Below are 56,985 nucleotides of genomic sequence, written 5' to 3'. Positions count from 1 at the left end.
GGATCGAGCACTATCATACTCCGACCTGGATCGAATATGTGCGCCACAATGGACGCATCACCCATGCCGACGCCGTCGTCGGCGAGCGCTTGCGGGCGCTGCACAGTGGCGACGAGCCGCCGCGCGTGCGGCGCATGATCGAGCGCCCGACGACCGCCGGTACGGCCCTCGTGATGGCCAAGGGTCCGATCGAGCATTAGAGCAATTCCACGAAAAGTGTGAAACGGTTTTCCGTCCGGAACTGCGTCAGAACAAAAAGAGGGAGCCTTCGTGGCCGGATGAGTCGCTCTCCCCAGCATCGCCACCAATTTTAGAGGAACCTGATATAAAGATTCTTGGCGTATTCGTGACCTTGACGGGAAGCCGCCCTGCAAGAGCCAACGAGAAAGCCTTATGTCAGCATTGCGTAAATCGGATGCACCGACGGATCGCGAATCGAACGAACCAGCAAAGATCGGCTCGCCAGAGCAGTCTCTGCGGGAGAGGGTTCGGCTCCTGGAGGCGGTCGTCGACAACTTCCCCGGTGGCATATCCCTGTTTGACGACGACCTGCGGATGGTCCTCTGCAACGACCAGCAAAAATCCATGCTGGATTATCCTCCGGAACTTTTCCGCAATGGCTATCCGAACATGGAGGATTTGTTCCGGTTCAATGCCGAACGGGGCGAGTATGGCCCTGGGTCGGCCGACGAACATGTGAGAAGGCGCCTTGAGCTGGTCAGACAGCGAACACCTCACAGTTACCACCGTACCCGGCCCAACGGCACGGTACTTGAAATACGAGGCGTTCCCCTCAGCGGAGGAGGATTTGTGACAACGTACCTGGATGTGACGGAACAACGCCGCAACCAGGAACTCGTTGCCCATATGGCGCACCACGATCACTTGACCGATCTTCCCAACCGCGCGTTGTTCAATGACCGTTTGCAGCAGGCAATCGCAAAGACCAAGCGCAACGGAACCATAGCCGTCCTGTGCCTGGATCTTGATCGGTTCAAGCCGGTCAACGACCAGCTTGGCCATCAGGCAGGTGATGAGCTTTTGAAGCAGGTTGCCGGACGATTAAGTGCCTCGGTTCGCGATCACGATACGGTCGCACGTCTTGGAGGCGACGAGTTCGCGATCGTGCAGACCGATATCCACCAGCGCTCCGACGCCAGCGTCCTTGCACGTCGTCTGGTTGCCGCGATGCATCAACCGTTCGCTGTTTGTGGGCATTCAATCTCAATCGGCACCAGCATCGGAATCTCCGTGGCCCCCGACGACGGATTGTCATTGGACGACCTGTTGCGGAAAGCCGACCTTGCGCTCTACCGGAGCAAGCGCAGCGGTCGGGGCACATTCAGTTTCTATGAGGGAAGTGACGAACAACGACAGGTCACCTCCGAACCGCGCTCGGCCTGAAGCGGCCGACTGCTCGCACTCTCCACGTTTTGGCGCAATTCCGGACGGAAAACCGTTTCACACTTTTCCCGGAATTGCTCTAACCTTCGCCCGACAGGTCCCTGCGCGCCTTGTCCAGTTCCTCGGCATAGCGCCGCATCAAATGGCCTTCGGTCAAAAGCCCCAGCACGATGCGGTCGGTGAAATCCTCCACCACGGCGAGCTCTTCAGCGCCGGCGCGCTGGAAGGTTTCGGCGGCGGCCTGCACGTTCATGCTGGGCACCAGCACCGCGTCCTCGTACTTGGCAAAATCGCGCACCGCCACCTCGCCGTCGGAAGGATCGCTATGCAGTTCGGCCACGATCAGCACGCCAACATAATGATCCCCAGGGTCGACGGCGATGACGCGCTGGGCTGAGCCGAGCGGCACCTCGTTGCGGAAGGCCGCCAGCGTCGTCGAGGCATCGATGGTCTTGATGTCCTTGCGCATCATCGAGCCGACGGTGAGGCTGCGCATCCAGCCGACATCGTGGGCGCTGCGGATGGTCTCGCCGCGCAGATGGAAGCGCCATGTCGAGAACGAGTAGCCGAAGGTCTCCCGCACCAGGATGGCAGACATGATCGAGGCCGCCAGCACGACACCGGTCAGCGTCAGGTCGCGGGTCGATTCCAGCGCCAGGAACGTCATCGTCAGCGGGCCGCCGACGACGCCGACGGCGAGCGACGTCATGCCGACGACGGCGGCAACGGCGGGGTCGATGCCGGTTGCCGGCGAGACGATCGCCATCACACCGGCAAACGCCTTGCCGAGCAGCGCACCGAGGAACAGCGAGGCGAAGAACAATCCGCCGCGAAAGCCCGACCCCAGCGATATCGCCGATGCCGCCAGCTTGAGCACGAAGACGCTGGCCACCACGGCCAACCCGTAGTTCATCGCGAATTCGCGGTGCAGCGCGCCATGGCCGCTGGACAGGACTTGCGGCGTGACCAGTCCGAGCAAACCGACGATGACCCCACCGATGACAGGACGCAGCGACGCATCGATCGACAGCCTGGCAAAACCGCGTTCGATCAGCGTCACCAGATGCATGATGGCGATCGAGGCCGCCCCGCCGACCAGGCCGAGCAGCAGGAACGGCACGTACTGGCCGGCGGTCAGCGCCGGCAGGCCCGAAAGCTCGAGCGGAAACGGCACGCCGCCAAACATTTCGGCAGTCAGCGAGGCGGAGATCGCGGCGGTCATGACAGGCGCTACATTGGCGACGGAGTAGATGCCGATGACCAGTTCGAAACCGTAGAAGGCGCCAGTCAGCGGCGCGTCGAAGGCGGCAGCGATGGCGCCGGCGGCACCGCAGCCGACCAGGATTCGAACATCGTTGCGGCGCAGCCGGAAGATACGCGCCAGCCGCGACGCCAGGCCGGATCCGACTTGCGTGTAGCCCGCTTCCAGCCCGACGGAAGCGCCAAAACCGCTGGAGATCATCGTCTGGCCGGCAATGATGAAGGTGTCGGTCAGCGACATGCGCCCGCCATAGAGCGCGTTGGCTTCGATCGGGTCTATCGGCGTGCGGAATTTACGCAGTCTGAGCCAAATCACCGTAAGCCCAAGCAGGATGCCGCCAATCGCCGGTATCAGCGCCTGCATCGGATTGGCGAGCGAGAACATGCCGGAAAGCCGGCCGCCGGGCTGAACGCCGAACAACAGCCCGTGCAGGTCCTGCACGATCTGGCTCATCGCCGTGACCAATATGCCCGCCATCACCCCGACCACGCCGGCCAGAATGACCACCGCGATGCCGCGAGCCTCAAGCAGCGGCACAGACCTGATCAGCACCGCGCGCAGCCGGCGGGCGTAGACTTCGCTGTGGTTTCTGGAAAGCACCGGGGCGGCTCGCCGACATCAGAAAAGGCAGTGGAAAGCCCGCCTGATACGCCCGGCGACACGGCATGGCAACCACAATGGCGATAGACAAGGCGCCATTGTGGCATGGGCGGCTGGTTGCGACCGTTGCTGCCTCTGCTGGAACGCAAACGGCGCCGCCGGCGGCTGGCACCAGATCCTTAGCGCTCGTCGCCGGCGGTCGAGCAGTCGGGCTGGCAGGCCGATCAGGTCGGCTTGGGGCCGCCTGCCTCATAGAGCACGAGATTGCGCTCGCCGATGCCAAGCGCCGGCCAGCTCGCACGCCAGTCCGCAAGGTGCGGCGACCGGAAATGCGCGTCCAGTGCTGTCCTGTCGCTCCACACTTCCGTGACCCGGATGAGCCCGGCGTCGAACACGTCCTGCGCGTAGGAGTATTCGACGCAGCCGGGCTCGGCGCGGCTGGCGGAAACCATGCGCTCCATGGCGGGCTTTGCCTCCCCAAGCTTTTCCGGCGGCAAGCGGATGGTGCCGATGATCAGAAGCATGGAATTTCCTTTTTGGAAGCGGCGATCCGAGCCCAGTAGCCAGTCTCCCACCCTCGCGCAAGCTTGGCCGGTTACGGTTTGACACCTGTCGCGCGCTCGGCAGGCTTGGCATTGGGGACGACATGGCGATCAGCGAAAGCATCCAGCCCGGCGCAGTGGCCAAGAACGGCCGCGACGTCTTCTTCGCCATCGGCATCGTCATCATCCTGGCCGTGCTGTTCCTGCCGATCCCGGCCTTTCTGATCGACATCGGCCTCGCCTTCTCGATCGCGCTTTCGGTGCTGATCCTGATGGTGGCGCTGTGGATCCAGCGGCCGCTCGATTTCTCGTCATTCCCGACCGTGCTGCTCATCGCCACCATGCTGCGGTTGTCGCTCAATATCGCCACCACGCGCATGATCCTGTCGCATGGCAATGAAGGCACGCACGCCGCCGGCTATGTCATCGCCGGCTTCTCCAAGCTGGTGATGGCCAGCGATTTCGTCATCGGCCTCATCGTCTTCATGATCCTGATCGTGGTCAACTTCATCGTCATCACCAAGGGCGCCACCCGTATCGCCGAGGTCGGCGCCCGCTTCACCCTCGACGCCATCCCCGGCAAGCAGATGTCGATCGACGCCGACCTCTCCGCCGGCATGATCGACGACAAGACGGCGCAGCTGCGCCGCCGCGAGCTCGAAGAGGAATCCTCCTTCTTCGGCTCAATGGACGGCGCCTCGAAATTCGTCCGCGGCGACGCCATCGCCGGCCTCATCATCACCGCCATCAACATCGTCGGCGGCATCGCCATCGGCTATATCAGGCACGGCATGGGCATGGGCGAAGCCGCCGACGTGTTCATCAAGCTCTCGGTCGGCGACGGCCTCGTCACCCAGATCCCGGCGCTGATCGTTTCATTGGCCGCCGGCCTATTGGTGTCCAAGGGCGGCACGCGCGGTTCGACAAACCAGGCGGTGTTCGGCCAGCTCGGCGCCCATCCGCGCGCCCTCTACGTCGCGGCATCGCTGCTGGTGCTGCTCGGCCTGATGCCCGGCCTGCCGCTGTTTCCGTTCTTTGCGCTGGCCGGTGGCATGGCCGGCCTCGGCTACGTCATTCCGATGCGCCACAACCGCGCCGTCGCCGCCGCCGCCGCGATCAAGGACCAGGAGAAGGCGACCAAGGTCGAAGAGGAAAAGAACTCGGTCAAGGCGTCGCTCGCCACCGCCGAGATCGAGCTCCTCATCGGCAAGCAGCTTTCGACGCGGCTGCTGGTGTCGCATCAGGAACTGGTTTTCCGCATGTCCAAGATGCGCAAGAAATTCGCCACCCAGTACGGCTTCGTCGTGCCGGAGGTACGGGTCGCCGACGATTTCGCCATTCCGCCGAAGAGCTACCAGATCAAGGTGCACGGCACCGTGGTGGCCGAATACCAGATGCGCGTCGGCGAGATCATGGTGCTGCTCGGCAACCGCGACATACCCGAAATACCGGGCGAGGAAATCCGCGAGCCAGCCTTCGGCATGCGCGCCTATTCCGTCGTCGAAACCTTCGCCGAAGATTTGAAGCGCGAGAACTACACCTTCGCCGACAACATGTCGGTGCTGCTCACCCATCTCTCCGAGGTCATCCGCAACAACCTGCCGCAGCTTCTGTCCTACAAGGACATGAAGGCGCTGCTCGAGCGGCAGGACCAGGAATACCGCAAACTCGCCGACGAGATCTGCACCACGCACATCTCCTATCCCGGCCTGCAGGCGGTGCTGAAGCTGCTGCTCGCCGAGCGGGTCTCGATCCGCAATCTGCATCTGATCATCGAGGCGATCGCCGAGATCGCACCGCATGTGCGCCGCACCGAGCAGATCGTCGAACATGTCCGTATCCGCATGGCCCAGCAGATCTGCGGCGACCTCTCCGAGGGCGGCGTGCTGAAGGTGCTGCGGCTCGGCAATCGCTGGGACCTGGCCTTTCACCAGAGCCTCAAGCGCGACGCCAAGGGCGAGGTGCGCGAGTTCGACATCGATCCGCGCCAGCTGGAAGAATTCGGCCAGGACGCGACCAAGGCGATCAAGAAGTATCTGGAAGCCGGCGAGCGTTTCGTGCTGGTTACCGCACCCGATGCCCGCCCCTATGTGCGCATGATCATCGAGCGGCTGTTCACCACGCTGCCGGTGCTCAGCCATGTCGAAATCGCCAAGGGCGTCGAGATCAGGGTGCTCGGGACCATATCGTGAGCGTTCTCTCGCAAGGCGTCGTCATCGCGGCGTTCCTCGCCTTTTGCCGCATCGGCGCCTGCTTCATGCTGATGCCCGGCCTTTCCAGCGCCCGCGTCCCGGTCCAGGTCAGGCTGTTCGTGGCGGTCGCCGCCACCGGCGGCCTGCTCGCCTTCCTGTGGGACCGCATCTTTCCCTTCGTCGACCCGCGCCCGCAAATCCTGGTGCCGATGATCATCTCGGAACTTCTGGTCGGCGGCCTGATCGGCGCCATGACCAGGCTTTACATGGAAGCCTTGCGCTTCATGGGCTCGGCCATCGCCATGCTGATCGGCTATGGCGGCACCGGCGGACCGGCGATCGAGGAGCCGGAGCCGCAGGCAGCCCTTGCCGCCATCATCTCGTTCTCGGCGCTGCTGATGCTGTTCGTCTTCGATTTCGACCATGAGATCATACGCGCGCTGGTGGCTTCCTACACGGTCGCGCCGGTCAACATCTTCTTCAACCCGCAGGCCGCACTCGTCGATGTCACCGACACGGTGTCGGACACGTTCTTCCTGGTCATCCGCCTCGGCAGCCCGTTTGTCGCCTATGCCATTCTGGTCAATCTGACGATCGGCTTCGTCAACAAGCTGACCCCGCAGATCCCGATCTATTTCATCTCCCAGCCCTTCATCATCGCCGGCGGCATGATCATCTTCTATTTCGCCGTCGGCACCATGCTGTCGCTGTTCGTCGCCGGCTTTGTCGACCTGACATTGGCTAGATAGCCATGAGCACCCGCAGGGACCGCCTGAAGAAACTGGTCAAGGTGCAGGAACAGCTGAAGGCGCTGCACGAAACCCGTCATGCCACGTTCCTCGCCGCGGCCAGCGCCGCCGAGGCCGAAGCTCGGGATCTGGTCGGGCATTTCGACCAGGCCGATTCCCTCTCCGGCCTGTTTCCCGATCTCTACCATCGCCGCATCGCCAGCGCGGTCGGGCGCCAGGAAGCGAGCCTCGAAAGCGCCAGGCAGGAGGCCAGCCTCATCGCCGCGGCAACCGCGCGCACCAACATGGTCGAGCGCGCCTACAAGGATGTACGCAACCGCGACGAACGCGAACGCTCCGACCGCGAACGCCTCGACCTGATCGCGCAGAAGCGGAAGGAAGAGTAGCCAAGGAAATTCTGCTATTGAGCCGATCCCGCCATGGAGGATAGCCGGCGAGATCGTCGCGAGAGGGTGGCAGAGCGGCCAGAGGGGTTACTGACCCAACATCAGTCAGTAGGCTTCGATTGTCAGAATTGCGTTCTGGAATCGCTTGGCCGCAAGGTCCTCGGGCGTAATCCAATATTGAAGCGGCCCCATCTCCCCGACGGTCCAATTGAGCGCCATATCCGGCCCAAGTTGGAGCAGCAGCAGATAGCGGTCCTTCATCTCGTCGGCTGCGACCTGGACGACTTCACCCTTGCCAAGCATCTGATGGCTACGCGACAAGTGACGGTGAGACAGGGCGGCTACGACGTCGGGGCCTATGAGCGCAGCGCCGCCCGGATCTGTCAGTCCCCCCTCGGCGCCTTGGATCGCCGCGATTGAAAGCCAATCATTCATCACCAGCGGAAGTTGACGGTGATGCGGCCGCCGCGCCGAAGGTGACGGCATGCCGTTGACGCGCAAGTCTTCCAGAAAGGCAAGGATTTGCTGCTTCACCTCGGGAGGCGGTGCGTCATAGTCCTTCAGTCCGGCATTGACCGTCGGAAAGAATGCGTTGAACATCTTCGAGCCGAATGCCGACAGTTCGCGCTGCACCACCCGTAGCCGCTTGGCCTCCGGATCATCTTCGGTAACATCGCCAAGCGCCTTCAGTTTTGCCGTGACATCGGCCGTCTCCTCGCGGTGAAATGCCTCCACAAGCTTCCGAACGATCCGCGCGGAATGCCAATTGGCCGGAAATCCCGGATACGGCGTCCAAAGCGTGTCTTTCGGCGCATGATGAGCGGAAAGCCGCGGATCGGGGGCGATTGGCGGACCGTAGAAAGCCTCGACCCTTTCGGTCCGAATTTTGTCCGCAACCTTGAAAGCATGACCTTCGTCCGCACGCGCCGCGACTTCGGCGTCGGTCGGCTCCTCGATCCAGGCAAACGCGACCTCGACCCGATCATAGTGAGTTCGCTTGCCTCGCAAGATTTCGTCCATCGGTTCCGATCCCAGAATCTTGGCGGTGAACGGCATGTCGAGTGGCGCCCACTTCTGCGTCACCTGACGCGGTTCATACCGCGTCACGAAGTGCATGGCGTCCGCGCCAAACGTGTCGGACATCGGCGCGAAGAAATAGAGATAGCCCTTTTCGGGCAGCAGATCTCGCCCAGGTCCCGGTGGCAGGTCCGAACAGTCGATTTGCGCCATGAAATTGAGGCGCTCGAGCAATCCCTTCCGATTGTGAACGGTCGGCCAGTCGAATTCGTCGGGCACAATCGGCAGCCCGCCAAAATAGCTCATGCTGCGTTGGGGGAGCCGCGGCGGAAAGATGTGTTTGATCGCAATGCGCGCGGCTTGCCCACGTTCGATCGCTTCGCGGCCATCGACGGAAATCGGCGGGATCTTGCGCTCGACATGCGCTTTGAAAGTCGCCTTGCGCTGGTCGTCGCTGTTCTTCGCCTGCTGCTGCATTTCGGCGATCAGCTTTTCGGCTGCAGAGGTAGGCTTGGGTGAGGGAGCCTGGGCAGCATCAGACGATGCCAGCGTGCGCTGACGAGCCTTGCCGACCGGCAAGGCGGAACTGTCCCGAGCGTCGTTTGACTTGCCTTTTGAAGACGAACCGGAAAACAGCCCGGCAATGCCTTTTGCTCCGCGATAAATCAGGCTGCCAACGATCAAGACCATCGCCCCGACCACAAGCAGCGGCATCAGCATTTCCATGACGCTTACCCCCCAACCCGATCGTCAGCCACGTCGCCCCCACCCGCAACCAAATTATTGCCGTCATATGAGGCGTTGCGCAAGCAAGGGGCCGTACCGATCCTCGATCCGCGGTGATACCGGCGCAGTTAACGGCGCCAACCCCACTCGACTGGCGGAGGTACTCCCTGCTAGCCTCTCGACCACCAGTGCAGGACGCCACATTACGCGCGAAAACCGGTTCGGAGGTTTGGATATGCCCGCGTCCGGATCAACTGATCTCGCCCTCTTTGTGCCATCCTGGTCAATCTGGTGATTTGCGCGCGGCTGCCTCACGAATAGGCATAAGTCAAGACGATTCCGGCTTGCGGGTCGGGTATTTTGCTGACATGTTTGCCTGTTTATGAATTCTGCACTGTGGCAGGCGTTCAAATAGAGGGGCATAAGGATGGCTAAGGAATCTTCGAATACCGCGTCTTCAGCAGGTAAGGCGGAGGGAAATCCGATAGGTAATGCAGAGGGAAACGGGCTGAACTTCATGGCGGCGGCCCAGGCTCGCGAGGCCGGGATCCCGGGTGACGCTGTAGGTGTCGACAAGATACGTGACCTGCTGTTCGGCAACCAGATGCAGGACTATGACCGCCGTTTTTCCAAGCTTGAAGAACGGTTCTTGCAGCGCTTCAAGGATGTTGAATCCGAGGCCAAGCGCAATCTTGAAATGTACGAGTCAAATGCAAAGAAGCAGGTCGAATCGCTCGCGGCGCAATTGCGGAGCGAAAAAGATGCACGAGCCGAGGCCGACAAGGAGATTGACCGGAATCTTCGCGAGCAAAATCAGGCACTTGAAAAGCAGGTGCGCGCGCTGTCGGATCAATTGAGCGAGCTTGAGCGCGACGTTGCGGATCGGATAAATCGAAGCGATCATTTGCTGCGTGAGGAAATCAAGCAAAAGAATGAAAGCATTCAGATGCTAATGGAGAAAATGTTCTCCGATCTCAGCAACGTCAAGACCGACAGAAATCTTTTGGCCGGCCTGTTTATCGAGGTTGCAAAATGTATAAATCAGGATTCCGGCGGCAACAAGAGTAACTCGGAACGTAGCTGGAAAGTGAGTTGATCGGAACTTGACGTCGACCGTCGACCCAATCAACCTTCCTAAAAGAGCCCCGTCGAGCGATACCGAGATTGATCGCGAGGCTCTGGCTATTCTTTTGGTCGAAATTGCCCGGAACGTTGATCCGGACCATCATGCGCGTTTCGACGGACTTCCAACCGCCGATCCTCGCATGGAAACGCTGCGCCAGTTGCTGGTCGGCCGCGAAATTTCCGAGCTTTCAAGAGTTACGCATCTGCTGGGCGAACCGGAGCAGCTTGCGGCAGCAGTGGGCGACGTTCTTCCCGGTGCGGCCGCACGGGCGCCTCATGCGCAACTCGGCGAGGCCCTTGCGCCAGCTGTCGAGAGGGCTGTGCAACGGTCGATCCAGAAGAGCCCGCGCACGCTGACGGATATCTTATACCCGGTGTTTCTGCCGGCAATTCGCAAGTCGATCGGGGAAAAGATCGACCAGACCTTTCAGTCGCTGAATGAAACTTTACGACATATATTTACCTGGCATGGGCTCAAGTGGAGATTTGAATCCTGGAGAACTGGCGCCAGCTTCTCGGAAGTTGTTCTGAAGCATTCTCTTGTCTATCGTGTAGAACATGCCTTTCTCATTAGCCGCAATTCGGGGCTTTTGATAGCGCATGTGACCGCCGACAATGTAACGAGCGAGGATCCTCAACTAATTTCTTCGATGCTTAGTGCAATCCAAGATTTTGTGAAAGACTCATTTAACGAGAAAGAACAGAGTAGCCTTGATACTATCCGTTTTGGCGACCTTCGTCTCTGGTCGGAAGTTGGACAGTTTGCGACCCTGGTTTCGGTGATCCGAGGAAATCCGCCAGAGGAATTACATGAAATAGTTCGCGATGTATTGCTTCGTATCCATGAGGAATACTCCCAGGTTTTAGAGGAGTTTGACGGCGACAGTTCGCAGTTGGCCGGCGTAGAGGCGCAGTTACAGACGTGCGTTGAGCTGAAGCAGGAGGAATCAAACCAGGGATTTCCGTGGCTGGTAGTGGCTGCAGTCCTGCTGCTTTTGATTCCGGCAGGCGGTTGGTTCTTTCTTTCCTGGCAATCCGGGCAGCGCTGGCAGGCCTATGTGTCGCGACTGGAGACCCAGCCGGGCATCATCGTTGCCGAACAAAAGACACGCTCCGGTCAATTCTATATTGCCGGCCTGAGAGACCCGCTTGGCGCCGACCCGCAGTCGCTGTTGTCCGGAACGCAGGTCGATCCCGCCCGCGTTCATTCGCAGTGGCAATTCTATCAGAGCCTTGAACCGACGTTCGTGTTGAAGCGGCTGACGGCGTCGCTGGCTCCGCCGGATACAGTACGACTTTCGATCGTCAAGGATCGCATCATTGCCGAGGGTGAGGCTCCCGACACCTGGATCAATCGGGCGCAGGCCGCCGCCCAGCAGCTTTCGGCAGGCGGACCGGAATTCGACATCTCCAAGGTTCGTGATGTGAGCCCCGATGCACGCGCGGCGGAGCGCTGGCAGGCCTATGTGTCGCGACTGGAGACCCAGCCGGGCATCATCGTTGCCGAACAGAAGATACGCGATGGTCAATTCTATATTGCCGGCCTGAGAGACCCGCTTGGCGCCGACCCGCAGTCGCTGTTGTCCGGAACGCAGGTCGATCCCGCCCGCGTTCATTCGCAGTGGCAATTCTATCAGAGTCTTGAACCGGCGTTCGTATTGAAGCGGCTGACGGCGTCGCTGGCTCCGCCGGATACAGTACGACTTTCGATCGTCAAGGATCGCATCATTGCCGAGGGTGAGGCTCCCGATACCTGGATCAATCGGGCGCAGTCCGCCGCCCAGCAGCTTTCGGCCGGCGGACCGGAATTCGACATCTCCAAGGTTCGTGATGTGAGCCCCGATGCACGCGCGGCGGAGCGCTGGCAGGCCTATGTGTCGCGACTGGAGACCCAGCCGGGCATCATCGTTGCCGAACAAAAGATACGCGATGGCCAATTCTATATTGCCGGCCTGAGAGACCCGCTTGGCGCCGACCCGCAGTCGCTGTTGTCCGGAACGCAGGTCGATCCCGCCCGCGTTCATTCGCAGTGGCAATCCTATCAGAGCCTGGAGCCGGCGTTCGTGCTGAAGCGACTGACGGCGTCGCTGTATCCGCCGGATACAGTACGACTTTCGATCGTCAAGGATCGCATCGTTGCCGAGGGTGAGGCTCCCGACACCTGGATAGATCGGGCGCGCGCAGCGGCCCGACAGCTTTCGGCAGGCGGACCGGAATTCGACATCTCCAAGGTTCGTGATGTGAGCCCCGATGCACGCGCGACGGAGCACTGGCAATATTATGTGTCGCGACTTGAGGCCCAATCGGGAATCATCGTCGCCCAACAAACGGCGAAGGGCGGACATTTCTACATTTCCGGTCTGAGAGACCCGCTTGCCGCCGACCCGCAAGCTCTGCTGTCCGGAACGGGGGTTGATCCTGCCCGCGTTCATTCACAGTGGCAATTCTATCAGAGCCTTGATCCGAAGTTCGTGGTGAAGCGGCTGACGGCGACGCTGACCCCGCCGGATTCAGTACGACTTTCGATCGTCAAGGATCGCATCGTTGCCGAGGGTGAGGCTCCCGCCGGCTGGATCAACCGGGCGCGGGCCGCCGCCGAACAACTTTCGGCGGACGGAGTGGTTCTGGATGTCTCACAGCTGCGAGAGCTGAACCTTGCAGAACTCAATCAGTTGAGAGAGGCCATCCAGGCAACCGATATTTTCTTCTATTCCGGCAAAGCTGTGCCAGGACCAGAGCAGACGCCGGTTCTCGACAGATTGGCGGATCAATTAAAGGAATTCGCCCAAAGTGCCCGCAAGTCAGGCGTAACAGCGCGGTTCATGTTGACCGGCCATTCGGACGGCACGGGCCGTGAGACGGCCAACGTGTCGATCAGCGCTGCCCGCGCCGAGACGGTTCGTGCGCTTCTCAACAGGCGCGGCGTCGCCCCGGAGCTGCTGCTGGTTCGGGGCGCGGGCACCTTTGAGCCGGTGGTGCCTGAAAATAGTCAAACTGGTAGCTCCACCAATCGCCGGGTTTCGGTTACGGTAAACCTGGAATAGGGCGGAGCCCAAGATGTTGCAAAAAAAGATCTGCATGTTGGGCGGGTTCTCTGTCGGAAAGACGAGTCTGGTTCGCAGGTTTGTGCAAAGCATCTTTTCAGAAACCTACTTGACCACGGTGGGAGTGAAAATCGACAAGAAGAGTGTCGCACTCCCGGACAAAACCGTGGATCTGATTTTGTGGGATTTGGCCGGCGAAGACGATATCGGCTCATTCCGCGTCAGCCATGTGCGAGGTGCGACCGGACTTGTGCTTGTCGTCGATGGAACCCGCGCCGCTACTCTTGCCGCGGCACTCACACTGCGCGAGCGGGTCGAGGCCGAATTCGGCGCTATGCCGTTTGTATTGCTGTTCAACAAATCCGACTTGGCCGATCGGTGGGAAATATCGGATAGTGAGATTGACGGACTGCGGCAACTTGGATGGCAAATCTATCTAACAAGTGCGCTTTCCGGTGAATCTGTTGATGACGCGTTCCGTCAGCTTGCTTCGATGGTTACCAAATAGACCATGCATAGATTGCCGAAAGAAGTCGGAAGCTGGATTTATGATTTCTTCTACAATGAGCACTCTATCGCATATCTGAAAATTGACGCCCTGCTTTGCATAACTGCAAAGGGCGGGAACGTTGAACATTACGGACTCTCATCGCTTCGCATTGGTCAGCCTGTTGCCGATCAGCTTGAATTCATGGAAGGTTTGCTGCCTTCCCCGGAGCTTCCATATCATATGGCCATGGTCGAACTGCCCAACGGGCGTGTCGCGGACCTTCATCTTTTTGCTGACAATGACTGCGTGTGGCTGCTCTTTCTTGACACCACTGCTGAACGCGACAATAGGCAGCGGCTTCAACAGAAGGCTTATGAAATGACCCTCCTGCAAGAGAGGGAGCGCCAACTCAACGAGAAACTACAATCGATGAACGAGGCGTTGAGGGAGAGCCAAGAGGGATTGTCGCGTGAATACCAGCGCGCCGAGACCCTACTCCTCAACATTCTTCCGGCGTCGATCGCGGAGCGGTTGAAAGCACACGAACAAATTGCAGACAACCACGCAGAGGTGAGTGTGCTTTTTGCCGACATCGTCGGCTTTACCGAAAGAGCGCGGAGCGTCGGAGCCGTGACGACGCTCGCTATTCTAAACTACTTCTTCAAGGCGGCGGATCAACTCTCGGAACGATACGGCTGCGAAAAGATCAAGACCATCGGCGATTGTGTGATGGTGGTCGCTGGCCTGCCCACCGCGCGATCCGATCATGCAGAAGCCCTTGCCCACTATGCACTTGAACTGCGGGAGGCGGTAAAGCGCGAACGCTTCGCAGGAGAACGGCTGAGACTTAGAATTGGAATTCACTCAGGACCAATCGTCGCGGGCGTCATAGGCAACAGGCGGTTTGCCTATGACCTGTGGGGCGAGACCGTTAATCTCGCCGCACGTATTCAAACGTCAGCGGAGCCCGACGAAATCCGTATTTCGGATGCAACTCACAAACTGCTTGGACCAAAATTTGCTTGCGACCCACTCGCAGAAACGGAATTGCGCGGTACAGGTCGTGTGCGAATGTGGCGGCTCTCGGCCTGACTCGCCGCTTGGCTGTGCCGTCCTGGAGCGCATTGCATCTCAAGCTAGTCAAACATCATGGTTTCGAATGTCCGCAGTGGTGCCGAAGCAGAGCGACCACCGAGCGACCGCCAAAGGTCTGTCCTGGATCAACTCAGACATCGGATCCTGAGTTTAACGTCGCGATCGTTCTTCCCGGCACCACAAGCGGACCTGCTGTTTCCGGCCCAAACGCGACGTCCGAGTAGCAACTTGGCGATGGCCATAGTCAGCGCCTGGCAAACCAACGACACACGCCTGCATTCTGCCTCTCCCGCCGCGCAAGCCTGCCACAAGCTTGTTGAGGCATGGTCTGGCTAAGGAAACCCGATAAAAGGCGGACTTTCTTGGCGATTTCTCCACCCAGCGACATCGTTATGGATGTGGCCCGAGCCGTCGACGCGACGGATATCGAGGCCGCCCGCGCCGCGCTGACAAAACGGGCCGGTGGTGCTGCCGGGGCGTTTTCGGTCGACACCGGCGCTTCGGTCGATGCCGGCTCGATCCTGTCGCGCGCCACCGCCGACAAGGCCGCAGCGGCAACCGACCCGGCCAAGAAGTTCAAGAAGTTCGAGGCCATGGTGCTGCAGACCTTCATCCAGAACATGCTGCCCAAGGACACCGAAGGCGTCTACGGCAAGGGCCTGGCCGGCGACATGTGGAAATCGCAGCTAGCCGAGCGGGTGGCCGACGTCATGGCCGAACGCGGCGGCATTGGCATCGCCAAGTCGATGCTCGCCGACCACTACCTCGAGGGCAAGCGCGTCGTGCCGGTCGGTCCGGTTTCGGGGGGGCCTGAAAAGACCGAGATCGATCAACAGAACAGCCTGTCGACCTCGCTGGTCCACGAATTGCAGCGCAAGGCGGCTCGGTCGATCACCGGTGACGAGACCGCCATCAAGACAGACATCAAGATCTAGGGCAGACCCCAAACCGGGAGCCGGCTTGGGAAAGATCATGCTTAAACACTGAGATAGTGCGTATCCGAGTTCAATCTAACCAGACCGGGATTTTCATGGCCGACTTTTCGGAATTCACCGCCAACCTGCCAGCACGCACGACCGCGTCCGAAGCGCCGATCCCGTTCGCGCGGCCTGGCAACCTCGCCGCCATCATCGGCCGCATCGAGGAGGTGGTCGAGGAAGAGACGGCGGGCATCCGCAACGCCACCAACTATGATCTCAAGGCGTCGAACGCCCGCAAGAGCCGCTATCTCTACGAGTTGACCCGCGCCATGAAGGGCGGCAGCGAAGCCGAATTCCTCGAACAGCACCGCGAGGGCCTGACCCGGCTGCGCCAGAAGCTGGCCAAGAACGAGGCAGCGATCCTGGCGCACCTCAGCGCGGTCAACGAAGTCGCCACCCTGCTGCGCCACGCCATCCAGCGCTCGCAAACCGACGGCACGTACTCCGCCGGCGAGTTCGGCTGGGCGAAGACATGATGCCGAGCACAATGTTCAGGCAAATTGGCAGCGCCGCGTTCGCATCGCAAGGGAATGACAAGGCCCGATGATCAAGGTCATCGCCATCGCCGTCTGGATCTGCGCCGCCACGCTCGGCGCCGTGTTCTATTCGTTCCAGGCGGCCGGCGAGGCTGGTGTCGGCGAGACGCCGAAACCGATGCTGGGCGGCCTCGACTATGTCAAGACCGACATCATTTCGGTACCGCTGATCCGCGACTCCCAGATCGGCGGCTATTTCCTGACCAAGCTTGTCTACACGGTCGAACCCGAGCAGATAAAGAAGCTGTCCATTCCGGCGGAAGCGCTCATCACCGACCAGGTCTATAGCTACCTCTATTCCAATCCGCAGATCGACTTCACCAAGAAGGCGACGATCGATCTCGATGCCTTCCGCGCCGCGATCCGCGATACCGTCAACACCCGCGTCGGCGCCACCTTGGTGCATGAGGTTCTGATCGATCAGGTCAATTTCCTGAGCAAGGACGAAATCCGCGACAACTGGCTGCGCCGCAAGAAAAGCGAGACGGCTGCGGAAATGACCAAGGCATTCAAGGAACATTGAGCTGTCCGGCGCGCCGCTGCCCTGGTCATTCCGGGATGTCATCCGCTGCGGCGATAGGAACCAACCACCCGAATTCGCGTTGACGTAAACGTCAACTCAAAGCTATATGCGGCAGCGGCCGTGATCGCGAAAAAGGCGGCATGGCGACTTAAGCCGTATTTAAGCGCCTTTGCGCGACCAACCAGACAAGGAGAACAGCGTGAGCGTTCAGGAGATTGCCGAGAAGATCAAGTCGCGCGTGGCGAACAGCGGGTTCGATCGTTCCGTGAAATTCGACACCGGCGGCGATGGCGTCATCGTCATCGACGGCGCAACCATCTCGACGACAGACGCGCCCGCCGATTGCACCATCAAGCTCTCGCTCGACGATCTGGATTCGCTGATATCTGGCGACCTGAACCCGACCATGGCCTTCATGACCGGCAAGATAAAGGTCGAAGGCGACATGACTGTCGCCATGGCGCTCAGCCAGTTGATCGGCTGACCGCTTTCAGACGCACAAAACGCCGCCCGATGGGCGGCGTTTTTGTTTGGGCGACGACGATGTGTCCGCTCCAGGCGCTCTTGCAGCCTCAGGCCGCCGACGCCTGCTCCTGCGCCTTCAGCTTGCGTCCCGCGGCCTTCAGCGTACCCCTGGCGCTGTCGAGCGCGCCCTCCACCAACTCCAGCGCCAGCAGGCGGTGCCGCTCGTACGGGCCGGGCATGGCGAGCGATCCGGTCCTGGCGGCCGAGAAACCGAAGCGTCCGTAATAGGGCGCGTCGCCGACCAGCAGGATCGCCGCGTGGCCAAGCCGCGCCGCCTCGGTAATTGCATGGCGCATCAGCGCCGAGCCGATGCCGGCACTCTTGAGTGACGGATCGACGGCAAGCGGGCCAAGCAGCAGCGCGGCCGGGCCGCCCTCGCCCAGCGTGACATCCCACAGCCGCACCGTGCCGGCCACGCTACCCGACGCATCGCGGGCGATGAAGGCCATGCCTTCCGAAGGCCGGCGGCCGCGCCGCAGCTTCTCCGACGACTTGGTCCTGCGCTTCGGCCCCATGGCATCGTCGAGCAGCGCTTCACGCGCTGCAACGTCGGCCGTGGTTTCGGCAACGATGACAACAGCACTGGCAATCTCCTCCCTTGAGGGGGAGATGTCGCCGAAGGCGACAGAGGAGGTCGCCGCGGGTGAAGCGCCGCCCTCAACAATGAAATTTGCAATGTCCATTTCCGCAATCCCTGGCGAGCGGAGAACTGTTCCACAGGCGAGCCCGGGTGGACGACAGGCGCCCACCTGGGATGATCTGAGCGGCTCTTGCGAGCCGATCAGATCACGTAGGATCGGAGAGGCTCGAAGCCGTTGAAGGCGACCGCCGAGTAGGTGGTGGTGTAGGCGCCGGTGCCCTCGATCAGCACTTCGTCGCCGATGGTCAGCGACAAAGGCAGCGGGTACGGCGTCTTCTCGTACATCACGTCGGCCGAATCGCAGGTCGGGCCGGCGAGCACGCAAGGCGCGGTCTCCGTGCCGTCATGCGCGGTGACGATCGGGTAGCGGATCGCCTCGTCCATCGTCTCGGCCAGGCCGCCGAACTTGCCGATGTCGAGGAACACCCAGCGCACATTGTCGTTGGCGGCCTTCTTCGAGATCAGCACGACTTCCGACTTGATGACGCCGGCATTGCCGACCATGCCGCGGCCCGGCTCGATGATGGTTTCCGGGATGGCGTTGCCGAAATGCTTGCGCAGCGCCGAGAAGATCGCCTGGCCATAGGCCTGCGCCGCCGGGACATCACGCAGGTAGCGCGTTGGGAAACCGCCGCCCATGTTGACCATCTTGAGCACGATGCCTTCCTCGGCGAGCGTCGCGAACACCGTCTTGGCGTCGGCCAGCGCGCGGTCCCACGCGGTCAGGTCGGTCTGCTGCGAGCCGACATGGAACGACACGCCATAGGCGTCGAGGCCGAGCCCCTTGGCATGGCGCAGCACGTCGACGGCCATCGCCGGCACGCAGCCGAACTTGCGCGACAGCGGCCACTCGGCACCCTCGCCATCGGTCAGCACGCGGCAGAACACGCGCGCGCCCGGAGCGACGCGGGCGATCTTGTCAACCTCTTCGACGCAGTCCACCGCGAACAGGCGGATGCCGAGCTGGTAGGCGCGTGCGATGTCACGCTCCTTCTTGATGGTGTTGCCGAAGGAGATGCGGTCCGCCGGCGCACCGGCGTCCATCGCCATCTCGACTTCGGCAACGGAAGCGGTGTCGAAGGACGAGCCCATCGCAGCAAGCAGGCGCAGGATTTCCGGCGCCGGGTTTGCTTTCACCGCATAGTAGATCTTCGAATCGGGAAGCGCCTTCTCGAAGGCGCGGAAATTGTCGCGCACGACATCGAGGTCGACGACGAGGCAGGGGCCGGTCGGGCGTCGGGTGGCGAGGAAGTCAAGGATGCGCTGGGTAGCCATCGGGGTCTCCATCAGCGCCTTTCGGCGCGCAATAAGGCTGCGGAACGCGGGCTGTCAGCCTCGCGAACACGCGGTGGACAAAGGCGGGACGGAAATCCATGGAACCAGCCGGTGGAGACCCCGGAACCATGAAACGCCGTCTCGCGGCGGTGAACCTTGGCCTTGCCCGGCCTCGGTTCGCTTTGTCTGCCTTGGCTTGGATGGGAGACCCGTCCGCACTGCCGGCAATGAAGGTGTGCCTCTTCAGTAACCCCGGTCTTTGGACAACCGGCAGAACACCAGAAAGGCCCGCACCGTCGTTGCTTCAAGGTGTCCTCGGTCTGGCGGTTGGCCGCTAAACCGACTGGAGGGGTTGGCTCCAGTTACCTTACCGATTTCCCTCACCATTCGAGGATCGGCGGACACCCACAGGCACGTGCGACTTTGGGCAAACGCGATATAAGGGCGAAGGCTTTCACAATCAATAAAAATCGCATCCCAGGTTGTAAAATTTCTGGCACCGAACAATGTTGGTGCACTCGTATGCGGATATCGAACGATGACAGGCACGCACGGCCCCCTCAACGCCTTTCTCGATGTTCGCCAGATGCCGGCGGTGGCACATGCCGAGCTCGGACCGCTGGCCGGCCTGCGGCTGGCCGTCAAGGACATCTACGACGTCTCCGGCTACCGCACCGGTTGCGGCAATTTGCAGAAATTCGCCGAAAGCAATGCCGCCACGCGCACCGCGCCGGCCGTACAGATGATTCTCGATGCCGGCGCGCGCTTCGTCGGCAAGACCCAGACCGACGAGCTTGCCTTCGCGCTGTTCGGCCAGAATGCACATTTCTCGTTTCCGGTGAACCCGGCCGCGCCCGACCGAGTCACCGGCGGTTCGTCATCGGGGTCGGCGGCGGCGGTGGCGGGCAGGCTGGCCGACATCGCCACCGGCTCCGACACCGGCGGCTCGATCCGCGCGCCGGCGAGCTTTTGCGGATTGATCGGGCTGCGCACCACGCATGGCCGCATTTCGCTCGACGGCGCGATGAAGCTGGCGCCGAGCTTCGACACATTCGGCTGGTTCGCCGACGACATCGAGACCTACGAGACCGTCGGCAAGCTGCTGCTCGGCCGCGACCCGCACCAACATGCATTGGAACGCCCCCTTGGGCTGGACTGGCTGAACGAGCTGGTCGCCCGCCCGGCGCTTGCCGAATATGCTGAGATGAAGTCGCTGGCGAGCGCGGTTTTCGGCGCGCCGGCGACGCCAGCCACACACTTCTCCTCGTCTCCGGACGAACTCTACTGGTGCTTTCGCCGGCTGCAGGCCAAGGAGGCCTGGACTGTGCATGGCGACTGGATCACCAGCGGCGAGCGCGACCTCGGCCCCGGCGTCGACGAGCGTTTCGGCTTCGGCCGTGCCGTCGACGACCGCACAGCGCAGGCTGAGACGGTGCGCCGGCTGACTTTTCGCGGCGAACTGAGCGAACTGCTCGGCAGGGACGGCTTCCTTGTCCTGCCGACGGTGCCGGGCCCGGCGCCCTATGTGGACAGCACGCCGGAGCAGTTCCAGGCCTATCGGGAACGGGCGCTTCAGCTTCTGTGCCTCGCCGGCCTGTCGGGTTTTCCGCAAATCACCTTGCCCATCGGCTCGGTCGCCGGTGCCCCGTTCGGCCTGTCGCTGCTTGGCCCTTCCGGCAGCGACATTGCCCTGATACGGCTCGGCCGGAAACTTCTCGACGCGGCACGAAAGGCCTGACCATGGACACACTGACCCGCATGCGTGCCTTCATCGATGTGGTCGAGGCCGAGGGCTTTTCGGCGGCCGCACGCAAGATCGGCCGCTCCAAGGCATTGCTGTCGAAATATGTGCGCGAGCTGGAGGACGAGCTCGGCGCGCTGCTGCTCAACCGCACCACCAGGCAGTTCTCGATGACTGAGGCCGGCCACACCTATTACAGGCGCGCCTCGGAGATCGTGCGCGAGGTCGACAGCCTGGCCGATGCCGTGCGTGAATCGTCCGGCGACGTGCGCGGCCGGATCAAGCTGTCGGCGCCACGCACCTTCGCCGATGCGCCGATCGGCCAGTCGCTGATCGACTTCGCCAAGCAATATCCCGACATTGTGCTCGACATCCAGCTCGACGACCGCTTCGTCGACCTTGTCGAGGAAGGCTTCGATCTCGCCGTGCGCATCTCGCGGCTGGAGAACTCGTCGCTGATCGCTAGGCGGCTGGCGCCGTTTTCGATAAAGCTCTGCGCCTCTCCCGAACTGATCGCCAAGCATGGCATGCCGACGCGGCCGCAGGACCTTGGCCGCATGCCCTGCATCGTCGACACCAATGGCCGCGGACTGAACAACTGGCCGTTCAAGGGCGACAATGGCGATCCGGTGAGCGTTGCGGTCTCGGGTCCGATCGAGGTCAACAGCCCGATGACGGCGAGAGCCGCGGCCGTGGCGGGGCTCGGATTTTCCGTGCTGCCGGATTTCATCGCCGCGCCCGACCTCGCGAGCGGCCGGCTGGTGACGGTGATGGATGACCGCATCCTGTCGGGCGGCGGCATTTTTGCCGTCTACCCGCATCGCCGCTATCTGCCGGCGAAAGTCCGCGTCTTCGTCGACTTCCTGGTGCAGTGGTTCAAGACGCGTGAGGCCGCCTGAGCGGCCTGGAGCATGAGTGGAAGCCGGTTTTCTCGGACAAGCGGAAACTGTTTGTCCGGAGATCATGCGCAAACAAACAGACAGAGCCCCATCCCGATCCAATCGGGATGGGACAGGCTATGGTCGCGCCTCGCGGTCCCAATTTCGCCCCCTTTCTGGTAACTCTCGACATCTCTCTCCGAGGCCGATGGAATCGCGACCGAGAATGCACCTGAAACGGCACGCAATCATGCTGGCTTCGGCCTTGGCGGCGACCTTTGCCGCCACCGGACCGGCTTATGTGCATCCACACGTCTTCGCCGAGGCTCGCCTCGACGTGATTCTTTCTCCGGATCACCAAAGTGTGAAGGCGCTGCGTCATCTCTGGCGCTTCGACGATCTGTTTTCCAGCACGGTGATGATGGAATTCGACAAGAACTCCGACCTGAAGCTCGACGACAAGGAGCTGAAGGAAGTCGCCGATACCGTCCACGCCTCGCTGGCCGAGTTCAACTACTTCCAGCTCGTCACTGTCGACGGCAAGGACGTGGCGATGACGCCGCCGCCGCATCTGATGGCCAATTTCGACAATGACCAGTTGATCATCCTGTTCGAGTCCGAGCCGAAGGTGCCGATCAAGCTGGCCGGCAAGATCGACATCGGCGTCTACGATCCGACCTTCTACACGGCGATCGACTTCACCGAGGACTCCAACATCACGGTTGAAGGCCTGCCGTCGAATTGCACCAGCAAGGTGATTCGTCCGGATCCGGACGAAGCGATCAAAGAAAACCAGAAGACCCTGACGGATGCCTTCTTCAACGATCCGACGGGCACCGACATGAGCAAGATCTTCGCCACCAAGCTCGAACTGACCTGTCAGCCAGAAGGATGAACCCGGTGACGAAACCATCCCTGCGATTGGCATTCGGCCTGTTGGCCCTAACCTTTGTCACGATGCATCTCGCCAGCTCCGCGCATGCCCAGAGTTCGCTCGGCATCGGCGTCAATGACGGCATGGCGCCCACCACCGGCCCCTTCGCCCACATCCTGATGTGGATCAATCTCAGGCAGCAGGAATTTTATCGCGCGCTGGCAACAGCGATGAAGGCGATGCGCCAGGACGGCAGCAAGTTGTGGGTGCTCATCGGCCTGTCTTTCGCCTACGGCATTTTCCACGCCGCCGGCCCAGGCCACGGCAAGGCGGTGATCTCGTCCTACATGGTGGCCAATGAAGTGGCGCTGCGGCGCGGCATCCTGTTGTCCTTTGTCTCGGCATTGCTGCAGGGCCTGACTGCGATCGCGGTGATGCTGCTCGCCTATTTCGTCCTGCGCGGCACCACCATCTCGATGACCGACGCGGCCTGGTTCATGGAAATCATGAGCTATGTCTTCGTCACCCTGTTCGGCGCCTGGCTGCTGTGGCGCAAGCTCGGCCCCTCCATCCTGCGCCTGTTTGGACGAGGCCCCGCCTACAGCCTGTCGGCGGCTCACGCCGGCCACTCCCATGCGGGACATGGTCATTCCCATGCCGGCCATTCGCACACCGGTCATTCCCATGCCGCTCACAGCCATTCGGCGCATGCCCATTCGCACGCCCTGCACGTGCATGACGATCACGACCATGCGCATGACCATTCGCACGATCATCACGGCCACGGCGCGCACGGTCATGACCATGGCGCACACGATCACGATCATACGCATCACGATCACGCGGCGGGTGAGGTCTGCGACACCTGCGGCCATTCGCATGCGCCCGATCCGGCGCTGCTGTCGGGCGACCGCTTCGACTGGCGCACGGCCTGGTCGGCGGTGGCGGCCGTCGGCATCCGTCCGTGTTCAGGCGCGTTGATCGTGCTCAGCTTCGCACTTCTCAACGGGCTCTGGCTCGGCGGCCTGTTGTCGGTGCTGGCGATGTCGCTCGGAACCGCCATCACCGTCTCGGCCTTGGCGACGCTGGCAGTGACCGCCAAGAACTGGGCGGTGTATTTCGCCGGCGATGGCCGCATGGGCAACCGCATCCACTCGATCGTCGAGATCGGCGGCGCCGCGTTCGTCTTCCTGTTCGGGCTGCTCCTGCTGTCGGCGAGCCTCGCGACCGGCGGATGATGCTTTTGCGCGCCCGCGGCGCTGCGGGTTTAACCGGCGACCTTGCCGCCGAGCTCATCCTCGATATGCACGCGGATGATTTCATCAAAACTCTTTTCGGCGCTGAAGCCGAGTTCCCTTGACCGTCGCGCCTCGAACCGGGTCGGCCAACCCTTGACGATTGCCCAGATCGTCTCGTTAGGCTCCTCGCGGATCAGCTTCACCGCCTTCGACCCGCCGATGCGCTCGAGCGCCTCGATCTGCTCGCCGACGGTGACGGCGACACCGGGCATCGTCAAATTGCGGCGCGGTCCGACAGCGTTGCCGTCGATCTCCGCCGCATGGATCAGGAAATTGGCCGCCGAACGCGGGCTGGCATGGGTGTGCACGACGGAACGCGGCACCGGCAGGATCGCCTCGTGGCCGCTCAACGGCTCGCGGATGATGCCGGAGAAGAAGCCGGACGCCGCCTTGTTCGGCTTGCCCGGCCGCACGCAGATGGTCGGCAGCCGGATGCCGATACCGTCGAAGAAGCCGCGCCTGGAATAGTCGGCGAGCAGCGCTTCGCTCATCTGCTTCTGGGTACCGTAGGAGGTCAGCGGCGTCGGATGGAATTCATCCGGTATGACATCCGGAAACGGCGCGCCGAACACCGCGATCGACGAGGTGAAGACGACGCGCGGTGCAAAGCCCGCCAGCCGAATGGCGTCGAACAGCGCCCGGGTGCCGTCGAGATTGACGCGGTAACCGAGATCGAAATTCGCCTCCGCCTCGCCGGACACGATGCCGGCGAGGTGGAAGACGACATCGGGGCGCGATGCGACCAGGCGTTCGGCCGCGCCCGCCTCGGCGAGATCGCCGGTGTGGAGGGTGACGCTGACGCTGTCCATGCTAGGTGCATGCGGCGGCACGATGTCGTGCAGGTCGAGTGCTGCGATCTTGCGGCCGCGCAGTGTGCCGTCCTTGGCCAGCCGGGCGATGAGCTTCCGGCCGACCATGCCTGCCGCGCCAGTGATCAGAATGCGCATGTCAAAGACCTCTACTTACCCTGGTTTTTGCGCTGGTTGCGGGCCCGCAGCCAGAACACGGAGAAAAACGCCAGCACGAAGACGATGCCAAAGGCACCGGCCAGCACGGTCGAGAAACGGCCAAGTGCCAGCATCACGGTCGGCAGGTAGAATGCGACGATGCCGAACAGAAGCATGATCCACGCTGCCGCGATGGCCGCATTCCTGGTATCGCGATCCATCATGCTGCGCCCGGGCAGTGAGCGTTCGTCAAGCTGGTTTTCAAGGCTTTGGGACTCCTGAGACAGGACCAATCGATATCAATCGATCAGGCCTGGTGATGGTGGTCGTGATGCGAAGCCGCATCGTGCTCGCGCTCGTGCTCATGGTCGTGGTCGTGGTCGTCGCTATCGTCGGCGCACTGTCCGAATTCCGGTTCCACGGTGGCATGGCTGATGCCATGCTCGCTGGCAAGCCGCTTCTTGATGGAGCTGACCGCCTGATAGGCATCGACACCCTCGTTGAGGCAGGCATGCAGCGTCGCCATGTTGCTTGTCCCGTCAAGCGACCAGACATGCATGTGGTGCACTTCGCGCACCCCCTGGACTGTCGCCTCGATATCCCTGGCAATCATATCGCGGTCGAGGCTGGGCGGCACGCCCTCGAGCAGGACTTGAGCGGCGGCGCGCATCAGCGACCATGCCGTCGACAGGATCAGCAGCGAGACCAGGACCGACAGGATCGGGTCGATCGGCGTCCAGCCGGTCGCCAGGATGACCAGCGCGGCAACGATGGCCGCGGCCGAACCGAGCAGGTCGCCGAGCACATGCAGGATGGCGCCTCGCATGTTCAGGCTGTCGCGGTCGCCGCCATGCAGCACGAAGAAGGAACCGATATTGACCAGCAGGCCGAGGATCGCCACCACCAGCATCGGTCCGCCAAGCACCGGCACCGGCGCCAGCATGCGCCCCCATGCCTCGTAGACGATCCATAGCGCGATGACGAAGATGGCGATGCCGTTGGTATAGGCCACCAGCGTCTTGACCCGGCCGAAGCCATAGGTGAGACGGCCGGTCGCCGGACGCCCCGCAAGATGAAACGCATACCAGGCAAGGCCGAGTGCGATCGAATCGGCCAGCATGTGTCCGGCATCGGCCAGCAAGGCCAGCGATCCGGTCAGGAGGCCGCCGAGTGCTTCGGCGACCATGAAGCCGGCGGTCAGGCAGGCAGCGATCAACACGCGTTTCTTGTCGGTCGAGCCATGTACATGACCGGCGCCGTGGTCATGCCCGCTGTGATCGTGGGTATGCGCCAATGGCAAACTCCCGTTGCGCGCCGAATTCAGCTCACGCGCCGAACTCGGCGCGAAAATCCTCAAGCCGTCGCTTCTGCTGGCCGTCGCCATCGAAATTGGCCGGGTCGAGCCACGCTTCATAGGCTTGGCGCAGATCAGGCCATTCCTTGTCGATGATCGAATACCATGCCGTATCGCGGTTTTCACCCTTGACGATGAGATGCTGGCGGAAAATGCCCTCGAACTTGAAGCCGAAGCGTTCGGCTGCCCGCTTCGATGGCTCGTTGCGGTTGTTGCATTTCCATTCGTAACGGCGATAGCCGAGCCCGTCGAAGATGTATTTCATGAACAGGAACTGCGCTTCGGTCGCTCCGGGCTTGCGCGAGATGAGCGGTCCCCAATAGATGTTGCCGATCTCGACGACGCCATAAGCAGGATCGATGCGCATAAGCGTCTGGCGCCCGGCGACCTTGCCGCTGGCCTTGTCGATGACCGTGAAGAACAGCGGATCCTCGCTGGCCTCGACCTTGTCCAGCCATGGCTGGAAGGCGGCGCGGGTCTCCGGCGGATAATCAGGCAGCCAGGCGAAGCGGCCGTCGACGTCGGATACCGAGGACGCTTCGTAGAGGCCGTCCCCGTGTTTTGCAGCGCTCAGCGGTTCGAGCCGGACGGTGCGGCCGTCGATCGCCTTGCGCTCGGGCCGCGGACGCGGTTGCCAATCTTTGAGATTTTCCGACACCGAAAGCTCCAATCCGTTTGACTTTTGCGGGCCGAAGCTCACAAAAACGCACGCCAACAGCAAGAACCACACGGACGGGAAAAATGCTCCACACGATTTCGGCCTTCGACCGTCTCGGCGAGGAAAACGCCTTTGCCGTGCTGGCGCGGGCGACGGCGCTGGCAAGCCAAGGCCGCGACATCGTCAATCTCGGCATCGGCCAGCCCGACTTCAAGACGCCGCAACACATCGTCGAGGCGGCGATCAAGGCGCTGCGCGACGGCCACCATGGCTACACGCCGGCCAATGGCTTGCTGGCAACGCGCGAGGCGGTGGTGCGCCGCACGCTGACCACCACCGGCGTCGAGGTTTCGCCCGAAGCGGTGCTGATCCTGCCCGGCGGCAAGCCGACCATGTTCGCCGCGATCCTGATGTTCGGCGAGCCGGGCGCCGAGATCCTCTATCCAGACCCCGGCTTTCCCATCTACCGCTCGATGATCGAGTTCACCGGCGCCGCCCCGATCCCGGTGCCGATGCGCGAGGAGAACGGCTTTGCCTTCTCCGCCGAGGAGACGCTGTCGCTGATCACGTCGAAGACCAGGCTCCTGATCCTCAACTCGCCGGCCAACCCGACCGGCGGCGTCACGCCACGTGCCGAGATCGAGAAGCTGGTCAAGGGGCTGGAGAAGCACCCCGACGTCGCCATCCTCTCCGACGAGATCTACGACGTCATGACCTATGACGGCGAGACGCATTGCTCGCTGCTCGACTTTCCCGAGATCCGCGACCGGCTGATCGTGCTCAACGGCTGGTCGAAGACCTGGGCGATGACCGGCTGGCGCATGGGCTGGTCGATCTGGCCGAATGGCGACAAGGGCGCCCACCTCTACGACAAGGTGCGCAAGCTGGCGGTCAATTGTTGGTCCTGCGTCAACGCACCCAGCCAGTTCGCCGGCATCGCGGCAATAGACGGCCCGCAGGACGACGTCGACAAGATGATGCGCGCCTTCGATCGCCGCCGGAAGATCGTGGTCGAGGGGCTGAATGGCTTGCCCAACATTTCCTGCATCACGCCCAAGGGCGCGTTCTATGCCTTCCCCAACGTGTCGAACACCGGCTGGAAAGCGAAGAAGCTCGCGTCAGCCCTGCTTGACGAGGCCGGCGTGGCGCTGATCGGCGGTCCCGATTTCGGCATTCTCGGCGAAGGCTACATCAGGCTCTCCTACGCCAATTCCGAGGAGAACATCTTGCGGGCGCTGGAGCGGATCGGAACGTTCCTGGCGAAGTGAGGCTCAGCTCGCTCTGGGCTTCTCCAGATAGGCTCTTGCAATCGATCGCAGCTCGCGCCGGTCAATTGTTTCGCCATGCCCGCAATAGGCCTGGCTGAAATCTATCTGTAAGAGCCGCTCCATTGTCTTTCGGTAGACCGGCATGTCCGACCCAGGAAGGTCGTCGACCAGTCGCCCGCGATAGATCGCGTCGCCGGCCAGGAAGTCGCCGTTGCGTTCATCGAGCAGCCCGATCGACCCCGGCGAATGACCGGGCAGATGGATGACGCGAAACGACCTGTCGCCTGTCTCGATCAGGTCACCATCATCCAGAATCCGGGCCAGCGGCGCCGGGCTGATACGGTAACGCTGTAGCGACCATGCCTCATTCGGCGATCTGCCAACTGCTTCCGGCTGCGCACGAAATAGATGAGCCAATGTGTGCTCATCCGCCATCTCTTCAAAGAAGGCTGCCTCCGCGCGATGGCCAGCCCTCGCCTCGAACTCCCTCAATGCACCGACATGATCGACATGGATATGCGTTGCAACGGCCATCACCGGCTTGCCTTGCGGCAGGTCCAGCACCGGCCGGAGCGGCACAAGTCCCATGCCGGCATCGATGACGAGATCGACATCGCGCCCGCGAACGTGAAAAATATTGCTCCTGAAATAGGGATGGACGTGCGGCTCCCATATCCGCGTGATGGCCTGCCCCAGGGTCTCGCGTGAAAACCAGTCGAAAGCCTCACCGGGCACGGTTGACGACATCAACGATGTCCCCGCGACAGCATGCGCTCGACCTTCATCTGGAAGGCGGTCAGAACCGAAACCATCGACATGTAGTAGATCAGCGCGGCGCCATACCATTCCAGGAAACGAAAGCTGGTGGAGATGGCGAACTGGGTAACGGTCATGAGCTCCTTCAGGGAGATGACGGTGGCCAGCGAGGTTGCCTTCAGCAGCGAAATGAACTCGTTGACCAGGGCCGGCAGCGCGACGCGAAGCGCCTGAGGCAAGACGATCAGGAAGAATATCTGGCCCCGGTGCAAGCCAAGGGCCGCCGCCCCCTCCGATTGCCCCTTGCCGATGGATGCGTAGGAGCTGCGAAGGATCTCGGTCAGGTAGGCGATCTGGATCAGCGTCAGGGCGAGAAACGCCGCGATGAACGGCGTGAACCAGCTCGATCGGAAGACCGCCGAGATCTGCGGCAGCCCGTTCCAGATGAACAGCAGCACAAGCAGTGCCGGCGCACCGCGAAAGAGCCAGACAAACGCGGCGATCAACAGGCGGATCCAGCGCCGCTTCGACGTGGCCAGCGCCGCCGTTGCCAGGGATACCGCCAGGGCGACGGCCATGACGAGAACCGAAAGGACCAAGGTCAGCAAAGCGCCCTTGGCGAGGGGCCAGCCGAACAGCGCCGACAGGAAGAGCTTGTAGTCGAACACGGCAGCGCTTCCCTCAATTGGTCGTATGCTTGACGTCGGTGGCGGTCGCGGGGAGGTTCCATTTTTTCAGCAGCGTCGCCATCTCGCCGCTCGCCTGCAGCGCCTCGATCGCCTTGACCAGCCGCTGGCGCTCGTCGCCGCTTTTTCTCAGGTAGAGCCCGTAGGTTTCACCGTCCCCATAGCTGTATGGAATTTGCAGCTGGCCCGGCATCTGCTGGATACGAAACGCGGCAGTCGTATCCTGCGTGATCGTTGCTGCAGCGCGGCCGATCAGGATCTGCTGGATGACGGCGGAAGCGGACGGATAGGTCTGTATTTCGGCTGGCGCCTTGCCGGCCTTGGTTAGTTCGGCATTCAGGTCGGAAGCCATCTTCTCGTAGTTGGTGCCGGCCTCGATCGCCAGCACCTTGCCGCTCAGATCCTCCGGGGTCTTGGTTGCTTCGTCGGCGACAGCCGTCACCATCACGACGTTGGAAACGAAGTAGGGAACCGCATCGTAGGCCTTGAGCCGCTCGGCGGTCACCAGAATGCCGGAAGCCACCAGATCGCAGCGCTCGGCGCCGAGCGACGGCAGCAATCCCTTGAAATCACCAACGACGTATTTCGTGGTGTCATTCCACTGCTTGGCGATCGCATCGACGACATCGACCTCGAAACCGACGAGCTTTTCGTCCCCGGGATTGGCGTAGTACTGCATCGGTGGAAAGTCGCCACCCGTGCAGACACTCAGCACACCGTCGCGCACGAGACTTGTGTCGGCAGCCTGCGCCGTCGGCGTCGTGGCGGAAAGCAAGGTGACGATCATCCCTCCCAGGGTCAGTCTGGCTGCGGCAGAAATCGGTGTGTGAAACATATCGCGGTCCCCATTTGTTTTGTCATGGCTGGCCCGGAACGGGCAGCGCGGGGGACGGTATGTTGCAAGTTTTCTGCAAACAAGCTAAATCTTTAAAGGAAAATTTGAGCAGTTTTTCTAAACTATTGGTGTCAAATGGCGCTTCCGTCCCTTCATTCGCTTCGTGCCTTCGAAAGCGTATCGCGGCTGGGCAACATTGCGGCGGCTGCCGCCGAACTGCATGTGACGTCGGGCGCCATCAGCCAGCAATTGCGCGCGTTGCAACTGTCGCTCGGCCTCGACCTGTTCGAGAAGCGCGGTCGCCGCCTGGTGCTGACGGAGCGCGGGGCCGCGCTGCAGAAGAGCGTGGGCATTGCCATGCAGCAGATATCGGAATCGATCCGCGAAATATCGGCGGATGCCTACAGCACAGCCGCCAAGGCGACCCTCACCGTGTCGGTGCCTTCGGTTTTCGGCACGACGTGGCTGGCAGCGCGGATTTTTCGGTTTCTCGATGCGAACCCCGACATTCGCATGCGCATGCGCACGGCGGTGGGTTTCGAGGAGGTGGACTGGCGGGACATCGATGTCGCCATCGTCTATGGCAAGCCACCCTGGGCCGGGTTCTGGTGGCGGATGCTGCACAGCATATACGCGTCACCAGTATGCAGCCCGCAATTGCTGCGCGGTCCGAACGGTATTCGCGAGCCGCGCGACGTCCTGCGTCACCGCCTGCTCCATGAAGACGATGGCGACCAGTGGAGACGTTGGCTAACGGAGGCGCGTGTGCCACATTCGGTGGAGTCCGATATCTATTTCGATAATTTCGCCATGGTGCTTCAGGCTGCGCGTGACGGTCATGGTGTGGCGCTGACAAACGATATCATTTCCTTCAGGGACCTCGATGAGGGTCGGCTCGTTCAGCCCTTGATGCTCGGCGTCGCGTCCAGCCGAAGCTATTACTGCATTTGCCATGAGGAGGGTCTGGCAAATCCGGCTATCGGCCGGTTTGTCGACTGGTTGGTCGATCAGGCGTCGAGGCCCTCTAGCTGACGACGAAATAGCTGCGGTCGGACCAAGGTTCTGTTCAATTCCGGAGAAAAGGAGAACGCTCGATGTTCTATGCAATCCTCGCCTACCATGTGGAAGGAGCCATCACGGCGCTGACCCCGGAGCAGGACGCGGCCCTGATGGCCGACCTGCTCCGGATCAACGAAAGGCTCTACGCCGAAGGCAGCCTCGGGCCGTCGGCGCGGCTCGGTGAGACACAATCGGCCTGCACCTTGCGCGGGCCAGGCGACGGGACCGTCATTGACGGGCCGTTCGCCGAGACCAAGGAACAACTTCTTGGCCTCTACGTCGTCGACTGCGCGACGCGGGACGGTGCCATCGCCATCGCGCGCGATCTGCGCCGCGTCAATCCAACCGCGGTCTACGAGATCCGTCCGATCGCGCTCTTCCGTCCCGGCGTACCGTTGACGGGGAAATAACTAGCCACGCCCGACAAACGGCATCTTGGTGGCCATCACCGTCATGAACAGCACATTGGCGTCTAGCGGCAGGCTGGCCATATGGACGACGGCGTCCGCAACGCGCTGGACGTCCATCACCGCTTCGGCGGCGATCGAACCGTTGGCCTGCGGCACGCCGACCGTCATCGCCTGCGCCATGTCGGTCAGCGCGTTGCCGATGTCGATCTGGCCGCAAGCGATGTCATACGGCCTACCGTCAAGCGCCAGCGTTTTCGTCAGTCCGGTGATGGCATGCTTGGTCGCCGTGTAAGGCACCGAGCCCGGACGCGGCGCGTAGGCCGACACCGAACCATTGTTGATGATGCGGCCACCCATGGGCCGCTGCTTGCGCATGGCACCGAATGCGGCGCGGGCGCATAGGAACGAACCGGTGAGATTGACGCCGACGATATCGTTCCACACCTCGACCGGGATCTCGTCAATCGGCGTCGATTTGTAGCCCATGCCGGCATTGTTGAAGAGCAGGTCGACCCGGCCGAAAGCCTCGGCCACCGTCTCGAACAGATCATCGACCTCGCCGGCCTTGCTGATGTCGCAGGCAACCGCCAGTGCCTTGGCATCCGTGGGACCGGCCTCGGCGATCGCGGCATCCAGCACGGGTTTGCGGCGTCCGCAGAACACCGTGTTCCAGCCGGCCTTGAGCAGCGCCGTGGCGACGCTCTTGCCGATGCCCGTGCCGGCGCCGGTGACGATGGCGGTTCTTTGCTCGGTCATAACTGTTGTCCTCCGGCAGCGCTGCGCGTGCTCGACTGATTTTGGGGATTTGGCTCAAGAAGGGAAGGCATCGCAAATGACGGCTGCGATGGCAAGCGAGACCACCAGAGCTTGGTCCGAAAGTGGAATCCGATTTTCGGAAAAGCTCAAGAACTGATAGGTCTCGACAAAAAGGGCGGTCATTGGCGACCGCCCTGATCTGAACCGGGCTTGGGAGGAGGAAAAGCCGGTCCGACTGTATAGAATCATGCGCTTCCTGAGTTAACGGACGGTTAACCCCGCAAAGGGCGCCTGTGCCGATTTGGGTTACCAGCGCGGATTGGGCGAGGTCCCCGCCTTGGCCGGCACCTTCGCGGCCGAAACCGTCGCCTCGACATGATCGACCAGCGCATCCGGCAGGCCAAGCCGGCCGGCAAGCAGGTCGAGATAGCCGCGTTCGGCGCGGGTGTCGGGATCGATGGTGAGGCGCGACGCGGTGTACAGTTCGAGCTTCTGCGCATCGGTCTTGGCGCCAGCCACCAGCGTGTCGAGATTGAGCGGGCTCTCCAGCTCCGCCATCAGGAATTTTTCGGCGTCGGGACCAATCCCGGCAAGGCTCAGCTTGCCGGCGATCTTCTGGCGTTCGTCATCATCGATGTGGCCGTCGGCCTTCGCCGCCGAGATCATCGCCTGAACCAGGGTCAGCGTGAATTCGTCCTCGCCTTGCGGCGCCTGCGACGGGTGGAAGGCGGTATCTTTGGGCGGCGGCAGCAATTCCTGTTCGCCGGCCGCGGGCGCTTCCGCGGGTGCGTTGCCGGCCTTGTAGTTCTGGTAGGCCTTGTAGGCGAGACCGCCGATCGCGGCCAGTCCGCCAAGCTTCACCGCGGCGCCTGTCACCTCGCGGCCGGCACCCGTTCCAAGCAGCACGGCAGCCAGCGCGCCAGCCGCCAGCGGATTGTCCTTGGCGATCTGCACGGCCTGGCCAGCCTTGTCGCGGACGGTGCCGCTGGTGCCAGGGATTTGCGAGCCGAGCAGATCGTCGAGAAGCTTCTTGGGATCGAACATTCAGTGCCTCCAGGATTTGCCCGGCCGAACGGCAGGTTTCCAACGCCGAAGAGGTAGGTCCCACAGCTTGACATTACAATGACGGATCCTTGGGACACATCCGCGGCGGCGAGCGGTCGATGCCGGGATCAGGAGCCGATATGCCGGCCCCTGCCCCGCACTTGCGCGAGTTCAACCTGACGCTGGCGCTCGGCATATCGCTGACGGTCGTCATCGGAACGGGCATCGAAACAATGCGGGCAAGATACGCCGGCGGCAAACTTCGGTGACGTCAATTCGCTCGGCGTCAGCGGATGGCGGCAGGCGCGGCAGAGTTCGGCTTCGCCCTCGGCGAGACCGTGCGACACCGAAACCCGCTCATCGAAGACGAAGCACTCGCCTTGCCACAGGCTCTGTTCCGCCGGAACTTCCTCCAGGTATTTGAGGATGCCACCCTTGAGGTGGAAGACATCCCTGAAACCGAGGGACTTGACGTAGGCGGTCGCCTTTTCGCAGCGTATGCCGCCGGTACAGAACATCGCCACCTTGCGGCCCGCGAGCTCTTCCCGGTGCGCGAGCACCCAGGCCGGAAACTCGCGAAAACTTGCGGTGGCTGGGTCGACCGCGCCCTTGAAGGTGCCGATCGACACCTCATAGGCGTTGCGCGTGTCGATGACGATCGTGTCAGGCTCCGAAATCAGCGCGTTCCAGTCGGCTGGCGCGACATAGGTGCCGGCACTCTTCGCCGGGTCGATATCCCCGACGCCCATGGTGACAATCTCGCGCTTCAATCGCACCTTCATGCGGTGGAACGGCATGTCTGCTGCACTGCTGTATTTGATCTCGAGGCCGGCGAGCCCTTCGATGGCTTGGAGATAATCGATCAGTTCGGCGATCGCCGTCTCGCTGCCGGCGACGGTGCCGTTGATCCCCTCATGCGCCAGAAGCAAGGTGCCCTTGATGCCACGCCCGCAACAGAAAGCAGCGAGCGGTGCGCGCAGTTCGTCGAAGGCGTCGAGCCGGGCAAACCGGTAGAGCGCTGCGACGCGGATGGGGTCTGTTGGCGTGGACAATGTCATTGCCAAAGCACCTAGAGCAATTCCAGGAAAAGTGTGAATCGGCTTTCCGTCCGGAATTGCGTCAAGACAAAGTTAGAGCGGTTCGCCGTTTCCGTGAAACGTGAGCTGCTCTAGACGCTCGCCGCAGCCGATTCAAGGCGCAGCCGGTTCATCGGCCCGTCATCGTGTTTGATGGCAATGGCCGGCATGACCGCCCCACGGCGCGTGACATCGCGACACGCTTCGTTTCATGGACAGAGAAACACCCGTCTGCTAATCGGTTGAATTGTCCCACGATACGGAGAGACAGATGCCCAGCAAGACCGAGAAACTCCTGTCGCTCCTCAACGGCCAGCCGGTCATCCCGGTGCTGAAGATCGCCAATGTCGCCGACGCCGTGCCGCTGGCCCGTGCTCTGGCGCGTGGCGGCCTGCCGGCGATCGAGATCACGCTCAGAACCGCCGATGCGCTGGAAGCGATCCGGCGGGTGGCGGCTGAAGTCGAGGAAGCCATCGTCGGCGCCGGCACCATTCTCGATGCGCATCAGTTCGAAGAGGCCGCGGCCGCGGGCTCGCGATTCATCGTCAGCCCCGGCATCACGCGCGAACTTCTGGCGGCAGCCGCCGGCAGCAATGTTCCGCTTCTGCCCGGCGCCATCACGCCTGGCGAGATCATGGCCGCACGGGAAGCCGGCTTGCGCTTCCTGAAATTCTTCCCGGCCGAGCAGTCGGGCGGCATCGCTTCGCTGAAGGCCTTCGCCTCGCCGCTCGCCGATGTGAAATTCTGCCCGACCGGCGGCATCACCGGCAAGAACGCGGCCGATTATCTCAGCCTGCCAAACGTCGTCTGCGTCGGCGGCTCCTGGGTGGCGCCGGACGACCTGGTCAAGGCCGGCAAATGGGATGAGATCGAGGCTCTCGCACGCGCGGCGAGCAAGCTCGGTCGATAACGCATCCACTGCTTCGGGCTTACGGCGAGGCTATGGAAAGACCCGGCCGGCTTTCGCCAACCGGGTCAAGATTTTCCTGCATGAACAGGATCAGTTGCAGACCCTGACCTTTTCCACAACCTTGCGGTGGTGAGCCCAATGCGTGACCACCTTGGTCCTGCAGTGATGCTTGCCAGCCTTGATGATCACGGTTTCGGCTTGTGATGGAGCGATAGTGGCCGATGCCGCCGCCAGCGCCAGAACTGATGCCAGTAGAATTGTCTTCATGAATATCCCCAAGGGTTGGAACGCACTCATACTAACCCCGAAACGGGCAGGCTGTTCCGGGTTCACGAGAAGTTCAGCCGCCCGTGATCCCGAGGTGGAGACCCGGTCTCAGCTGATGATTGTCGGCTCGTTGCCGGTCGTCAGTTCGAACCACGTTTCACACCTTCAAGCCCGACCCGATGGCCATCCGGCAATCGCTTCAATGCACCGCATGGGACTATTGAACAGCAAAAAAGCCGCGCAGGTTGCCCGGCGCGGCCTTGTCGTCTGGCTGGTCCGTTACTTGGTCTGGAAGCGGGCGACCGACAGGAACTTAACGGCGTTGCCGGTGAAGCGGTTGGCATCGGCCATCTGGTCGCCCGACTGGAAGCCGGCCGTATAGACCTCGCTCGGCGGCGTATGCACGATGCTGTAGGCGTAGCCCGGCGCTGTCGTGGCGCTTGAAACAGTGGCGACATTCTCGCCGCTGGTCAGCGCCCAGCGGGCGGCCTGCGGTGCGGCGGCAACCACCATGGCCTTGGGGCCGGGCTTCAGGTCGCGGGCGGTGGCCCTCGATTCCTTGCGGGTCGTCTTCACGCCGGCGCCGATCGCGGCGGCCGGGTCGGAGCCGGCCGGCCGGGCAACGACTGCCTGGCGAGGCGATGCGGCATCGGCGCCCGACGGATCGTTGAAGGCCGAACGCGGCTCGGACGCGGGCACGGAAGCGACCTGGTACGCATCGGCGGCGCCGACCTGGGCGTTGGCCTCGTCGAGCACGGCCTTGACCGCATCCGGCCTGGCCATCTCGGGCCGTGCCGTCGGCAGCACCGAGAACGCATCGGTCGCGGTACTGCCGCGCTCAGCCGTATCCGCCAGCGCCATCAGCACATCCTTGCTGGGCGGCGGAGCCAAAGCGGCCGGCAGCGAATTGTCGGGACGCCATGTCGGCAGCGGTACGTTGTTGACCGCGACCTGGGCCGCATCCTGGACCTGGGCCGCATCCGGGGCGGCCGACGGATCGGCCATGCCGAACGGCACGTTCACCGGTGCATGCGCGGTCGCCACGGCCTGTTCGGTGGTGGCTGTCGCATCGGCCATGGCAAAAGGAACGTTCTCGGGCTGCTGGGCGCCGACATCGGCCTTCGGCCGGGGTGCGAAATCAGGCAGTGGAATGCTGCGGGCAGGCAGCGCCGCGATGATCGTCTCCGGCGTGTCCTTTTCCGGCTCCGGAGCCTGCTCCTCGGCAACTTGCGGGATCTCGGCGCGCTGCGCATTCTCCGGCGCCACGATGGCGATGCCCGGGAGGTTGCTGGTCTTGGCTGCCGCGGCAGGCTTCAGGTTTCTAGCCTTGGGCGGAGGTGCAGCCGAAGCGGTCTCGACATCGGCGCTGTCGTCGGCCTCGTCGTCGCCGCCGCCAAAGAAAGCCGACAGGAACCCACCTGATTTCTTGCTGCTGCCGCCGGCACTGGCCAGTTCGATGGCCGGCGCGCCTGAACCCTTGCGCGCCTTGTAGGAGGCGAGCGCCTGCTCAAAGCCGGGCAGCGGCCTGCCGTCGCTCGGCACATGCAGCGTCTTGCCGTTGGGGAACAGGCTGACCAGTTCCTGGCGGCTGATGCCGGGCCAATGGCGCACATTGCCGACATCCATATGGACGAACGGCGAACCGGATGACGGATAGTAGCCGACGCCGCCGCCCTGCATCTTGAGACCGATGTTGCGCAACTTCTTCAGCGGCACGCCGGGAATGTAGAAGTCCATCGCCTTGCCGAGCATGTGCTGGCTCTTCTCGGCCACGCCCCTGCTGCGGCTGCGCAGCATCGAGTTCGTCGACGGCGAGCGATAGCCGCAGACAACCTGGATGTAATCCGTGGCACCGCTTTCCCGATACGCTTCCCAGACCAGATCCAGCAGGCGCGGATCCATCTTGGTCGGCTCGTTGCGGCGCCAGTCGCGCAGAATGATGTTGATCTTCCTCAGACCCTCCGGAACGTAGCGGCCATTGCGCTTGTAGACGATCTCGGCCTTCTCGTGGGTGTGGAGGTGATAAAGCTTGAGCGAACGTGTTTCGGCGCTGGCGCCGGTTGCGGCCGCGGCAACAAAACCAAAAGCGACAATCAACGCTGCCAGCCATTTCGGCCAGACGCTCACGTGATGGTGCCGCCCGTTTGTGTGTCGTTCGATTCTGTTCAAATCAAAAGGCCCTGCAGGCTGCCGTTTGTCCCCGGATTTGCCCAAACGGATGTGTCGTTATCACATCCGAATATCGATCCTAATGGTTAATCATCGCTTATTGAAGCCGAAATGCGGTAACACCGTGGCGATATCCCGTCAAAAATCGTTCACAGGCTTTCTTGGTAAACCGCTGGTTTAGATCATGTTTCCGCCTTTGGCCGAAACACGATCTGTTACCGTTAGCCTTAATGCGTGAACAGGCCTGTCCATAGCCCCGCCACATTCCCGCCGAAACCCGATACAGAGAGCATACTGGCATTGCAAGCTGGCTCCGGCCTTGCGTCCGAAGCATGGATCCCGAACCGAAGGCCGCCAAAGCAATGGTGGAAAGTGGTTTCCGGAAGGGATTATGCGCTCCAAGCGGTGTTGAGAATCAGGTCAACACGCTACGAGGCGAGCCGGTCGACACGGCCGGTCTCCGGGTCGATGCCATACTCCTTGAGCTTGCGGTACAACGTCGAGCGGCCGATGCCGAGGCGGCGGGCGACTTCACTCATCTGGCCGTTGTAGTGATCGATGGCGAGCTTGATCATCTCGAGTTCGACATCGGCCAGCGCACGCACATTGCCGCGTTCGTCGAGCGCCCGCAACGTGCCGAAGCGAGGCTGCAGCCTGGCCGGCGGATCGGGCTCGGTCGCCAGGGCACCCTCGCCGGGCAGCGCTTCCTCGTCGCCCGGCTGGACGTCCAGGGGAAACGGCTCAGACCGCGAAGCGTCATCGACGTCGAGATTGACTGTCCCTTCCACCTGCGCCCGGATCTGCGGGAAGTCCTCCGTGGTCAGCACATCGCCTTCGCAAAGCACCGAGGCCCGGAAGACGGCATTTTCGAGCTGCCGGATGTTTCCCGGCCAGTCATAGGCCTGCAGCACGGCGAGCGCTGCGGCCGAAATGCCCTGCAGGCGACGGCGCGGGTCGGCCGGCGCCACCTTGTCCATGAAATGTGTGACCAGATAGGGGATGTCGTCGCGGCGGTCGCGCAGCGGCGGCACGAAGATCGGGTAGACGTTCAGCCGATAGAACAGATCCTCGCGGAACTTGCCGTCCTTGACCTGCTGCAGGAGGTTGCGGTGCGTCGCCGAAATCAGTCTGATATCGACCCTGACGGTCGAGCGTCCGCCGACCGGGTCGACCTCGCCGTCCTGGACGGCGCGCAGCAGCTTGACCTGCACGTCGAGCGGCAGGTCGCCGATTTCGTCGAGAAACAGCGTTCCCGAATGCGCCTCGACGAACTTGCCGGTGTGCTTGTCGGTGGCGCCGGTGAACGAACCCTTCTCGTGGCCGAACAGGATCGATTCGACCAGATTGTCGGGAATGGCACCGCAATTGACGGTGACGAAGGGCTTCGAGCGTCGGTCGCCACTGCCCTGGATGGCGCGCGCCACCAGTTCCTTGCCGACGCCGGACTCGCCCTCGATCAGGATCGGGATGTTGGACGCCGCCGCCTTCTGGCCGAGGCGGATCACCTTGTCCATGGCCGGGCTGTGCGTGATCATGTCCTTGAAGGTCAGAAGCCCGCCGCGCCGGCGCGACGTCCGCTTGACCTCGCCCTCGACGGCCTCGACCTTGAGCGCATTGCCGATCGACGCCTGCAGCCTGTCGGGCGAGGCCGGCTTGACGACGAAATCGAAGGCGCCGTGGCGCATCGCCGAGACCACGGTCTCGATGCCGCCCTGGGCGGTCTGCACGATTGTCGGGACATTTATGTCGCGCTCGCGCATCGCCTTCAGCACGCCGATGCCGTCGAGACCGGGCATGACCAGATCGAGGATGACCACCGAAACCTCGCGGGCGCTTGGCCCGTCGAGGACATCGAGAGCGGCCGCGCCGCCGTCGACGACGACGGCGTTGTAGCCGAACCGCGTCACCGCCGCCTCGAGCAGCCGGCGCTGCACGGGATCGTCATCGACTATGAGTATGGAACCTGTCATGACTGATACGACTGCCCGCCCGAGGAAATCTGCCCTGTGGACCATCTTGGCACAGGGTTCTAAATAAGGTTTCAAAAAACCCGGTGAATGAATTCCTTAGCATTTGACCGGCTTCTCGTTTCCCCTTGAACCTTGGCCACGGAAGGTATCGGCGATGCACATGGTTTCTGGCCACATGGTTTCTGCTCGGCCGCAGGCGGGGCCGGCGTCCGGTCAGGGCGCGGCCGAGCTTGGCGACCTGCCGGAGTGGAACCTGGCCGATCTCTATGCCGGCATGGATGCGCCGGAACTGAAGCGCGACATCGCCAAGGCCGCCACCGACGCGATCAGCTTCGAGAGCCGCTGGAAGGGCACGCTGGCCGCCGAGGCCGAGCGCGGCAGCGCCGGCAGGCTGGGCGAGGCGCTTGTCGCCTACGAGGCACTCGAGGAGCTGATCGGCCGCATCGTCTCCTATGCGGGGCTGGTTTATGCCGGAAACACCGCCGATCCGCAGCGCGCCAAGCTCTATGGCGACATCCAGGAGAAGATGACCGACGCCAGCGCACACCTTCTGTTCTTCGCGCTCGAACTCAACCTGATCGACGACGGCGCGATCGAAGGCGCGCTTGCCACCGATCCCGCGTTCGGTCACTACCGGCCCTGGGTGCTCGATCTGCGCAAGGACAAGCCGTACCAGCTCGAGGACCGCGTCGAGCAGCTGTTCCATGAAAAATCGATCACCGGACGCGGCGCGTGGAACCGGTTGTTCGACGAGACGATGACCGACCTTCGCTTCGACATCGACGGCGAGGAGCTGACGCTGGAACCGGCGCTGAATCGTTTGCAGGATGCCGACGGCGAGGTTCGCCGGCGGGCGTCCGAGGCGCTGGCCGCGACCTTCCGCAAGAATTTGCGCACCTTCACGCTGATCACCAACACGCTGACCAAGGACAAGGAGATTTCCGACCGCTGGCGCGGCTTCGAGGACATCGCCGATTCACGCCATCTGGCCAACCGCGTCGAGCGCGGTGTGGTCGATGCCCTGGCGTCCGCCGTTCGCGACGCCTATCCGCGCCTGTCGCACCGCTATTATGCGATGAAGGCCCGCTGGCTGGGCATGGAGGTGATGAACCACTGGGACCGCAACGCGCCATTGCCGGATACGCCGCAGGCGATCATCGGCTGGGACGAGGCCAGGAACACCGTACTGTCAGCCTACCAGCGCTTTTCACCCGACATGGCGGAGATCGCGCGAACCTTCTTCGACCGCAACTGGATCGACGCGCCGGTGCGTCCGGGCAAGTCGCCCGGCGCCTTCGCGCATCCGACCGTGCCGTCGGCGCATCCCTATGTCCTGCTCAACTACATGGGCAAGCCACGCGATGTGATGACGCTGGCGCATGAGCTTGGCCACGGCGTGCATCAGGTGCTGGCCAGCGGCCAGGGCGCGCTGATGGCCTCGACGCCGCTGACACTGGCAGAGACTGCATCCGTCTTCGGCGAGATGCTGACCTTCCGCTCGCTGCTCGACCAGACCACCGACAGGCGCGAGCGCAAGGCCATGCTCGCCCAGAAGGTCGAGGACATGATCAACACGGTCGTGCGCCAGATCGCCTTCTATGAATTCGAGCGCAAAGTGCATGCGGAGCGCAAGAATGGCGAACTGACCTCCGACAGGCTCGGCCAGTTCTGGCTGGAAGTGCAGGCCGAAAGCCTCGGGCCGGCGATCAAGTTGCGCGAAGGCTACGAGGTGTTCTGGACCTACATTCCGCACTTCATCCATTCGCCGTTCTATGTCTACGCCTATGCTTTCGGCGACTGCCTGGTGAACTCGCTTTACGCGGTCTACCAGAACGCCGAGCGCGGCTTCCAGGACAAGTATTTCGAAATGCTCCGCGCCGGCGGCACCAAACATCATTCCGAACTCCTGGCACCCTTCGGCCTTGATGCCACCGACCCCACCTTCTGGCAGATCGGGCTTGGCGTCATAAGCGGCCTGATCGACGAGCTGGAAACACTCGACGCTTGAAACGCGCCTCCAGGTCTCATCTGTCCGCAGAACAGTCTAGCCGGAATGCATGTCGGAGACGGCTGTTTTTGGCCTAAATATTTGTTCTTGAAGTACTCTGCGCGGAAGTTTTCCGATAGCTTTCCACAAGCTCTATGATAGCCTTCCCTCCAAGCTCAGCCGGAGTGGATGCGGATCGGCGAGGGAAAGTCTCGGCCTACCGTGGCGCCTTGGCGAACGCGACAACGGCCGTTGGCCATGGGCAAGCAAAGCCGATCGCCGACAGCTCCATCGAAGCCGGCTGTTCTGCGCACCGCGGAACCACCATCGAGTAGTCCTTTCGCCGAAGGTCATGGACCCATGCCTCGGCAGACGGATCTGACTGGAGAGAGACAATGGGCACTTTTTTCTACATGCTCCTGGCGTTCCTGGTAGGCGTGTTGGTGGGCTGGTTCCTCTGGGGACGCCTGCGCGGCGAGCTCGACAGCTTGCGCGGCGACCTAGACCGCACACGCAGCGAGCGCGACAAGCTGCGCGCCGACAGCGACCGCCTGACCGGTGAACTCGATGCATGCGGCAAGACCCGTGCCGACCTCGAGCGCCGGCTGCGCGAAGCACAGACGTCCGCTGCCGGAACCGGTGCGGCAAAGCCGGCAGGCCTGGCGCCCGCGGCCCTGATGTCGACACCACCGACGGCCAAATCTGCCCCCGCAAAGCCTGCACCGGCCAAACCGGCGGCCGCGAAGACCGCCCCTGCCAAGGCCACCACAGCCAAATCGGCGGCACCAAAGCCGGCAGCAACGAAACCTGCAGCCAAAGCCACGGCTCCAGCCAAACCCGCAGCTGCAACCTCGGCAGCCAAGAGTTCGAAAGCAGCCAAACCAGCAGCGGCCAAGCCCGACAATTTGCGCCGGCTGATCGGCATTGGCCCGGTCAACGAGAAGCTGCTCAAGGCACAAGGCGTCACCAGCTTCGCCCAGATCGCCGCCTGGACAGCCGCCGATATCAAGCGGATCGAGGATGTCATGAACTTCGACGGCCGCATCGCCCGCGAACGCTGGATCGAGCAGGCCAAGCTGCTGGCCGCCGGTGACGAGGCGGAGTTCGCCAAGCAGTTTCCGACAGCGGGAACCGCCAGCAACACCTGAGCGGCGGAAGCAAGATGGTTATAAACGGCGGTGCCAAGGCGCCGCCGTTTGTTGTTTGCCCGCAACGTCGGCCCAGGTTGGCCCCAAGGTTGGCCAAGAGGTCGGCTTTGAGTGGCAGCGTGCCGTTCCCTCGATTGCGCGCGAGCGGCCCCCCATATAGAGCGGTCGACGGCTTCATTGACCGCAACATCAGAGTCCCATGTCCTTGCCCGCCGCAATTTTCCGCAACGACGAAAGCGCGCGCCAGCTCGTTTTCGACCGGCCGGCCGACATCATCGTGGCGCATGAGGCAAAAGATTTCCTGCCAGCGCTGGCGGCGGCGCAAGCCGCGCACGACGCCGGCAAATGGCTGGCCGGCTATTTCTCCTATGAGGCGGGCTATCTGCTCGAACCGAAGCTAGTTCCCTTGCTGCCGAAGGGGCGTCGTGCTCCGCTCCTGTGCCTTGGGGTTTTCGAAGCGCCGGTCGAAGAGGCGGTGCCGCCCCGCAATGCAGCGGCGACCAATGGCCCGATTTTCGACGCCCGCGCGACGTGGTCGCTCGAAGACTACGAGAAGCGGTTCTCGCGGCTGCACCAGCACATCAGGCAAGGCGATTGCTACCAGGGCAACCTGACCTTTCCGGTGCATGCGCAATGGTCGGGCGACCCGCTTGCCGCCTTCGATGCGCTGACCGAACGCCAGCCGGTGAAATATGGCGCACTGATCGCACTCGGCGATCCCATCGTGCTGTCGCGCTCGCCCGAACTGTTCTTCGAGATCGACACTGCCGGCATGATCGAGACGCATCCGATGAAGGGCACGGCGCCGCGCGGCGCCACCAAGGCCGAGGATGAGCGGCAGAAGATCTTCCTGCGCAACGACGAGAAGAACCAGGCCGAAAACCGGATGATCGTCGACCTGCTGCGCAACGATATCTCGCTGATCAGCGAGGTCGGCACGCTGGACGTGCCGGCGCTGTTCCGCATCGAGACCTATCCGACCGTCCACCAGATGGTGAGCGACGTCAGGGCAAAATTGCTGCCGGGTCTGGGCATCCGCCAGATCTTCGCGGCGCTGTTTCCGTGCGGCTCAATCACCGGCGCGCCAAAAATCCGTGCCATGGAAATCCTGCACGATCTGGAAGGCACGCCGCGCGACGCCTATTGTGGCGCCATCGGCTGGATCGCGCCCGGTGGCACGATGCGCTTTTCCGTGGCGATCCGCACCATCTCGCTCTTTTCCGGCGGCGAGGCCGTCTACAATGTCGGTGGCGGCGTCGTCTTCGATTCGACGGCGCAGGAGGAGTACCAGGAGTGTCTGCTGAAAGCGCGCTTCGCGACGGGAACACCGCCGATTTCCAGCTGATCGAGACCATGCGCTGGGAACCCGGCGCAGGCCTCCTGCGCTTCGATCGCCACCTTGCCCGCCTCTATGGCTCGGCGGCGGAGCTGGGCTTTGCCTGCGATCCGCAAAAGGTCGGCGAGGTGCTGGGCGATGCGGTCAGCGGATCCGGCATGGCGCTGCGCACGCGCCTTGCTTTGTCACGCGACGGCTCGGTGACCGCCTCGGCGCAGCCCTATGAACCGCTCGTCGCCGACAAGGTCTGGGTTCTGCAGCTGGCGCGGACGAGACTCGATTCGCACGACACGTTGCTGCACCACAAGACCAGCCGGCGACAGCTCTACACGCATGCCCGCGCCGAATATCTCATCACCCAGGCCGACGAGGTGTTGTTGGCCAATGAGCGTGGCGAGATCTGCGAAGGCACCATCACCAATGTCTTCGCCGATCTTGGCGACGGCGTGCTGTCGACGCCACGGCTCGACTGCGGCCTGCTGCCTGGCGTATTGCGCGCCGAGCTTCTGGATGAAGGCCGCGCCCGCGAAGCGATCTACAGCTACGCCGATCTGCAGTCGGCCAAGGCGCTCTTTGTCGGCAATTCGCTGCGCGGCTTGATTCCCGCAAGGCTGGTGTGATCGGAGAATGCCATGTTCGTCGTTTCGCTGAACTACAAGGTGCCGCTGACCGAGATCGACCGCTTGCAGGCGGCGCATGTCGAATGGCTGAAGGCCTGCTATGCCGACGGCATCTTCGTCGCTTCCGGGCCGAAGAAACCGAGAACCGGCGGCATCATCATCGCGCAATGTCCGCGCGAGGTGCTCGACGCCAGGCTGGCGCAAGATCCATTCGCCAGGGCAGGCGCCGCCGACTATGAAGTCACCGAATTCCTGGCGAGGATGACCGGCGCCGGCCTGGACACGTTCAGGGAAGCATGAGCTTGCTCCACGCCCTGCCCACCCATACGCCCTATGACGGCTCGTCAAAACTCTTCAGCATCGGGCTGAAGCCGCTCAGTCCGGCAGACTGGATTGAGCTCGACGGCCATTTGCTGCCATATCTCGCAGAGAAACGCCGGCTCTATACTGAAATCCCCGAGCGGGTTTTCGTTGAGGAGGACGGCACCCGGGAGGCCCAGCAGGAAGTCCTCGAATTGCTCGGCATGCATCTGCTGCAGAAGTTTCCCGGCACCTATCGACGCACCGGTTCAGGCCTCGAGGTCGTGGGCGCAGCGAACCATCCCGCACTCCCGTCCGGTCTCGCCGACGCCCCGCTTGTCGCGGCCTCGCTGCTCATCCAGGAAGACCTGATTCTGATGCGCCGCAATGACAGCGGCTGGCGGCTCGTTGCCGGCTCGCTGTGCTTTCCCTCATCCTGGCTGCTGGTCGAGAAATTCGGCCGGCCGCTGCAGGAGATCCACGCGCCGGTGCCGGGTTTCGGGCCGGGCACCCGCCCGGCCGAACTGATCAACCGCATGTTCGACGGTCTCCAGGGCCAGGCGGTCGAGCGCTACAACTGGTCGATCCAGTCTGACAACGCGCTCTACCATCCGCTCTCCGACCTGCAGCGCATCGACCGCGCCACCAGCCGCCCGTCACGGTTTTCGGATGGCGACGTCAGCGCCCATGCCTTCATCCGTGTCGAGCGGCAGACGCTGCGCAAACTGCCGGCCTCAGGCGATATCCTGTTCACTATCCGCATCCATCTCGACCCACTCGCCGTGCTGGCGCGGCACCCGGATCGGGCGAAGCTCGCAGTGTCTTTCGCCGCCCAGCTCGAAGCGCTCGATCTCTCCCAGCTCGACTACAAGGGCCTGACATCAGACCGCGACCGGCTGATCGCCGTCCTTAACCACATGGCCAATGACGCGTAGCCCCTGGTTGGCGCTTTTCGCTGGTTTGTGACAATGATCTGTGATGTAGCGCATGGCCGCCGGGCAAAAAATGCCCGGTTTTGCGCGTGTTTTCCCAGTTTCCTGGGTTTTGAAGGAGTGTCCGATAAAATGGCGAATGAAACCTGGCCCGTTTACGGTGAGATCACCGGCCCTGTCGTGATGATCGGCTTCGGCTCGATCGGCCGGGGAACGCTGCCGCTGATCGAACGCCATTTCAAATTCGACAAGTCGCGCATGACGGTCGTCGACCCGCGCGACACCGATCGCAAGCTGCTCGACGAGCGCGGCATCGCCTTCGTCCAGGAAGCGGTGACCGAGAAGAACTACAAGAAGCTGCTGTCGCCGCTTCTGACCAATGGCGGCGGGCAGGGCTTTTGCATCAACCTGTCGGTCGACACTGGTTCGGTGGACCTGATGCGGCTTTGCCGCAAGCTCGGCGTGCTCTACATCGACACCGTCGTCGAGCCATGGCTCGGCTTCTATTTCGATGCCAAGGCCGACAATGCCAGCCGCACAAATTATGCGCTGCGCGAAGCGATGATCAAGGAAAAGCACGACAGGCCCGGCGGCGCGACGGCGGTCTCCACCTGCGGTGCCAATCCCGGCATGGTCTCGTGGTTCGTCAAGCAGGCGCTGGTCAACCTCGCCACCGATCTTGGCCTTGAGTTTTCAGAGCCCACGCAGGACGACCGCGACGGCTGGGCCAAGCTGATGAGGAAGGCCGGCGTCAAGGGCATCCACATCGCCGAGCGCGACACCCAGCGCACCAAGAAACCCAAGCCGATGGATGTGTTCTGGAACACCTGGTCGGTCGAAGGCTTCATCTCAGAGGGCCTGCAGCCGGCCGAGCTCGGCTGGGGCACGCATGAGACGTGGATGCCGAAGAACGCCAGGAAGCACAAGCACGGCTCCAAGGCCGCCATCTATCTTGAGCAGCCCGGCGCCAACACGCGCGTGCGCTCATGGTGCCCGACGCCAGGGCCGCAATACGGCTTCCTGGTCACGCACAACGAGGCGATCTCGATCGCCGACTTCTTCACCGTGCGCTCCAGGAAGGGCAAGGTTCAATACCGCCCGACCTGCCACTATGCCTACCATCCCTGCAATGACGCGGTGCTGTCCCTGGACGAGATGTTCGGCGCTGCCGGCAAGCCTCAGCCGGTGCACCACGTGCTTGACGAGAACGAACTGGTCGACGGCGTCGACGAACTTGGCGTGCTGCTGTACGGCCACGACAAGAACGCCTATTGGTACGGCTCGCAGCTGTCGCTCGCCGAGGCGCGCAAGCTGGCGCCCTACCAGAACGCCACCGGCATGCAGGTCACCTCGGCGGTTCTCGCCGGCATGGTCTGGGCGCTGGAAAACCCGGAGGCCGGCATCGTCGAAGCCGACGAGATGGACTACAAGCGCTGTCTGGACGTGCAGTCGCAATATCTCGGACCGGTCAAGGGCTACTACACCGACTGGACGCCGCTCGACAACCGTCCCGGCCTGTTCCCGGAAGACCTCGACCGGAGCGACCCGTGGCAGTTCCGCAACATCCTCGTCCGATAGCGGCCTGCTCGGGATACTGCATTACCTTGCAATCGCCCGGAAATCGGGCGATTGAAGGGATGCGGACTGAGGAGAGGATTTTCAAATGAACATTGCGCGCAAGATTCTTTCGATGAGCTTTGCAGCTGCTGCTGTAGTGGGGCTTGCTGCTTGTGCGACCAGCGGCCCCGATGAACCGCCAATGGCGACTTCGCCGAAAGGCGTCGAAGGCTCCTGGATCGACGCCAAGGGCACCGGCCTTTCGACCTTCGCCAGCGGCACCTTCACGACCGTCGCGACCGACACCGGCCAGAAGCTTGCCGATGGCAGCTACACCATGACCGGCGCCACGTCGGTGCAGATCAACGGCACGTCGCTGATCCGCCAGACCGCGGTCAGCTTCAACTGCCTGATGGTGTCGACCAGCCAGCTCAACTGCACGAGCTCCAGCGGCCAGAACTTCGTGCTGACACGGCGCACCTGAACCAGCGGGCATTCACCTCCCTGAGGACGGCGGCCAATTGGCCGCCGTCTTTTTTATGCCGGCAAAAGTCCCCCGATTTCCGCTTGCGTCATCCGGAACGCGATGGGAACATAGCCAAAACGCCGACTGTTATGTTCCAGTCAAGCAAGAGCGTTAAACGCCTCTGATCAGCTTTCCGGGAGACGAAGATGAAGAAGCTTGCCGCCATTGCCGCCCTGTCCGCCTCAGCACTTGGCCTGTCGGCCGGCGCATCCTTTGCCGACTACACGTTGAACATCCTGCACATCAACGACTGGCACAGCCGCATCGAAGGCAACAACAAATATGAGTCGACCTGCTCCGCCGAGGAGGAGACCAAGGGCGAGTGCATAGGCGGCGCGGGTAGGCTGATCACCGCGATCGCTCAGGAACGCAAGAAGCTGGAAGGCCAGAACGTGCTGCTGCTCAGCGCCGGCGATAATTTCCAGGGATCGCTGTTCTACACGACCTACAAGGGCAAGGTCGAAGGCGAGTTCCTCAACGAAATGAAGTTCGACGCCATGGCGCTCGGCAACCATGAATTCGACGATGGTGAGACGGCGTTGGCGCCGTTCCTCGACATGATCAAGTTCCCGGTGCTTGGCGCCAATGTGAAGGCCAATGCGCAATCCAAGCTCGGCGACCGCGTCAAGCCATCGATCGTCGTCGAGGTCGGCGGCCAGAAGATCGGCATCATCGGCGCGGTGACCAATGACACGCCCGAACTCGCCTCCCCCGGCCCCAACATCACCATCGAGGACGACGTCAAGTCGATCACCGCGGAGGTCGAGAAGCTGAAGGGCGAAGGCGTCAACAAGATCATCGCCGTGACCCATATCGGCTACAGGCGCGAGCGCGACGTCATTGCAAAGATCCCGGGCATCGACATCGTCGTCGGCGGCCATAGCCATTCGCTGCTGTCGAACACCGACCCGAAGGCGGAAGGCCCCTATCCGACGATGGTCGACAATCCCGACGGCTATAAGGTGCCGGTGGTGCAGGCCGCGTCCTATTCGAAATATCTCGGCGAGTTCAAGGTGGTGTTCGACGACAATGGCGTCGTCAAATCGGCCAGCGGCGACCCGATCTATCTCGACAAGTCGATCACCCCCGACCCGGCAGTGCTCGCCCGCATCAAGGAGCTTGGCGCGCCGATCGAGGCTCTGAAGAACAAGGAAGTGGCCGAGACCACCGACGTCATCGACGGCAGCCGCGAGAGCTGCCGCACCCGCGAATGCGCGATGGGCAACCTCGTCTCCGACGCCATACTCGACCGCGTCAAGGGTCAGGGCGTCGAGATCGTCATCTCCAATGGCGGCGGCCTGCGTGCCTCGATCGACAAGGGCACTGTCACCATGGGTGAGGTGCTGACCGTGCTGCCGTTCCAGAACACGCTGGCGACCTTCCAGATTTCCGGCAAGGACCTGGTGGCCGGCCTCGAGAGCGGCCTCAGCCAGATCGAGGACGGCGCAGGTCGCTTCCCGCAGGTCGCCGGCCTGAAATATTCCTTCGACAAATCCGTCGCCCCCAACGCCGGCCGCGTCAAGTCGGTGGAAGTGATGGAAGGCGGCGCCTGGGCGCCGATCAATCCGGACAAGGACTACCTGGTTGCCACCAACAACTACGTCCGCCAGGGCGGCGACGGTTACAAGATCTTCGCCGACAAGGCCAAGAATGCCTATGACTACGGTCCGGGCCTCGAACAGGTGGTTGCCGACTATCTCGGCGCGCACCGGCCCTACACGCCGAAACTCGACGGCCGCATCACTGAGATCGCCGCGACCGTCGCGGCGGCGCCAGCCGCGCCGGCCGCTGAACCAGCCAAGCCTGCAGAAGCAGCACCGGCAACCCCGGCGCCCGCACCCGCGGAACCGGCAAAGCCCGCGGAGGCGGCGCCTATGCCCGAACTGCCCGCCAACTCGGGCGATATCGCCAACACACCACCTGCCATATCGACAGAGACAGCGCCCACGCCGCCCGCTGCACCTGCCGCGCCAGCGAAACCGGCCGAAGCAGCACCAGCTCCTGCCGAACCGACAAAGCCCGCCGAGGCCGCACCGGCCGAAAGCAGCCATGTCATCGTTGCCGGCGATACCTATTGGGATCTGGCAAAGAAGGCCTATGGCGACGCGACCAAGTGGAAACTGATCTATGAGGCAAACAAGGGTCAAAGGCCTCACCGCCTTGCGCTTGGCGCGACGCTCACCATCCCAGCGAAATAGCCTCGCTTCACCCCTTTCGACGACAGCACCCGCCCGGGAAACCGGGCGGGTTTTCTGCTTTCAGGCTAAGGTGCGGCCAGACGCTGCATTGAAAGCGCGCGCAAGATGGTTAGGTTCGCGTCTCCTGGAGAACCCTTATGACGCTTTCGACCCCTGTCGATCCCAAAGCCGCGAAGGCCGTCGGCCCGTTGCCGGCCGGCCATCCGCCGGTTAAGGCTGGCAAGATCGGCGTCATGCTGGTCAACCTCGGCACGCCGGACGGCACCGATTTCAAGCCAATGTGGCGCTATCTCCGGGAATTCCTGTCCGATCCACGCGTGATCGAGCTCAACAAGGCAATCTGGTATCCGATCCTCTACGGCGTGGTGCTCACCACCCGGCCGAAGAAGTCAGGCGCCAACTACGCCAGGATCTGGAACCGGGAAAGGAACGAGTCGCCGCTGCGCACCTACACCCGCGCACAGGGCGAAAAGCTGGCCGAGGCGCTACGCGATCTGCCCGATGTCGTCGTCGACTGGGCGATGCGCTACGGCAATCCTTCGACCGCGAGCGTGGCCCAGGCGCTGGTCGACAAAGGCTGCGACCGCATTCTGTCCTTCCCGCTCTATCCGCAGTATTCGGCGACGACCACGGCAACCGCCAACGACCAGCTGTTTCGTGCCCTGATGAAGATGCGCCGCGCACCGGCCATCCGCAGCGTGCCCCCTTACTACGACGAACCGGTCTATATCGAAGCGCTGGCGCGTTCGATCGAGCGGCATCTGACCACGCTGGATTTCGAACCGGAAGTTGTCGTTGCCTCCTTTCACGGCATCCCAAAACCCTATTTCGAGAAGGGCGACCCCTATCATTGCCACTGCCAGAAAACGACGCGGCTGTTGCGAGAACGGCTCGGCTGGGATGACAAGAAACTGATCATCACCTTCCAGTCGCGCTTCGGCGCGCAGGAATGGCTGCAGCCCTACACCGACAAGACCGTCGAGAAGCTGGCCAGGGACGGCGTCAAGTCGATCGCCATCGTCAATCCCGGTTTTTCGGTCGACTGTATCGAGACGCTGGACGAGATCGGCCGCGAGGCGGCCGAGACCTTCCATCATGCCGGTGGCAAGAACTTTGCCCATATCCCTTGCCTCAACGACAGCGCCGAGGGCATGGCGGTGATCGAGGCGATGGTGCGGCGTGAACTGTCCGGCTGGGCCTGAGGCCGGAACAACACAAGCTCCGGGGCGTTGAGCAGCACCTCCGGAGAACTTGATGCCTCGCAAACTCGACCTCAGAACTGGCCGGCCCGTCTGGTCCGCCTATCGCGCGCCTGCGGTGCACACAATCACGCTCACCCGTGACGCAAAGGCCGACGTGCTGATCATCGGCATGGGCATCAGCGGCGCCATGATGGCCGAGGCGCTCACGGCCGATGGCCATGCGGTGATCTGCATCGACCGCCGCGGCCCGTTGAAAGGCTCGACCTCGGCAACCACCGCACTGGTGCAGTTCGAAATCGACCAGCCGCTATCGATGCTCTCGAAGATGGTCGGCAGAGCCTCGGCGGAGCAGGCATGGCGACGCTCGCGGCTGGCCGTTTCCAACCTCTCTGCCCGCATTCCCGAACTCGGCATCAATTGCGCCCTGAGCCGCACCCCATCGCTCTATTTGGCCGGCACAGCGCTGGGCCCATCGGAACTCCGGGACGAGGTCGACGCGCGTCGGCAAGCAGGCATCGCCGCGACCTATCTCACATCAGCACCGCTGGCAGAGACATTCGGCATCGACCGCGACGGCGCCATCCTCAGCCATGGCAACATCGCGCTCGACCCGCGTAAGCTGACGGCTGGCTTGTTGCTGAAGGCCCTGGGGCGCAAGGCCCGGTTTTACACGCCTGCCGAAGCGACGGCGATCGAGGACAGTGCCGACGAGGTGGTCGTCGCGACCAGGGATGGTCCGACCATCACCGCACGGCATGTTGTTCTGGCCACCGGCTACGAGCTGGTCGACATCGTGCCGGCCGCGGCCCACCGGATCATCTCGACATGGGCGATCGCGACACGCCCACAATCGCGAAAGATCTGGCCCGATGCTGCCTTCATCTGGGAAGCCTCCGATCCCTACCTCTATATGCGCGCGACGGCCGACGGCCGGGTCGTCTGCGGCGGCGAGGACGAGGATTTCGTCGACGAGACGCGGCGCGACAACTTGATCGCCGACAAGAGTGCACGCATTGCCGAAAAACTTGGCCGGCTGTTTCCGCATCTCGACGTCAGGCCCGAATTCGCCTGGACCGGATCGTTCGGCACCACGACAACCGGCCTGCCCTATATCGGCGCGCTTCCCAGGCATCCGCGCATCCATGCAGTCATGGGTTACGGCGGCAATGGCATCACATTCTCCCAAATCGCTTCCGAGATGATTTCGGCCTCGATCTGCGGACTTCACGATTCGGATGCAGAGTTGTTTGCCTTCAACCGCTGAGTGCAAACCCACAAACAATCCATCATCACCTGATTGTAACGCTACTGAAACACACTTAAGTCTTTGGTGAAGCCGGCTGCGCGAGAATGGCTTTCGCGGCCTGCCTCTGAGGGAGAGCCAAATGGATTTCAGTGGTTTCGATATTGCGGTCATTGTTCTGGTCGCGCTTGTCGTGCTGGTGCTGTTCAAAGGCATCAAGACAATTCCACAAGGCTATAACTATACGGTCGAACGTTTTGGCCGTTACACCAAGACACTGAGCCCCGGCCTCAATCTCATCATGCCTTTCGTCGACCGCATCGGCGCCAAGATGAACATGATGGAGCAGGTGCTCGACGTTCCGAGCCAGGAGATCATCACCCGCGACAACGCCATTGTCGGTGTCGACGGCATCGCATTTTTCCAGATCCTCAATGCGGCGCAGGCCGCCTACCAGGTTTCCGGCTTGCAGAACGCCATCCTCAACCTGACGATGACCAACATCCGTACCGTCATGGGCTCGATGGACCTCGACGAACTGTTGTCGAACCGCGACGCCATCAACGAGCGCCTGTTGCGTGTCGTCGACGAAGCGGCCCATCCGTGGGGTATCAAGATCACCCGCGTCGAGATCAAGGACATCAACCCGCCGGCCAACCTCATCGAATCGATGGGCCGGCAGATGACCGCAGAGCGCAACAAGCGTGCCCAGATCCTCGCCGCCGAGGGCCTCAAGCAGTCGCAGATCCTCGAAGCCGAAGGCCGCAAGGAAGCCGCTTTCCGCGACGCCGAGGCGCGCGAGCGTTCGGCTGAAGCCGAAGCGCGCGCCACGCAAGTGGTGTCGGAAGCGATCTCCAAGGGCGACGTGCAGGCGCTGAACTACTTCGTGGCGCTGAAGTACACCGAAGCACTTGGCAAGATCGGCACGGCCACCAACAGCAAGATCGTGCTGATGCCGATGGAAGCCTCGTCGCTGATCGGCACGCTTGGCGGTATCGGCGAGATCGCCAAGGAAGTCTTCCGCAGCGAAGGCACGACAGGCGCGCAGAGGCAGGCCGCGCGTCCGCCGGTCGTACGGCCAACCGACAACTGAGATAATAACCATGATCGACCGCATCGTTTCCGAACTCGGCCCTTGGAGCTGGATGGTTCTGGGCTTCGTGCTGCTGGTGATGGAAGTCATCGCCCCCGGCATTTTCATGCTGTGGATAGGCATCGCCGCATTGATCATCGGCGCGGTATCGCTGCTGATCTGGGACGCCGGTTTCTGGACCTGGCAGATCCAGGTCCTTGCCTTTCTGGCATTGTCTGTTGTGTCGGCCTATGCCGGTAAGAAACTGGTCGGCGGGCGCAATGATCCGACCGATCAGCCGCTGCTCAACCGGCGCGGCGCGCAGATGGTCGGCAGGATGGCGACACTTGCCGAACCGATCCGGGACGGGCGTGGCCGCATCAAGCTGGGCGATACGTTGTGGCGTGTCTCCGGCCCGGACCTGCCGGCCGGCACGCAAGTGCGGGTGACGGCCGCTGCCGACACGGATCTGGAATTGACCGTGGAGCCTGTCTGAACGCTCAGGCCGCGCCGATACGCAGCAGATCGTGGAAATGAACCACGCCCAACGGCATGTTGTTTTTGGTCACCACCAGCGCGCCGATATTGTACTCATTGAGAAGCGCGATCGCCGTACCGGCAAGCGTCTGTGGATCGATCGTCTTGGGCGTGCGGGTCATAATGTCGTCGACGATGACGTTGGCTAGGTTGCGGTGGAGGTTGCGGGCCACATCGCCGTCGGTGATGATGCCGACCAGTTCGCCGTTTGTGTCGACGATCAAGACGCAGCCGACCTTCTTCTGCGACAGCGTCATGACCGCTTCCGGCATCTTGGTGCCCAGCGCGGCTAGCGGCATCTGATCGCCAACCCTCATGATCTCGGAAACCAGGGTCAGGTTGGCGCCGAGCTGGCCACCCGGGTGGAAGGTGCGGAAATGGTCCGGCGTGAAACCCCGCGCTTCGAGCAGGGCGATCGCCAGCGCATCGCCGATGACCAGTTGCAGCAGCGTCGAGGTCGTCGGCGCCAGCCCGTGCGGGCAGGCCTCCGCTGCGCGCGGCAGCAGCAGCACGACGTCAGCCGCGCGCGCCAGTGCCGATGTCTCTCCGGCAGTGATGGCGATAAGCGGAATGGAAAAGCGCCTGGAATAGGCGACGATCCCCATCATCTCCTTGCTCTCGCCCGACCACGACATGGCGATGATGGCGTCATCCCTGGCAATCATGCCGAGATCGCCGTGATTGGCCTCGACGGGATGCACGAAAAAGGCAGGCGTGCCGGTCGAGGCCAGCGTCGCCGCGATCTTCGAACCGATATGGCCGCTTTTGCCGACGCCGGTGACGATGAGCCGGCCTTCGATCTTCGAGATCATGTCGACGGCATGGGCAAAAGGCCCGGCCAGTCCGTTCTCGAGCGCCTCGGCAAGGGCCGCGATACCGGCCTGCTCGGTTACCACCGTTCTCAGCGCCGAAGCGATCGACGCTTGCCTGTTCAAAGGCTTCTTATCCAAGGATCCCGCATGCATGGCTGATGCGATTAGCGTGTTGCCGCCCGCCTGTCCAACAGAAATGGCCCCACGCACGTCGCCCAACTGTCCGCGGTGGTTCGGGACAGCGACAAGCAAGAGGACAAAAAGCTTGCCGCACGCGGTATGAACCCCCTTGGAAATTGGCGCTTGGGGCCCCTGACGTGACCGCCCGCCTCAACCCTCCGTTAACCATCCCCGTTTACGGTTCGGTAAGTATGGCGCGCGTGCGCCGCGCGAGCAGTGGTGGCGATGTCCGGGGTTCAGCCAAGAAAATCAAGAGGACGAAAGAGCAAGGCCGCGTGGGCCCTGCTGCTGGCGACCAGCATGCTTGCCTTGCTGCGCCCGCAGGCGCTCCGTGCCCAGGAAACGGAACTGCGTGGCGAGGTCTCCGAATCGGCGATCCTGTCCGATCAGCAGCGCAAGGCGCGACAGCTCGCCCTGGCAGCCCAAGGCCAGCAGGCGCCGGCCGATGCCGCGCAGGACAATGCGCCGGCACGAACCTACCTGCCGGCCAGCGCCGGCGCCGTGCCTGACGACACGGACACCAACGACGCGGCGGCGACCGGCAGCGTGTTTGATCCGCCGGCTGCCACCGACGATACCTCCGCCGACACCCCGGCACCGCCAAAGCCCCGCCGCCGGCCATCAACTGCCAGCCGAAATGCGGCGGATCAGGCCAAGGACAAAGCCGCCGACAAGTCGAAGAAGAAAAAGTCGACAACCGCAACGACGGGCCCTTCTGCGACCACGGACACCGCCGCGTCTACGACGGAAGATGCCGACGGCAATGACGCGGATCAGGGCGCAGCCAACCGCCGTGCCGTCACCATCGACAGCGTTGACCGGCAGAAGCTCGACCCGGGCGCCGAACGCACCGCCTCCATCGAAGGCCAGAAGACGAAGGTCGAGGACGATCCCTTTGCCGCCACCGGCGTCAAATGGGGTTCGTTCGTCATCCGGCCGACCATCGAACAGGGCCTCACCGCAACGTCGAACGGCGATTCGAGCAATGCCGGCAAGTCGGCGCTGCTGTCCGAGACGGCACTGCGCTTTTCCGCCGCCTCCGACTGGAGCGAGAACTCGGCGACGATCGATGGCTATGGCCTTTTCCGCGAGACCGTGTCGGGCTATTCGGTTCACAATGAGCAGGGCCGCATCGAGGGCCAGCTCAACGTCGACCTCGACAACGAGTTGCGCGCCATCGCCAAGCTCGGCTACGAGGCCGTACCGGAATCGGCCTCCTCGCCGGACGCCATTGCCGGCGTCGACACGCAGCCCCTGCGGCAGACCGTC

Annotated in this window: 55 protein-coding genes (2 of these 55 cut by a window edge); 35 read left to right on the top strand and 20 right to left on the bottom strand. The window is 62.6% G+C overall.

The genetic code is table 11. The annotated features are described in order from the left end of the window. Positions 1–200 carry the 3' end of an MFS transporter gene (locus AC1RZR_RS11450; protein WP_477277552.1) on the top strand. Its footprint begins 1,444 nt before the window's first position, so only the last 200 of its 1,644 coding nucleotides appear in the window; its start codon lies beyond the left edge, outside the window; it ends in the stop codon at positions 198–200. Positions 201–393: 193 nt separating this feature from the next. Continuing rightward, on the top strand, positions 394–1,404 hold the full coding sequence (locus AC1RZR_RS11445; protein WP_477277554.1) for a diguanylate cyclase domain-containing protein: 1,011 nt from the start codon (positions 394–396) through the stop codon (positions 1,402–1,404). A 79-nt stretch (positions 1,405–1,483) separates the two neighbouring features. Here AC1RZR_RS11445 and AC1RZR_RS11440 read toward each other — a convergent pair whose 3' ends face one another. After that, a complete protein-coding gene (locus tag AC1RZR_RS11440) occupies positions 1,484–3,265 on the bottom strand; it encodes a chloride channel protein (RefSeq protein WP_481828541.1) in 1,782 nt (593 codons plus the stop codon). 224 nt (positions 3,266–3,489) lie between these two features. Further along, positions 3,490–3,789, bottom strand: coding sequence for a putative quinol monooxygenase (locus tag AC1RZR_RS11435; protein ID WP_481828540.1), 300 nt, complete (start codon positions 3,787–3,789; stop codon positions 3,490–3,492). 122 nt (positions 3,790–3,911) lie between these two features. On the opposite strand from AC1RZR_RS11435, the gene flhA reads away from it, so the two are divergent. The 3 genes from flhA to AC1RZR_RS11420 are packed head-to-tail and all read left to right on the top strand — an operon-like array spanning position 3,912 to position 7,134. Then, complete coding sequence (flhA, locus tag AC1RZR_RS11430) at positions 3,912–5,999, top strand: flagellar biosynthesis protein FlhA (RefSeq protein ID WP_481828539.1); 2,088 nt, start codon at positions 3,912–3,914, stop codon at positions 5,997–5,999. After that, a complete protein-coding gene (gene fliR / locus AC1RZR_RS11425) occupies positions 5,996–6,748 on the top strand; it encodes a flagellar biosynthetic protein FliR (protein WP_477277562.1) in 753 nt (250 codons plus the stop codon). Before flhA ends, fliR begins: the two co-directional genes overlap by 4 nt. Positions 6,749–6,750: 2 nt before the next feature. Then, the gene (locus tag AC1RZR_RS11420) at positions 6,751–7,134 is read left to right on the top strand and encodes a hypothetical protein (protein ID WP_477277564.1); all 384 of its coding nucleotides are present in this window, start codon (positions 6,751–6,753) and stop codon (positions 7,132–7,134) included. 105 nt (positions 7,135–7,239) lie between these two features. On the opposite strand, the gene AC1RZR_RS11415 is transcribed toward AC1RZR_RS11420, so the two are convergent. Continuing rightward, on the bottom strand, positions 7,240–8,865 hold the full coding sequence (locus AC1RZR_RS11415) for a DUF1963 domain-containing protein (protein WP_481828538.1): 1,626 nt from the start codon (positions 8,863–8,865) through the stop codon (positions 7,240–7,242). A 439-nt stretch (positions 8,866–9,304) separates the two neighbouring features. Here AC1RZR_RS11415 and AC1RZR_RS11410 point away from each other — a divergent pair, with 439 nt between their 5' ends. From AC1RZR_RS11410 to AC1RZR_RS11375, 8 genes are all read left to right on the top strand, one after another. Next, positions 9,305–9,973, top strand: a complete 669-nt coding sequence (locus AC1RZR_RS11410) for a DUF3450 domain-containing protein (protein ID WP_477277568.1) — start codon at positions 9,305–9,307, stop codon at positions 9,971–9,973. 7 nt (positions 9,974–9,980) lie between these two features. After that, positions 9,981–13,046 (top strand): OmpA family protein, encoded by a 3,066-nt coding sequence (locus AC1RZR_RS11405; protein ID WP_477277570.1) that lies wholly within the window; start codon positions 9,981–9,983, stop codon positions 13,044–13,046. 13 nt (positions 13,047–13,059) lie between these two features. Then, a complete protein-coding gene (locus tag AC1RZR_RS11400) occupies positions 13,060–13,554 on the top strand; it encodes a Rab family GTPase (RefSeq protein WP_379102567.1) in 495 nt (164 codons plus the stop codon). Positions 13,555–13,557: 3 nt separating this feature from the next. Continuing rightward, positions 13,558–14,628 carry an adenylate/guanylate cyclase domain-containing protein gene (locus AC1RZR_RS11395; protein ID WP_481828537.1) on the top strand — a complete coding sequence of 357 codons (1,071 nt, stop codon included), beginning with the start codon at positions 13,558–13,560 and terminating at the stop codon, positions 14,626–14,628. A 326-nt stretch (positions 14,629–14,954) separates the two neighbouring features. After that, positions 14,955–15,566, top strand: coding sequence for a rod-binding protein (locus tag AC1RZR_RS11390; RefSeq protein ID WP_481828536.1), 612 nt, complete (start codon positions 14,955–14,957; stop codon positions 15,564–15,566). 95 nt (positions 15,567–15,661) lie between these two features. Further along, complete coding sequence (locus AC1RZR_RS11385; RefSeq protein ID WP_379102573.1) at positions 15,662–16,087, top strand: hypothetical protein; 426 nt, start codon at positions 15,662–15,664, stop codon at positions 16,085–16,087. Between the two features lie 67 nt (positions 16,088–16,154). Next, positions 16,155–16,670, top strand: coding sequence for a hypothetical protein (locus tag AC1RZR_RS11380; protein WP_379102575.1), 516 nt, complete (start codon positions 16,155–16,157; stop codon positions 16,668–16,670). Positions 16,671–16,869: 199 nt separating this feature from the next. After that, the gene (locus AC1RZR_RS11375; RefSeq protein ID WP_477277580.1) at positions 16,870–17,154 is read left to right on the top strand and encodes an SCP2 sterol-binding domain-containing protein; all 285 of its coding nucleotides are present in this window, start codon (positions 16,870–16,872) and stop codon (positions 17,152–17,154) included. 88 nt (positions 17,155–17,242) lie between these two features. Here the strand turns inward: AC1RZR_RS11375 and AC1RZR_RS11370 are convergent, their stop codons facing one another. Both AC1RZR_RS11370 and odc2 read right to left on the bottom strand, forming a co-directional pair. Beyond that, positions 17,243–17,878 (bottom strand): GNAT family N-acetyltransferase, encoded by a 636-nt coding sequence (locus tag AC1RZR_RS11370; protein ID WP_477277582.1) that lies wholly within the window; start codon positions 17,876–17,878, stop codon positions 17,243–17,245. A 98-nt stretch (positions 17,879–17,976) separates the two neighbouring features. Then, on the bottom strand, positions 17,977–19,110 hold the full coding sequence (odc2, locus tag AC1RZR_RS11365) for an ornithine/lysine decarboxylase (protein WP_477277584.1): 1,134 nt from the start codon (positions 19,108–19,110) through the stop codon (positions 17,977–17,979). Between the two features lie 538 nt (positions 19,111–19,648). Here odc2 and AC1RZR_RS11360 point away from each other — a divergent pair. From AC1RZR_RS11360 to AC1RZR_RS11345, 4 genes are all read left to right on the top strand, one after another. Then, on the top strand, positions 19,649–20,848 hold the full coding sequence (locus tag AC1RZR_RS11360; protein WP_477277586.1) for an amidase: 1,200 nt from the start codon (positions 19,649–19,651) through the stop codon (positions 20,846–20,848). 2 nt (positions 20,849–20,850) lie between these two features. Beyond that, the gene (locus AC1RZR_RS11355; protein WP_477277588.1) at positions 20,851–21,750 is read left to right on the top strand and encodes a LysR family transcriptional regulator; all 900 of its coding nucleotides are present in this window, start codon (positions 20,851–20,853) and stop codon (positions 21,748–21,750) included. Positions 21,751–21,955: 205 nt separating this feature from the next. Further along, the gene (locus tag AC1RZR_RS11350; protein ID WP_378922144.1) at positions 21,956–22,624 is read left to right on the top strand and encodes a DUF1007 family protein; all 669 of its coding nucleotides are present in this window, start codon (positions 21,956–21,958) and stop codon (positions 22,622–22,624) included. Then, positions 22,621–23,841: a nickel/cobalt transporter gene (locus tag AC1RZR_RS11345; protein ID WP_481828535.1), complete on the top strand. Its 1,221-nt coding sequence runs from the start codon at positions 22,621–22,623 to the stop codon at positions 23,839–23,841. The genes AC1RZR_RS11350 and AC1RZR_RS11345 overlap by 4 nt, the downstream gene beginning before the upstream one ends. A gap of 29 nt (positions 23,842–23,870) precedes the next feature. Here AC1RZR_RS11345 and denD read toward each other — a convergent pair whose 3' ends face one another. From denD to AC1RZR_RS11325, 4 genes are all read right to left on the bottom strand, one after another. Further along, positions 23,871–24,848, bottom strand: a complete 978-nt coding sequence (gene denD, locus AC1RZR_RS11340) for a D-erythronate dehydrogenase (protein WP_481828534.1) — start codon at positions 24,846–24,848, stop codon at positions 23,871–23,873. 11 nt (positions 24,849–24,859) lie between these two features. Then, positions 24,860–25,072 carry a hypothetical protein gene (locus tag AC1RZR_RS11335; protein WP_477277595.1) on the bottom strand — a complete coding sequence of 71 codons (213 nt, stop codon included), beginning with the start codon at positions 25,070–25,072 and terminating at the stop codon, positions 24,860–24,862. A gap of 83 nt (positions 25,073–25,155) precedes the next feature. Then, positions 25,156–26,142, bottom strand: a complete 987-nt coding sequence (locus tag AC1RZR_RS11330; RefSeq protein WP_477277597.1) for a cation diffusion facilitator family transporter — start codon at positions 26,140–26,142, stop codon at positions 25,156–25,158. Positions 26,143–26,173: 31 nt separating this feature from the next. Beyond that, positions 26,174–26,860, bottom strand: coding sequence for a GNAT family N-acetyltransferase (locus tag AC1RZR_RS11325; protein WP_477277599.1), 687 nt, complete (start codon positions 26,858–26,860; stop codon positions 26,174–26,176). Positions 26,861–26,943: 83 nt separating this feature from the next. Between AC1RZR_RS11325 and AC1RZR_RS11320 the strand changes: the two genes are divergently transcribed. Then, entirely contained in the window at positions 26,944–28,128 is a 1,185-nt protein-coding gene (locus AC1RZR_RS11320) for a pyridoxal phosphate-dependent aminotransferase (RefSeq protein WP_477277601.1), read from the top strand. A gap of 3 nt (positions 28,129–28,131) precedes the next feature. On the opposite strand, the gene AC1RZR_RS11315 is transcribed toward AC1RZR_RS11320, so the two are convergent. Genes AC1RZR_RS11315 through AC1RZR_RS11305 form a run of 3 tightly spaced genes read right to left on the bottom strand, consistent with a single transcriptional unit; the run spans position 28,132 to position 30,405 of the window. Then, positions 28,132–28,875 (bottom strand): MBL fold metallo-hydrolase, encoded by a 744-nt coding sequence (locus tag AC1RZR_RS11315; RefSeq protein ID WP_481828533.1) that lies wholly within the window; start codon positions 28,873–28,875, stop codon positions 28,132–28,134. Beyond that, positions 28,875–29,552, bottom strand: coding sequence for an amino acid ABC transporter permease (locus tag AC1RZR_RS11310; RefSeq protein WP_481828532.1), 678 nt, complete (start codon positions 29,550–29,552; stop codon positions 28,875–28,877). The genes AC1RZR_RS11315 and AC1RZR_RS11310 overlap by 1 nt, the downstream gene beginning before the upstream one ends. Positions 29,553–29,565: 13 nt before the next feature. Beyond that, on the bottom strand, positions 29,566–30,405 hold the full coding sequence (locus AC1RZR_RS11305) for a transporter substrate-binding domain-containing protein (protein WP_481828531.1): 840 nt from the start codon (positions 30,403–30,405) through the stop codon (positions 29,566–29,568). A 135-nt stretch (positions 30,406–30,540) separates the two neighbouring features. Between AC1RZR_RS11305 and AC1RZR_RS11300 the strand changes: the two genes are divergently transcribed. Then, on the top strand, positions 30,541–31,437 hold the full coding sequence (locus tag AC1RZR_RS11300) for a LysR substrate-binding domain-containing protein (protein WP_481828530.1): 897 nt from the start codon (positions 30,541–30,543) through the stop codon (positions 31,435–31,437). A gap of 62 nt (positions 31,438–31,499) precedes the next feature. Beyond that, positions 31,500–31,874: a YciI family protein gene (locus AC1RZR_RS11295; RefSeq protein ID WP_477277611.1), complete on the top strand. Its 375-nt coding sequence runs from the start codon at positions 31,500–31,502 to the stop codon at positions 31,872–31,874. Here AC1RZR_RS11295 and AC1RZR_RS11290 read toward each other — a convergent pair whose 3' ends face one another. The 4 genes from AC1RZR_RS11290 to trhO all read right to left on the bottom strand — a co-directional run bounded on the left by AC1RZR_RS11290 (position 31,875) and on the right by trhO (position 34,732). Continuing rightward, the gene (locus tag AC1RZR_RS11290; RefSeq protein WP_379102648.1) at positions 31,875–32,630 is read right to left on the bottom strand and encodes an SDR family oxidoreductase; all 756 of its coding nucleotides are present in this window, start codon (positions 32,628–32,630) and stop codon (positions 31,875–31,877) included. It abuts the gene before it with no gap. A 54-nt stretch (positions 32,631–32,684) separates the two neighbouring features. After that, positions 32,685–32,813, bottom strand: a complete 129-nt coding sequence (locus AC1RZR_RS11285; RefSeq protein ID WP_477277613.1) for a hypothetical protein — start codon at positions 32,811–32,813, stop codon at positions 32,685–32,687. 123 nt (positions 32,814–32,936) lie between these two features. Further along, positions 32,937–33,674: a tellurite resistance TerB family protein gene (locus AC1RZR_RS11280; protein ID WP_477277615.1), complete on the bottom strand. Its 738-nt coding sequence runs from the start codon at positions 33,672–33,674 to the stop codon at positions 32,937–32,939. A 128-nt stretch (positions 33,675–33,802) separates the two neighbouring features. Continuing rightward, the gene (gene trhO, locus AC1RZR_RS11275; protein WP_477277617.1) at positions 33,803–34,732 is read right to left on the bottom strand and encodes an oxygen-dependent tRNA uridine(34) hydroxylase TrhO; all 930 of its coding nucleotides are present in this window, start codon (positions 34,730–34,732) and stop codon (positions 33,803–33,805) included. 289 nt (positions 34,733–35,021) lie between these two features. On the opposite strand from trhO, the gene AC1RZR_RS11270 reads away from it, so the two are divergent. Next, positions 35,022–35,660, top strand: coding sequence for a 2-dehydro-3-deoxy-phosphogluconate aldolase (locus AC1RZR_RS11270; RefSeq protein ID WP_477277619.1), 639 nt, complete (start codon positions 35,022–35,024; stop codon positions 35,658–35,660). A gap of 90 nt (positions 35,661–35,750) precedes the next feature. Here AC1RZR_RS11270 and AC1RZR_RS11265 read toward each other — a convergent pair whose 3' ends face one another. From AC1RZR_RS11265 to AC1RZR_RS11255, 3 genes are all read right to left on the bottom strand, one after another. Then, entirely contained in the window at positions 35,751–35,927 is a 177-nt protein-coding gene (locus AC1RZR_RS11265) for a hypothetical protein (RefSeq protein ID WP_477277621.1), read from the bottom strand. A 279-nt stretch (positions 35,928–36,206) separates the two neighbouring features. Then, positions 36,207–38,054 carry a peptidoglycan L,D-endopeptidase MepK gene (locus AC1RZR_RS11260; protein WP_477277623.1) on the bottom strand — a complete coding sequence of 616 codons (1,848 nt, stop codon included), beginning with the start codon at positions 38,052–38,054 and terminating at the stop codon, positions 36,207–36,209. 470 nt (positions 38,055–38,524) lie between these two features. Further along, positions 38,525–40,066, bottom strand: a complete 1,542-nt coding sequence (locus AC1RZR_RS11255; protein WP_477277625.1) for a sigma-54-dependent transcriptional regulator — start codon at positions 40,064–40,066, stop codon at positions 38,525–38,527. A 175-nt stretch (positions 40,067–40,241) separates the two neighbouring features. Between AC1RZR_RS11255 and AC1RZR_RS11250 the strand changes: the two genes are divergently transcribed. The 13 genes from AC1RZR_RS11250 (at position 40,242) to AC1RZR_RS11190 (ending at position 54,683) form a co-directional block, all read left to right on the top strand. Continuing rightward, positions 40,242–42,074, top strand: coding sequence for a M3 family oligoendopeptidase (locus tag AC1RZR_RS11250; protein ID WP_477278143.1), 1,833 nt, complete (start codon positions 40,242–40,244; stop codon positions 42,072–42,074). Between the two features lie 374 nt (positions 42,075–42,448). Continuing rightward, positions 42,449–43,201: a helix-hairpin-helix domain-containing protein gene (locus tag AC1RZR_RS11245; protein ID WP_477277627.1), complete on the top strand. Its 753-nt coding sequence runs from the start codon at positions 42,449–42,451 to the stop codon at positions 43,199–43,201. A 199-nt stretch (positions 43,202–43,400) separates the two neighbouring features. Next, on the top strand, positions 43,401–44,546 hold the full coding sequence (locus AC1RZR_RS11240; protein WP_477277629.1) for an aminodeoxychorismate synthase component I: 1,146 nt from the start codon (positions 43,401–43,403) through the stop codon (positions 44,544–44,546). After that, positions 44,495–45,157, top strand: a complete 663-nt coding sequence (locus tag AC1RZR_RS11235) for an aminotransferase class IV family protein (RefSeq protein ID WP_477277631.1) — start codon at positions 44,495–44,497, stop codon at positions 45,155–45,157. Before AC1RZR_RS11240 ends, AC1RZR_RS11235 begins: the two co-directional genes overlap by 52 nt. Positions 45,158–45,169: 12 nt before the next feature. Next, positions 45,170–45,457, top strand: a complete 288-nt coding sequence (locus AC1RZR_RS11230; RefSeq protein WP_477277633.1) for a YciI family protein — start codon at positions 45,170–45,172, stop codon at positions 45,455–45,457. Further along, on the top strand, positions 45,454–46,392 hold the full coding sequence (locus AC1RZR_RS11225; protein WP_477277635.1) for a heme-dependent oxidative N-demethylase family protein: 939 nt from the start codon (positions 45,454–45,456) through the stop codon (positions 46,390–46,392). The genes AC1RZR_RS11230 and AC1RZR_RS11225 overlap by 4 nt, the downstream gene beginning before the upstream one ends. Before the next feature lie 129 nt (positions 46,393–46,521). Further along, on the top strand, positions 46,522–47,967 hold the full coding sequence (locus tag AC1RZR_RS11220) for a homospermidine synthase (RefSeq protein WP_481828529.1): 1,446 nt from the start codon (positions 46,522–46,524) through the stop codon (positions 47,965–47,967). 85 nt (positions 47,968–48,052) lie between these two features. Continuing rightward, positions 48,053–48,430, top strand: a complete 378-nt coding sequence (omp10, locus tag AC1RZR_RS11215) for an outer membrane lipoprotein Omp10 (RefSeq protein ID WP_477277639.1) — start codon at positions 48,053–48,055, stop codon at positions 48,428–48,430. 188 nt (positions 48,431–48,618) lie between these two features. Continuing rightward, positions 48,619–50,670, top strand: coding sequence for a 5'-nucleotidase C-terminal domain-containing protein (locus AC1RZR_RS11210; RefSeq protein ID WP_477277641.1), 2,052 nt, complete (start codon positions 48,619–48,621; stop codon positions 50,668–50,670). Between the two features lie 137 nt (positions 50,671–50,807). Beyond that, positions 50,808–51,872 (top strand): ferrochelatase, encoded by a 1,065-nt coding sequence (hemH, locus tag AC1RZR_RS11205; RefSeq protein WP_477277643.1) that lies wholly within the window; start codon positions 50,808–50,810, stop codon positions 51,870–51,872. A gap of 52 nt (positions 51,873–51,924) precedes the next feature. Then, entirely contained in the window at positions 51,925–53,136 is a 1,212-nt protein-coding gene (locus AC1RZR_RS11200; protein WP_477277645.1) for an NAD(P)/FAD-dependent oxidoreductase, read from the top strand. A gap of 121 nt (positions 53,137–53,257) precedes the next feature. Next, positions 53,258–54,208: an SPFH domain-containing protein gene (locus tag AC1RZR_RS11195; protein ID WP_477277647.1), complete on the top strand. Its 951-nt coding sequence runs from the start codon at positions 53,258–53,260 to the stop codon at positions 54,206–54,208. A 10-nt stretch (positions 54,209–54,218) separates the two neighbouring features. Continuing rightward, on the top strand, positions 54,219–54,683 hold the full coding sequence (locus tag AC1RZR_RS11190) for an NfeD family protein (RefSeq protein ID WP_477277649.1): 465 nt from the start codon (positions 54,219–54,221) through the stop codon (positions 54,681–54,683). 4 nt (positions 54,684–54,687) lie between these two features. On the opposite strand, the gene AC1RZR_RS11185 is transcribed toward AC1RZR_RS11190, so the two are convergent. Continuing rightward, positions 54,688–55,689 (bottom strand): KpsF/GutQ family sugar-phosphate isomerase, encoded by a 1,002-nt coding sequence (locus AC1RZR_RS11185; protein ID WP_477277651.1) that lies wholly within the window; start codon positions 55,687–55,689, stop codon positions 54,688–54,690. Between the two features lie 252 nt (positions 55,690–55,941). On the opposite strand from AC1RZR_RS11185, the gene AC1RZR_RS11180 reads away from it, so the two are divergent. After that, positions 55,942–56,985, top strand: partial view of an outer membrane beta-barrel protein gene (locus AC1RZR_RS11180; RefSeq protein ID WP_477277653.1) — the 5' portion only. It continues 753 nt past the right edge of the window; 1,044 of the gene's 1,797 nt are visible here — the first part of the coding sequence; its start codon is at positions 55,942–55,944; the stop codon falls past the right edge of the window.

The organism is Mesorhizobium bavaricum, from assembly GCF_056781655.1.
Note: the sequence above shows the minus strand (reverse complement) of the source record. Positions and strands in the feature narration are given on the sequence as shown.

Bases quoted from the DNA above. Each gene is read 5' to 3' on its own strand.
- AC1RZR_RS11445 (WP_477277554.1), top strand. From the start codon at position 394: ATGTCAGCATTGCGTAAATCGGATGCACCGACGGATCGCGAATCGAAC.
- AC1RZR_RS11435 (WP_481828540.1), bottom strand. From the start codon at position 3,789: ATGCTTCTGATCATCGGCACCATCCGCTTGCCGCCGGAAAAGCTTGGG.
- flhA (WP_481828539.1), top strand. From the start codon at position 3,912: ATGGCGATCAGCGAAAGCATCCAGCCCGGCGCAGTGGCCAAGAACGGC.
- AC1RZR_RS11420 (WP_477277564.1), top strand. From the start codon at position 6,751: ATGAGCACCCGCAGGGACCGCCTGAAGAAACTGGTCAAGGTGCAGGAA.
- AC1RZR_RS11415 (WP_481828538.1), bottom strand. From the start codon at position 8,865: ATGCCGCTGCTTGTGGTCGGGGCGATGGTCTTGATCGTTGGCAGCCTG.
- AC1RZR_RS11410 (WP_477277568.1), top strand. From the start codon at position 9,305: ATGGCTAAGGAATCTTCGAATACCGCGTCTTCAGCAGGTAAGGCGGAG.
- AC1RZR_RS11400 (WP_379102567.1), top strand. From the start codon at position 13,060: ATGTTGCAAAAAAAGATCTGCATGTTGGGCGGGTTCTCTGTCGGAAAG.
- AC1RZR_RS11395 (WP_481828537.1), top strand. From the start codon at position 13,558: ATGCATAGATTGCCGAAAGAAGTCGGAAGCTGGATTTATGATTTCTTC.
- AC1RZR_RS11390 (WP_481828536.1), top strand. From the start codon at position 14,955: ATGGTCTGGCTAAGGAAACCCGATAAAAGGCGGACTTTCTTGGCGATT.
- AC1RZR_RS11385 (WP_379102573.1), top strand. From the start codon at position 15,662: ATGGCCGACTTTTCGGAATTCACCGCCAACCTGCCAGCACGCACGACC.
- AC1RZR_RS11380 (WP_379102575.1), top strand. From the start codon at position 16,155: ATGATCAAGGTCATCGCCATCGCCGTCTGGATCTGCGCCGCCACGCTC.
- AC1RZR_RS11370 (WP_477277582.1), bottom strand. From the start codon at position 17,878: ATGGACATTGCAAATTTCATTGTTGAGGGCGGCGCTTCACCCGCGGCG.
- odc2 (WP_477277584.1), bottom strand. From the start codon at position 19,110: ATGGCTACCCAGCGCATCCTTGACTTCCTCGCCACCCGACGCCCGACC.
- AC1RZR_RS11360 (WP_477277586.1), top strand. From the start codon at position 19,649: ATGACAGGCACGCACGGCCCCCTCAACGCCTTTCTCGATGTTCGCCAG.
- AC1RZR_RS11355 (WP_477277588.1), top strand. From the start codon at position 20,851: ATGGACACACTGACCCGCATGCGTGCCTTCATCGATGTGGTCGAGGCC.
- AC1RZR_RS11350 (WP_378922144.1), top strand. From the start codon at position 21,956: ATGCACCTGAAACGGCACGCAATCATGCTGGCTTCGGCCTTGGCGGCG.
- AC1RZR_RS11345 (WP_481828535.1), top strand. From the start codon at position 22,621: ATGAACCCGGTGACGAAACCATCCCTGCGATTGGCATTCGGCCTGTTG.
- denD (WP_481828534.1), bottom strand. From the start codon at position 24,848: ATGCGCATTCTGATCACTGGCGCGGCAGGCATGGTCGGCCGGAAGCTC.
- AC1RZR_RS11335 (WP_477277595.1), bottom strand. From the start codon at position 25,072: ATGATGGATCGCGATACCAGGAATGCGGCCATCGCGGCAGCGTGGATC.
- AC1RZR_RS11320 (WP_477277601.1), top strand. From the start codon at position 26,944: ATGCTCCACACGATTTCGGCCTTCGACCGTCTCGGCGAGGAAAACGCC.
- AC1RZR_RS11315 (WP_481828533.1), bottom strand. From the start codon at position 28,875: ATGTCGTCAACCGTGCCCGGTGAGGCTTTCGACTGGTTTTCACGCGAG.
- AC1RZR_RS11305 (WP_481828531.1), bottom strand. From the start codon at position 30,405: ATGTTTCACACACCGATTTCTGCCGCAGCCAGACTGACCCTGGGAGGG.
- AC1RZR_RS11300 (WP_481828530.1), top strand. From the start codon at position 30,541: ATGGCGCTTCCGTCCCTTCATTCGCTTCGTGCCTTCGAAAGCGTATCG.
- AC1RZR_RS11295 (WP_477277611.1), top strand. From the start codon at position 31,500: ATGTTCTATGCAATCCTCGCCTACCATGTGGAAGGAGCCATCACGGCG.
- AC1RZR_RS11290 (WP_379102648.1), bottom strand. From the start codon at position 32,630: ATGACCGAGCAAAGAACCGCCATCGTCACCGGCGCCGGCACGGGCATC.
- AC1RZR_RS11285 (WP_477277613.1), bottom strand. From the start codon at position 32,813: ATGACCGCCCTTTTTGTCGAGACCTATCAGTTCTTGAGCTTTTCCGAA.
- AC1RZR_RS11280 (WP_477277615.1), bottom strand. From the start codon at position 33,674: ATGTTCGATCCCAAGAAGCTTCTCGACGATCTGCTCGGCTCGCAAATC.
- trhO (WP_477277617.1), bottom strand. From the start codon at position 34,732: ATGACATTGTCCACGCCAACAGACCCCATCCGCGTCGCAGCGCTCTAC.
- AC1RZR_RS11270 (WP_477277619.1), top strand. From the start codon at position 35,022: ATGCCCAGCAAGACCGAGAAACTCCTGTCGCTCCTCAACGGCCAGCCG.
- AC1RZR_RS11265 (WP_477277621.1), bottom strand. From the start codon at position 35,927: ATGAAGACAATTCTACTGGCATCAGTTCTGGCGCTGGCGGCGGCATCG.
- AC1RZR_RS11255 (WP_477277625.1), bottom strand. From the start codon at position 40,066: ATGACAGGTTCCATACTCATAGTCGATGACGATCCCGTGCAGCGCCGG.
- AC1RZR_RS11250 (WP_477278143.1), top strand. From the start codon at position 40,242: ATGGTTTCTGCTCGGCCGCAGGCGGGGCCGGCGTCCGGTCAGGGCGCG.
- AC1RZR_RS11245 (WP_477277627.1), top strand. From the start codon at position 42,449: ATGGGCACTTTTTTCTACATGCTCCTGGCGTTCCTGGTAGGCGTGTTG.
- AC1RZR_RS11240 (WP_477277629.1), top strand. From the start codon at position 43,401: ATGTCCTTGCCCGCCGCAATTTTCCGCAACGACGAAAGCGCGCGCCAG.
- AC1RZR_RS11230 (WP_477277633.1), top strand. From the start codon at position 45,170: ATGTTCGTCGTTTCGCTGAACTACAAGGTGCCGCTGACCGAGATCGAC.
- AC1RZR_RS11225 (WP_477277635.1), top strand. From the start codon at position 45,454: ATGAGCTTGCTCCACGCCCTGCCCACCCATACGCCCTATGACGGCTCG.
- AC1RZR_RS11220 (WP_481828529.1), top strand. From the start codon at position 46,522: ATGGCGAATGAAACCTGGCCCGTTTACGGTGAGATCACCGGCCCTGTC.
- omp10 (WP_477277639.1), top strand. From the start codon at position 48,053: ATGAACATTGCGCGCAAGATTCTTTCGATGAGCTTTGCAGCTGCTGCT.
- AC1RZR_RS11210 (WP_477277641.1), top strand. From the start codon at position 48,619: ATGAAGAAGCTTGCCGCCATTGCCGCCCTGTCCGCCTCAGCACTTGGC.
- hemH (WP_477277643.1), top strand. From the start codon at position 50,808: ATGACGCTTTCGACCCCTGTCGATCCCAAAGCCGCGAAGGCCGTCGGC.
- AC1RZR_RS11200 (WP_477277645.1), top strand. From the start codon at position 51,925: ATGCCTCGCAAACTCGACCTCAGAACTGGCCGGCCCGTCTGGTCCGCC.
- AC1RZR_RS11195 (WP_477277647.1), top strand. From the start codon at position 53,258: ATGGATTTCAGTGGTTTCGATATTGCGGTCATTGTTCTGGTCGCGCTT.
- AC1RZR_RS11190 (WP_477277649.1), top strand. From the start codon at position 54,219: ATGATCGACCGCATCGTTTCCGAACTCGGCCCTTGGAGCTGGATGGTT.
- AC1RZR_RS11185 (WP_477277651.1), bottom strand. From the start codon at position 55,689: ATGCATGCGGGATCCTTGGATAAGAAGCCTTTGAACAGGCAAGCGTCG.